This is a genomic window from Curtobacterium sp. CFBP9011, assembly GCF_034045095.1.
GTDB lineage: Bacteria > Actinomycetota > Actinomycetes > Actinomycetales > Microbacteriaceae > Curtobacterium.
In genome coordinates this window covers 115,344-173,014 of record NZ_JAXCWN010000005.1, presented here as the reverse complement: position 1 = coordinate 173,014, position 57,671 = coordinate 115,344, and the positions used below count along the sequence as shown (strand labels likewise).

Genomic DNA, 57,671 nt, shown 5'->3' with positions numbered 1-57,671 from the left:
AGCCGGTGGCGTCCGACGAGAACGACACGCTCCGCACCGACTGACGGGCCGCGCCCGCGCCACACACGGACGGGAGGCCCGGATCACGTGAGCCGGTCGGCTGACGTGATCCGGGCCTCCCGGCTGTCACGGATGTCCGGACGGACGCCTACCGGCGTCGGCGCGGTCCGACCGGCCCGGTCTCCCCGACCGATCCGTCGGCCAGCATCCGCCGCCGCAGCAGCAGCGCCGCCCCGGCCAGCAGCAGTGCGAGCGCCCCGAGCCCGAGCCCCGCCAGGCCCGTGCTGCCGGTGAAGGCGAGCTGCGCCACGTGGGCGACGGCCGCGATCCCGACCGGGTAGGTGACGGTGATCGTCGCGGTGACGACCTGCCCGGCGCTGTCCTGCACGGTGTAGTCGACCTTCTCGGTGCCGTGGAAGCCGCGGGCGGGCGTGAAGGTGACGACCCCGTCCTCGACGTGCCAGCTGCCCGAACCGCGCACGGTGACCCGGTCGGTCATGTGCCCGGTGGCGGGGTCGACCAGGTGCAGCGTGTCGGTGTCGAACGTGGCGCCACCGGTCGGGCTGTCGTTGTCGAGCGGCTCGACGGTGACGGCGCGTCCGGTCCGGCCGGTGCCCCGGTCGTCGGTGGCGACCGCCGCGGCGACGACCGTGATGGTCGCGGTCGCACGGGTGGTCTGCCCGGAGGCGTCGGTCACCGTGTAGTCGAACGTGTCCCGTCCGGTGAACCGGGCGGCCGGCGTGTAGACGTACGACCCGTCGGACTGCACGCGGACGGTGCCGTGTGCCGCCGCGCGGGCGAGGCTCGTGGTGAGCCCGGTGCCCGAGTCGTTGCCGAGCAGCCCGTGGCGGGCGTCGACGGCGAGCGCCGTCCCGGCGACGGTGCGGCCGGTGTCGTCGGCCGCGGCGATCCCGACGGTCACGGTGACGCTGGTGTCGACGGTCTGCCCGCTGGCGTCCCGCACCGTGTACGGCACGGTGTCGGTGCCGGAGAACCCGGCGGCCGGCGTGTAGACGAAGGTGCCGTCGGCGGCGATGGTCGCGGTGCCGTGGGCGGCCGTCCCGACGGACACGACGCGCAGCGTGGTGCCGCGGTCGTTCCCGAGCACGCCGGGTCCGCGGACGGTGACGGCGGTGCCCGCGGTGGTGCGGGCGGTGTCGGCGGTCGCGGTCGGGGTGACGTCGATCGCGACCAGGGCGACGGCGGTGTTCTCCTCGGCGTCGTGTGCCGTGTAGGTGAACCAGTCACGGCCGGACCAGTTCGCGGACGGGGCGTACACGTACGACCCGTCCTTCGCGAGCCGGAGCGTGCCGTGCTGCGGGTGGAGGTCGACCGAGGCCCAGAGTCCGGTGCCGGAGTCGTCGGACAGGACACCGTGCGTGCGGGCCATCCGGACGGTTCCGTTGGTGGTCGTGGTGCTCCAGTCGTCGACCGCGACGGCCCCGACCAGGACGGTGACGGTGGCCGTCGTCGTCTGTCCGGCGGCGTCGGTCACGGTGTAGGTGAAGCGGTCGGTGCCGGACGACCCGGCGGCCGGCGTGTAGACGAGTCCGCCGTCGGTGCCGGTCGTGACGGTGCCGTGTCGGGCGTCGCCGAGTCCGGTGACGGTCAGGCCGGTGCCGGAGTCGTTGCCGGTCAGGGTACGGCCGGCGATGGTCAGCGGCCGGCCGCCGGCGGTGCGGAGGACGTCGGCCGTGGCCGTCGGCGTGACCGTGACGGTGACGGTCGCCGAGGCGGTGCCTCCGGTCGGGTCGACGACGGTGTACCGGAACGTGTCCGTGCCGGAGAACCCGGCCGCCGGGGCGTACGTGACGGTCCCGGCGCCGGTGGTGCTCACCGTTCCGTGCACGGCCCTGCCGACAGCGGTGACGCGCAGGCTGGTGCCGGAGTCGTTGCCCGTGACGGCGACGGCGACCGGGCTGCCGGCCGTCGTGGTGGCGGTGTCGTCCACGACCTTCGGGGCGACGGTGATCGTCACGGTGCCGGTGGTGGTGCCGCCGCTGCCGTCGGTGACGGTCACGTCGAACCCGTCCGGGCCGGAGTACCCCGGCGCGGGGGTGTACGTGTACGAGCCGTCCTTGCCGACGTAGACGGTGCCGTGGTCGGGGGTGCCGTGGCCGGTGACCTCGAGGTCGGTGCCGGTGGAGCCGGTGAGGACGCCCTGTCCGGCGGGGACGACGAGCTGGCCGTCCGCGGTGGCGGTGGCGTCGGGCACGGCGAGCACCGGGATCACCGTGATGGTGAGGGTGCTGGTCGCGGTACTGCCGATCGCGTCGGTCACGGTGACCGTGACGGTGTCCGTGCCGGACCAGCCGGCGGTGGGGACGTAGGTGACGGTGCCGTCGACGTCGACCGTGGCGGTGCCGTGCGCGCCGTCGGTGACGTCGGTGACGTGCACGCCGGTGCCGGCGTCGTCGGCGGTCAGCGCGGCCGAGGTCGCGGTGACCGGCTGCCCGGCGGTGGTGGTGCGGGTGTCGTCGCCGGCAGCGGGTCGCACGGTGATCGTGACGGTGCCGGTCGCCTTCGCGCCCGCGCCGTCGGTCGCCGTGTAGGTGGCGCGGTCGGTGCCGGAGAACCCGTCGGCCGGCGTGTACGAGTACGAACCGTCGGCGTGCAGGTCGAGGGTGCCGTGTGCGGGCACCTGGTCGACGGTCGCGGTCAGGCCGGTGCCACGGTCGTTCGCCAGGACGCCGTCACCCTCCGCGACGGTGCGCGTGGACCCGGCCGTCGCGGTCACGGTGTCGGGCGCCGCCATCGGGCCGACGACGACGATGACGGTCGCGGTGGCGGACTGGCTGGAGGCATCGGTCACCGTGTACGTGATCGTGTCGGTCCCCGAGAAGCCGGGCGTCGGCGTGTAGCGGATCGTGCCGTCCGTGCCGTCCCTGCCGAGGGTGACGTCGCCGTGGTCGGCACCGCCCGCTTTCGTCACGGCCAGGCCGGTGCCGGAGTCGTTGCCGAGCAGCGTCGCCGCCGGGATCGACACGGGCTTGCCGGCTACGGTCCCGACGGTGTCGGCCATCGCGACCGGGAGGACCGTGACGGTCACCGTCGACAGCCCGCTCGGGCGTCCACTGGCGTCCGTCACCCGGTAGGTGAACGTGTCCGTCCCCGAGGTCCCGGCAGCCGGCGCGTAGGTGACCGTGCCGTCCCGCTCGAGGACGACGCTGCCGTGTGCGGGCGCCCCGACGAGCTCGGTGTGCAGGCCGACGCCGGAGTCGTTCGCCTGGACGTCGACCGTGACGGGCCAGTTGGCCGAGGTGGTCGCCCGGTCGTCCACGGTCGCCGGAGTGACGACGAGCGTCATCGTGGCGGTGGCGGGCGTGCCGGCGGTGTCGGCCACCGTGTAGGTGAACGAGTCGTCGCCGGAGAACCCGTCGACGGGCGTGTACTTCACCGCGCCGGTGGTGTCGTCGAGCACCAGGACGCCGTGGCCCGGCTCGGTGTGGTGGGTGATGCTCAGGCCGGTGCCGCGGTCGTTGCCGAGGACCCCGGTGGCGGGGGTCGTGCGGGTGAGGGTCTCCCCCGCCCGGACGGTGCCGGCGTCGTCGGTCGCGACCGGGGCCACGAGGACGCGGACGGTGGCGGTGCTGGTGTTCCCGGCGGCGTCGGTCACCGTGTAGGTGGACGAGTCCGTGCCCGAGGTCCCGTCCGCCGGCGTGATCGTGATCGCACCGTCCGTGCCGAGCACGACGGTGGTGTGCGCACCGTCGGTGACCGCGGTGACGGTCAGGCCGGTACCCGCGTCGTTGCCGGTGAGGGTGCCCGCGGTGACGACGAGCGGCGTGCCGGCCGTCGTGGTGAGGCGGTCGTCCTGTGCCTTCGGCCGCACGGTCACGGTGACGAGCCCGGTGGACTTCCCACCGGAGCCGTCGGTCGCCGTGTAGGTGAAGGTGTCCGTGCCGGAGAACCCGTCGGCCGGCGTGTAGGTGTACGAGCCGTCGGCGTGCAGGTCGAGCGTGCCGTTCGCCGGCGCACGGTCGGTCCTCGCCCGGAGGTCGGAACCCTGGTCGTTGGCGAGCACGCCGTCGGCCGTGGCCACGGTCAGGGTCGTGCCGGCGGTGGCGGTCGCGGTGTCGGGCTTCGCCATCGGCCCGACGACGACCGTGATCGTCGCGGTGGTCGGCTGCCCGGAGGCATCGGTCACGGTGTACGTGACGGTGTCGGTCCCCGAGAAGCCGGGCTTCGCGGTGTACGTGATCGTGCCGTCCGTGCCGAGTGTCACGTCGGCGTGCGACGTCCCGGTGGCCTTCGTGATGGTCAGGCCGGTGCCGGAGTCGTTGCCGAGCAGGGTCGCGACCGGGATCGTCAGGGTCTTCGTGGCCTGCGCGGATGCGGCGTCGTTCGTCGCGACCGGGGTGACGGTCACGGTGACGGTCACCGGCGCGGTCGTCCTCCCCGCGGCGTCGGTCGCCGTGTAGGTGAAGGAGTCCGTCCCCGAGGTGCCGACGGCGGGCGTGTACTGCACGGTGCCGTCGGTGGCGACCGCGACCGCCCCGTGCTGGGGCTGGTCGACGACCGTGGTGGTCAGGCCGGTACCGGAGTCGTTCGCCTGCACGTCGATGATGACCGGGTGGTCGGCGGGCGTGGTCGCGGTGTCGACCGCAGCTGCAGGGCGGACCGTGATCGTCACCGTGGCGGACGTCGTCGCGCCGGACCCGTCGGTCGCCGTGTAGTCGAAGCGGTCCGTCCCGGAGAAGCCCGCGGTCGGCGTGTACGTGTAGGTGCCGGCGGTGGCGTCGAGCACCAGTGTGCCGTGGCCCGGTGCCGTGGAGTTCGTGACGGTCAGGGCCGTGCCGGAGTCGTTGCCCAGGACGCCGGTGGCGCGGGTGGTCGTGCTGACCGAGCTGCCGGCGTCGACGGTCGCGGTGTCGTCGACGGCCTTCGGGGCGACCCGGACCGTGACGGTGACGGTGTCGGACTCGCCGTTGCCGTCGGTGATCGTCACGTCGAAGCTGTCCGGCCCGGAGTACCCCGGCGCCGGCGTGTACGTGGTGGTGCCGTCCGTGCCGACCGTGACCGTGCCGTGCGCGGGCGTGGTGCTGTCCGTGACGGTCAGGCCGGTGCCGAGGTCGTTGCCGAGCAGTCCCGGAGCGGCGACGGTCGTGGTCTGACCGGCGGTCGCGCTGATGGTGTCGGCCTTCGCGGTCGGCAGCACGGTGATGCTGACGGTGCCGGTGATCGTCGCGCCGGAGCCGTCCTTCGCCGTGTACGTGAAGCTGTCGGCGCCCGAGAAGCGGTCGTCGGGCGTGTACGTGTACGAGCCGTCGGCCGCGAGGGTCAGCGAACCGTGGGCCGGCGTCGTGTTGCCGGTGATGCTCAGGCGCGAGCCGTGGTCGTTGGCGAGCAGGCCGTGGGCGGCGTCCGCGGTGGCGGTCGAGCCGGCGTGCACACTGAACGCGTCGTCGGTGGCGGTCGGGGTGACCGTGATCGTGACCGTGCTGGTCGAGGTCTGGCCGCTGCCGTCGGTCGCGGTGTAGTCGAACTGGTCGGTGCCCGAGGACCCGGCGTCCGGTGTGTACGTGAAGCTGCCGTCCGTGGCGCTCATCGTCAGCGTGCCGGAGGTCGGGTCGGTGTGGTTGGTGACCGTCAGCCCGGTGCCCGCGTCGTTCGCCAGCACGCCAGCGGCCGGGACCGTGAGGGTGGTGTCGACCGGGGTCGAGTACGTGTCGGCGGTGGTCGAGGCGTGCACGAGCTTGAGCGTGTTCGTGAACGTGACGACGACGTCGGTACCGTCGGTGCCCACGGCCTGCGGGAACGTGAACCCCGCGGTCTGCCCGGTGCCGGCCGCCACGGCGGTGCCGCTGTTGACGTCGAGCGCCTTCCACGTGGTCGTGTAGTTCGCCAGGTCGGTGGTGCCGGCGGCGGTCTGCGCGACCGTGTACTTCTTGCCCGGCGTGGTGAGGATCGCGCCGGCCTTCTGGTCCTGCAGGCCGGTGGCGCTGCCGGTGGTGCTGGCGCTGGTGCCCTTGCTCGTCGCGGTGATGCCGTCGCCGGTGATCGCGAGGCCGAACTGGTCGGTCGCCTTCCACCGCTGGTCGACGCTCGCCCGGCCGGTGACGGTGTCGGCGTAGTTGCAGGTGGCCAGGTCGCTGGCGTTGTAGTCGCCGACGACCGGGAACCTCCGGACCTGGGCGCCCGACGTGGGGTCGAGCTGCATGAGCGTCGTCGTCGCGGTGGTGTTCGGCGCGGTGCCGGTCGTGACCGAGTTCGAGACGTAGAGGTAGCCGTCGGACGAGAACGCGATGCCTGGGCTGTCCGTGCCGGACGGCAGCGTGGCGATCTCAGTGGTGGTCAGCGCCGTGGTGCCCGCCGTGGTGGGGACGGTCTCGGTGTCGACGCGGTACACCTTGTCGGCCGCGACGACGAAGAACAGCCCGCGGGAGCTGAACGCGAAGTCGCCGTTGCCGGGCTTGAGGTTCGGGATCGTCCCGACCTGCCCGATGGCCTTCTTCGTCGCCGGGTCGTAGGCCAGCAGCGCGCCGGAGCTGTCGCCGTAGTAGTAGATGCCGGTGACCGGGTTGACCGCACCGCGGAGCACCGGGCGCACCTTGTCGGTGGCCACCGGTCCGGACGCGGTGTTCGTCTTCGGGTCGAAGGACCGCAGCGTGGCGGTGGTGTTGTTGCCGGCCGCGAACATCGACGTTCCTTCGCGGGAGATCCCGAGGCCGTTGTTCGCGCCCGTGCCGAGGTCAGCCACGTCGACCGTCGTGCCCTTGCTCGCGCCCGTCGTGATGTCGATCGCGACGACCTTGCCGGCGCTGTTCGTCGCGTACAGCGTGTTCTGGTCGCAGACGAAGTGGCTGTCCTGCGTCGCCTGCACCGCGGCAGAGGCTGGGGCGGCGGAGACCACGGCTGCAGTGCTCAGGCCGGCGCCGACGAGCAGCGCGGCGCCGAGCATGGCGAGGGGGCGGAGGCCGAACGCGCGGCGAGGCAGGGCGGTGCCCTGGGGAGCAGGCAGCATGAGTCACTTTCGGGTCGAGACAGCGAACCTGGCGCTCGAGGACCCGAGGGAATCGGAGAACGACCGTTCACGCCGAGCCCGATCCTGGCAGTGGGCCGATCACGCACGGGGACATGAGAGGTCCCCAGTAGGGGGGACCACTCCCGAGTATTCGGGGTACACACCCCCGCACTGGGGACAGTTCCGGCCCCGTGCGGACGTGCCGGGCGGAGCCGATTGTCCGAGGAACGTCGAAGCCCCGCCGGTGTTCCGGCGGGGCCTCGGTCATGCTGTTCCGGAGGTCATGCTCCGGGTGGTGCTTCGCTGCTGCGTTCGATCCCTCGTGGTCGGGTGACCGTGATCAGTCCGTCGAAGGCGGTCAGTCGACCGGGCGGATGACGGACGGGAGCACGATGTGCAGACGCTCGGCGAGACGCGACTGTGCGTCCTCCAGCGAGCGGAAGTCCCCGACGTACTGGCCGAACGTGTCGGACACGAAGTAGTGCCCGTCGCGCTTGTCGACCGTGCCACCGAAGTAGCCGCCGTAGTTGGCGGACCAGAGGCCGGGTTCGACCTCGGCCCACGAGAGGGAGGCGCGGGAAGGAGTGTGGGCCACCTGGGCTTCGAGGACGGCGATCGTGTCCACCGTGTCGGTGTCCAGCGTCACCTCGACCTGGTGCACGTCGTGGCTGATGATCGTCATGGCCCTGCTCCTTCACGTTCTGGGGTACATCTGCTTGCGGGACAACGCTACGGCGCGCACCGGTTCCCTCACCAGCCAGCCCCGTCGATTCACGGGTTCTCCTGATCCGCTCCGGTATCGAACCCCGGAAAACCGGGACGGAACGTCACGTTTCCGGGGTACAGGGGACAAACCGGGGTACTCGCTTTCTGGACGGAATCCAGGTGGGTGGGGCGGGCCTCCCGTCCGGTGGTCCGCCGAGCGGTGGATCCGCTCTGGAGGCCCGCCCCGGTAGCGTCGCTCCCGTGATACCCGACCGACCCGAGCCCGACGTGCGCGACGTGACGTCGGCTGCGGTCCGACGGGTGGTCGCCTCCGGACGCGCGCTCCGTCGACGCGGCAGCACGAGTGCCCACGCGACCGGCCGCAGTCGCCGCGTCGCCGGCGCGCTGGCCGTCGCGTACGGGGTGGGCGTGGTCCTCATCGGCTTCTGGGGCACCCCCGTCGACTCCGGCGCCTACCCCCTGATCATCCGGCTGGTCGCCGCCGCCCAACGGCGCGGGGCGCCGAGCTGGTTCGGCTACGACATGATCGAGTCGCTGGCGAACGTGGCGTTCTTCGTGCCGCTGGGGCTGCTCGTGGTCCTGCTCGCCGGGGCCCGCTGGTGGTGGGCCGGCGCGGGGGCGGGGCTGCTCGTCAGCGCCACGATCGAGACCGGGCAGGCGCTGTTCCTGCCGGCGCGGTTCGCGACCATCGACGACGTCGTCGCGAACACGATGGGTGCGGTCCTCGGAGCGGTGCTCGGGGTCGCGCTGCTCGGGGCGGCGGCGCGGCGGCGGGGCTGACCGCACGCCACCGACCCGTTCGTCCATCCGGGGGCCACCGCCTCAGGAGCCGTTGCCGATGCCCCAGATGCTGAGGTGCGGCAGCAGGCTGCCCAGCCCGAAACCGAACGCCGGGCCGAACCCGGTGCGCTTCCGCCCGACCGCCCGGGTCGTCATCACCACGCCCGTCCACCACAGGGCCGTGGCGACGAGCAGCAGCAGCCCCATCGAGATCCGGCTGACCGTGACGTCGGTCCGGCCGTTCGCGACGTCGATCCCACCGACGAACAGCATCAGCACCAGGTCGAGCACCGAGAACACGAGCCCGAGCAGGCCCGTCACCACGACCGCCGTCACCGACAGCCCGATCCGGAGGCCCGTGGTCGGCGGATCCGCCGGCTCGCGTCCGTCGGTCACGACTTCGGTTGCTCGTCGACCTCGACGTGCACGCTGTAGGTCTTGGTGCTCTTCGCGCTGATCGTCACGACGGAGTCGTAGACCACGTCGTACCCCTTGGCGTTGACGTCGCAGTGCACCTGGTCGCCGTCCTTCAGTGCGATCTGCTCGTCGCCGCAGTCGACCTCCGGGGTGGCGTCGGAGGTCTTCTGCAGCGCCTTGACCACCGTGGACTCGAAGCTCTCCGGACTGACCGTGCGGTACACCGACGCCGAGGCCGAGCACCCCGCCAGTGTCGTCGCGAGCGCCACTGCCCCGAGGGTGACCCCGGTCACGTGCTTGATCTGCATCTGCGTCCCCCGTCGTACCGCCCCCGACCCGATGTCGAGCTTCCGTCGACCCTATCCTTCGTGGTTGCTCAGGTCCGGGGTGGCGGGCGGAGCGCGCAGGTGCACGCGCCTACGGTCGGGTCATGGCCTCGACCAGCACCACGATGGAACAGCACATCGCCGTCTTCGGAGGCAGTGGCAGCGGGAAGACCGTCCTGCTCTCGTCGTTCTACGGCGCCGCGCAGGAGCCGAAGGTCCGGCGCGCGAACCGGTACGCCGTCACCGCCGAGGACCGCGCGCAGGGCCGGGCCCTGCACCGCAACTACCTGGGGATGCGGGACAGCTCCACCGTCCCGAGCGCGAACCGGTTCAGTGCCACGTCGTACCGGTTCGTCATCGAGCCGTCGGCGGACGACCTGCCGAAGGGCCGGTCGAAGCAGAAGGCGGCGAAGCCCCTGGGCATCGTGTGGCACGACTACCCCGGCGAGTGGTTCGAGGAGGACCCGAGCTCCGCCGACGAGGAAGCCCGACGCGTCGAGACCTTCCGGTCCCTGCTCAGCGCGGACGTCGCCGTCGTGCTCGTCGACGGCCAGCTGCTCGCCGAGAACGCCGGCGAAGAGGAGCGGTACCTCAAGGCGCTGCTCACCGACTTCCACACCGGTCTCTACGCCCTGCGGGACGACGTGCTCGAGGACGGCAGACGCCTGGCCCGGTTCCCCCGCATCTGGACCCTCGCACTGTCGAAGGCAGACCTGCTGCCCGACCTGGACGTCGAAGAGTTCCGCGAGCTCGTCATCGGCAAGGCCGGCGGGGAGCTCGACGAACTGCGGAGCGTGCTGCAGAGCTTCGTCGAGGACCCCGACGCGCTCGACGTCGGCGAGGACTTCCTGCTGCTGTCCTCCGCCAAGTTCACCCCCGGCGCGATCGACGTCACCACCCGCACCGGCGTCGACCTGCTGCTGCCGATGACCGCGATGCTGCCGTTCGAGCGCTTCGCCAAGTGGGCCTCCACCCGGCAGCGCGGTGCCCAGGTCGCCGAGCAGCTGCTGAAGTTCGTCGGACCGGTCGTCGGGTTCCTGGGCACGTCGAAGTTCGTGAAGTCGAACCTGGTCGGCGCTGCCGTCAGCATGATCGGCGGCGGGCTCGGCTCGAAGGCCGTCAGCTTCGCCGCCAAGAAGGTGGCGAAGGTCAAGGACCAAGCCGAAGCCGAGCGGGAGTTCACCACCCGGGTGCTCGCCCGCTTCGCCGAGGACCTGGAGCGCGGGGTCGACGACCGGGTGCTCCGCCGAGGAGACGACGCATGAGCTTCATCTGGGCCACCCGCGGTCGCACCTGGGGCTTCCGCTTCCTGGCGACCGAGCAGCCCGGGCAGGACCCCCTGGCCCGCTACGAAGAGGCCTTCGCCGGCGTCCGGGACGTGCCGGCCACGATCCGTCGACGGACCGGGATGCTCGCCGTGCGGTTCCCCGACCCCGAGGGGAGGCACGACCGCTCGGGACGGCCGATCCCCCACGAGTTCGTGCTCACCCCTCCGCTCAGCGACTCGGTGCGCTCGGTCGAGGACGCGGTCGAGCAGGTCTGGCCGCTGGTGCAGGAGCGGTACGCAGAGGTGTGGGAGCTGCCGAAGGCCCCGCGCGACTGACCACTCCAGGTCAGTGTCCGCTGGTATTTCATCTATCATGGTGGAATGTCCACGTCACAGAGGGTCTTCCGCCGTCCACCCCTGTTCCCCTGGTGGACCTGGGTCCTCTCGTCACTGACGGTCATCGTCATCGTCGGCGGCGTCATCGCTCTCTCATGAGGGCTGCTCCGAGGCACAACGGGGCACGGACGAGCGACCTGACGCCATGGACCGAGTCCCCTCTGAGGAGGACACCGCGGGGTCAGCCACGACGTTCGTGTTACGGGAAGCCGCGAATCCGCCGAAACTCACTGCCGGGTCGCGCAGCCGGTGACCTGGCGGACACCTCGCGGTCCTACGGTCAGCACGTGAACCCGAATCGCAAATCCCACCAGTACCGTCGCCCGTCCGCCTTTCCATGGTGGCTCTGGGTGGTCGCCCCACTCCTCGTCATCGGCGTGGTCGCCGTCCTGCTCGTCGTGACCTGACGCACGCCCCCCACGAACGACGAAACCCCCGGAGCCTCTCGGCCCCGGGGGTTTCGTTCAGTGAGCTGAAGCTCAGACGGTCTCGCGCTGGCGACGGACCGAGCCGCGCACGACGAGCAGGCCGCCACCGAGGACGACTGCGCCACCGGCGACCCAGAGGGCCAGGGCGGAGACGGTCGAACCGGTGAATGCGAGGGAACCGTTGGTGCCGTTCGAGCCCGCAGCAACCGCAGCGGCGTCAGCCGGCGCGAGGGTGAAGGACGCGACGCCGACGACGCCGGAGGTGGCGCCGGTGGCGGTCAGGTTGTAGGAACCCGAGCCACCCACGGGGAGGGTGACGCGGACGGGGAGGGAGCCGTCGGCGCCGGCGGTGTACGCCTTCGAGACGGTGGTCACGGGCAGAGCGCCGAGGGTCGCGGAGGAGACACCGGCACCGGTGATCTGCACGTTGACGGTCTCGTTGTTCTGGAACGCGCCCGGGCTGAAGTTGACGACGACGACGCCACCGGCGACGTAGTTGCCCGAGATGGAGACGTTCGAGTCGGGTGCGTAACCAGCGGCGTTGGCGGCGGCCGGAGTTGCGAGCAGTGCGGCGCCAGCCAGCACGACCGCGGCGATGAGCTTCTTCATGAAGTAGTTCCCCTAGTGATCTGATCTGACAGACCCTGATACCAGAGCCCTGCCTCCGCAGATGTCAATCCCCCACGACCAGTGATGGCGAGTGCGATTGGCGAAGTTCCCTCAATCTAGCGGAGTTTCACAGTCCGTTGCCACCCGTTGTGCAACGAATGCGTGAACTCGGGCTGGATTCGTTCTCAGGTTGAGCTCTGCAGTGGAGCACGGATCGGTCGCACATGAGCCGTTGCAGACTGAAAGCCCAGTTCAGCACGCAGATCGATCAACGGCAGCGAGGATCTTGCCACGAGATGGGAAGGCTTGACGGCCACTCAGGTCGGCCGTGACCCCCCAGAGTGGGGGTCCCGCGACACCGCGGTATGCGGCGACTCACCGATCAGACCTGCACTCGAGACCGCGTCTTCTGCCCCTAGAGTGTGCGATCCGGCCGTCGCCGGGCGGCTCAGCCGACCGGGACCGGCTTCGTGCAGTCGAACTGCAGCGGCTGGACCTTCGACTCCCGCACCCCGGGAGTCGACTCCACCTGCACGCCGGCCTTGGCGTACTTGGCCTCGCCGAGGAACGCCACTCGGAACGTGGTGCTCTGCCCGGGAGCGAGAAGCGTGCGCAACTGCGCAACCGGGTGATCGCCGTCGACCGTGGTCTGGAGGCCAGCGGCTTTGCCGTCCTGGGAAGCACCGAGGTAGATCGCATTGGACGGTGCGTAGACCGCAACGAGCGTCTTGATCTTGCCTGGCTCGGTCCCGTTGTCCCCTCCGCCGGTGACGTACTCAGGCAGGCTCGTGGCCGCATCGGCGGGTGCCGTGTTCTTCAGCGTGACCTGGACCACGGACGTGGGGCGCCCGTCCTTACGGCAGACCGATGCGCCGACGGACACCGTCTTGTCGAGGTAGTAGTCCATCTTGGAGCCGGTGCCGTCGTTCAGGTAGACACCGAACTGGCGCGTGGCCCTCGACGCGCTCGGCAAGGCGCCGGACACGGGTGTTCCGTCGATCAACTTCTGCTCGCCGCTGTCTGCGCTCCATAGTCGCAGCCGGCCCTCGTTCGTGCCCTGCATCAGTGCGCCGATGAACTGCTTGGTGTCGAACGTGCCGCTCGACACCTTCTCGAACACCGAACTCGCTGCCGAAGCGAAGAACGCGTCCTGCACCTTCGGGTCCGGGTACTTGCTGTAGGCCTCGTTGAGCAGAAGCTTGACAGCGTTGTCCGACGTCAGCGTCTCGCCGATCGGCAGCTGCACCGGCCCGGTCGCCCGCAGGATGTAGCTCAGCGTGACAGGGTCGATGGCAAGGACCCCGTCGACCTGCTCGCCGAACTTCTGCTTCCACATCTCCCGCGCCAGCTTCGCTGACACGTCGAACCGCGGGGTCAGTGTGACGTCCTGGATGTACTCGCCGGTGATCGATCCGTACAGGCTCTTCGTGTCCTTGTCCAGCGGCAAGACGGGCTGATCGAACTTCCCGAAGTCCGTGCTCGATGCCTGTGCTGCCAGACTGATGTGCCCATCATCGACCTGCAGGCGCGCGACGGCGCCCGGGATTCCCCCGCCTGCGCGCAGCTCGGCGTTGTTCTGGAACAACAGCAGGTAGTTCCGGTCGCCGTCGTGACCGAGCATCGCCGGGGCGAGCTGAACGATGCGGTTGGCGGTCCCGGCTTGGGCCGAGGCCGACTGCAGCGCGTTTCGCAGCTGCCCGACCGCTGTGGTCACGGGCGACAGCGTGGCGCTCGTGTCGATCGCCTGCGCATCACGCTCGGCCCGCTGCAAGGTCGAAGTCGCCTTCGCGACCGCTGGTTGGGCGTCCTCGATCGGCTGCAGATCGATCTTGCCGTTCTTGGGCGCGAAACTGTCGGTGCTGAACTTCCCGACAACGCCTGACACCGGCGTGACGGCGTTCCGGGCAACGTCATCGACGACGACGGACACCTGTCGCACGGCTCGCAGGTTCGTCCCGAAGAACGGTATGTACTGCGAGGCGCCCCAGATCGGGTCGCCGGTCAGCGAGCGGGCAGCGCCCGCTTCGTCCTGCAGGTGCTTGGCAGTCCCCTGCACCGCAGCAGTGTCGCCGCCGGTGAGCTGCGACCGCAGCGTGTTGACGTCACCCACGGCGCGTTCTAGGTGCCCTCTGGCGAGGACACCGCGGATGCCCACCCACGCGACGGCGAAGATCAGCAGGAAGACGAGGGCGAGGACGACCCACAGAAAAACGTGGGGGCGAGACCCCCGACGTGCTGCAGTGCGTCCCGACTCGGGCTGGTCGGACATGGGGTAAGCCTAGTTCGGCCGTATCCAACGGCGTCGATGTTCACACCACGTCGGGTGTTCGTCAGATCAGCACTCACGCCCGCGTGACAGGTGTCATGGGGCTGCCTCGCTTGAGCGCCGCGGAGCGCGAAGCAACCCTCGTGGTGTCGATTACCGGCGACTCAGGTGGTTGAAGGGCACCGAACAGCAGAGCAACGAGCGCACTCAAGCCGGCGGCCGTCCAGACAAAAGGGACAGTGACGGTGAGGACCGCCACCGCAACGAGGGAGGCGGCGAGTCGCAAGTCGTCCTCGTTCTTTGTCTTGAGAAGTCTCCTCAGCCCAATACCGAGAGGAAGGAGGAAGAGCGCAAGGGCGATCAACCCCCCCTTGAGCGTGATGTTCCCGTAGGTGTTGTGCGTGTCCCGTTTGATCTCGACGACGCCGGAGTAGACGTTCTTCACGGCAAGCGCCGAGCCCGGGCCTTCGCCGAGTACGAGATTCGCCGGAGACTGCGTCACCGCCGCGGTCAGCTGGGAGAACTCGGTCGCGCGATACTGCGCCGAGGATTCCCCGAGCCGCTCGCCCAGGTCGAACCTCGATCCAGCGGCGACTCCCCCCACAGCGACACCACCAAAGAGCACGAGTACGACCAAAGCAGCCAGGACCCGCCCCGTGGATCTGGCGCCGCGGAACAGGACCGTGAAGAACACGAAGCCCACGACGGCGGCGATGACCATCGACAGCGTCTGGCTCACGGCGAACTCAGCGGCGACGACGACCATCGACAGGAGTCTGTTTCCGAGCAGCAGAGGTGCCCGCTTGACGAGAAGTGCGACAGCCAGCACGAGGACGAGCAGCTCGCCTCCCGGACGGACGTCGTTGATCGCGTGGAAGTACACCAACGTCGTGTTCGCGGGCGCCACCAGGTGCGACATCAGCAACACCCAGGCCAAGATCGCGATCCCACAGGCGAGGTACGCACAGGCCATCAGCAGCCGGAACAGAGCGGCGAAACCACGCTTGTTGATGTAGATCCAGATCGGAACGACCACACAGAACATGGTGATGTTCCGGTAGTCGACGACCGGGGACACATGGAGCAGCCCGGACGGCGGGACGACGATGAATCGCAGGGTCAACCATGCCGGCATCGCGAGGATCAGCGCCACCGTTCCGACGGTCACTCTCTTTCCCGAGACCTTCGCGTTCCTCGGCATCGCCAGGACTGCGGCGAGCGCGAGAACCGGCAGCAGATCGATCTCGGTGACCGCCACACCACCGATTGTCATGTGGAGCAGCTCGTAGCCCGGCCGGACCAGGAAGATCCAGAACAGGGAAACGGCGAAGGTCGGTTTCGGCAAGAACATCGCTACCGCGAGCGCCACAACGGCGACCGCGATGAGAGGGGTCGATGTGACCGTGACACCTGCGAGTCCTACGACCGCGACGATGGCCACCGCCGCGAACATCGCGCGCTGACTCACTCGCACGCTCTCGAGCACTCGCCGACCGACACCTCGACCACGCGCAATCTGCTGTGTCTGCAAGTCCTCGTCCTATCGCTCCCCGGACAGGCCCCGCTCCCCCTGTCTGATCGTAATCATGACATGCGGTCGGTCGCTCCGAGCGATACTCCGGCCTCGCCCTTGCTGGTGGTCCCCTCGTGCCCGGGGACCTACGGAGTTGTCGAGGGCAGAGTTTCGACAGCGCGTCGAGAGCCAGTCAGTCGACGACCGACGGCGATCAACGGGCGCTCGCAGAGAATGAAGAGCACGTGTGCGACCACCAGCGAGCCCGCGAACATCAGGACGAGGTGCACCACCGTCAAGACCACGGTGTCAGTAGGGAGGACTGAATCGATGACACTGCCTACGAGCGGGTGAACGAGGTAGATGGCGTACGCCCGCTGCCCGACGAATCGGAGCGGCGACCAACGGAGCCATGCATGAGCACCATCCGGCCCGATGAGCAGGACGGGTAGAACGAGGGCGACCGCCGCACCGAAGGCGAGGTGGATGTGGGAGTCGGTTCGTGACAACAAGCCAACCGTGACCACGACGACACCGAGGACGGCCCCGGGTAGTGGCCGGGCGAGAAGCCGCACCAGCCTGTGACTCTGAGGGTTGTGGAGCGCGAGTGCCATCACGCAGCCGAAGACGATCGGTGCGTACGTCCCGAGGTATCCGCCCACGAGACCCGCAGAAGTGCAGAGCACCACGAGCGCAGCAGCCACCCACGGGCGCCACCGCCACACCGCCGGCACCGCGAAAGCAAGCAGCGGCCAGACGAAGTAGAACTTCTCCTCGATGGCGAGGGACCAGCTGTGCCCGAAGGTCCCGGGGCTGGCGAACTCGTTGAGGTAGGTCAGGAACAAGACAAGGCGCTGGCCGAAGTCTCCTGGGTTGTCGGCGAAGCCTGCAGCCACCGCGACGATGTTCGCGCCCAAGACGAGGTAGTAGAGCGGGAAGATGCGGAACGCGCGGCGAATGTAGAAGTTCCGCAACGACACCCGCCCTTGCAGGTCCGACTCACGGAGAAGCAGCGTCGTGATGAGGAAGCCGCTCAGAACGAAGAACACGGTCACACCGATGTAGCCGTTCAGAACACGCAGTTGCGTGACATGAGAATGGATTGTCAGCACGAGGAGGATGCTGACTGCTCGGAGGCCGTCGAGCTGAGGGAAGTAGCGCGTGCGCTCGTACTGGCCGAAGCTGTTCACGCGTCACATCCTGACGGGCGTCACGCCTCGCGGCAACAGATGTCGCGCGTGAAATCCTCCCCAACGCAGTACGAGCAGTGCCTTACATGGGCAACGGGTCTCCCTCAACCCCGCATAATCGACCCATGCATCTAGTCGTCGTCAGTCAGTCGAGCACGTTCGGTGGGGCGGAGCGCTACCTGAACCGGCTCTTCTCACGCCTCCGGGTCGCCGGCGACGAACCGCTACTCGTCGGGCACGTACCGGGATGGGACGAGGAGGCGCTCCGCCACGTCGATGTTCGTCTGGGTCCGAAGTGGTCGAAATCGACCATGATCGGCGGCCTGTTGCGCCTTCCCGCCGAACGTCGGCGCGTGGTTCGAGCCGTTCGTGCTCGAGAAGTCGATCTGTTCCACCTGCAGTTCAAGCGGGAGCAGATCGGATTCACGAAGGCCCTTGCGAAGCTCGGTCCCGTCGTCTGGACCGAACACGGACAGTTCCTGCAAGGCGTTTCCGGTCGGCTCCTGGCGTCCCGGTACAGAGTCGCATCGCGGTACGTCGCCGCCATCATCTGTGTTTCGGAGGCTGTGGCAACGGATGTCCGCGCGGTTGTAGCCGACCCCTCTGTCGTGCATGTGATCGAAAACGGCGTCGGAGACGGTTCCTCGACTCCAGCGACGGCCGCGGCTCGGACCGCGGCTCGTCAGCGGCTCGGGGTGGCTGAGGACGTTCCGGTCGTCCTCTGGATCGGTCGCCTCCACTCGGCGAAGCGGCCGGAGATGGCGGTCCGACTGGCTGGCGAGTTCGAAGGGGTGGTGCTCATCGCTGGCGAGGGGCCGGAGAGGGCGGCGCTGGAGCGAACAAGTTCCTCGTTGACGAACGTCCGGCTGCTGGGACACCTCGACGAACCCGAGCTTGCATACGCGGCCGCAGACGCAGTGTTCTTCACGTCATCGAGTGCAGCTCGGGAAGGCCTGCCGACCACGCTCGTCGAAGCTGCGTCCCACGCGCTTCCGGTCGTTGCGGTCGCTGACACAGGCCTCGATGAGCTCATGACAGAGCTCGGTGCGGAGGTCGCTCCGAGCGGCAGCGGCCCCCACGAGTGGGCGCGCGCGATACACCGAGCGACGGCTGAGCGAGAGCGCAGTAGATCGCGCATGGTTGCGTGGGCAGGACGACATTCGGAAGAATCCTGGGTCGGAGCACACCGAGCCCGCTTCGAGTCCACTCGCTCGTCGTGGACGCTGCGGTCGCAGCGGACCGGGAGTAACTGATGGACGTTTCGATCCTCGTGCTCGGCACGGCCGATTGGAACCAACCGATCGCTACCAACCAGCATTACGTCGCGCGGGAACTCTCAGCTCGGTGGGATGTGTCCTACGTCGAGTCGATGGGCCTACGGAAGCCGGAGCTACGGCCCAGCGATCTGAAGCGGATGCTGCGGCGCATCGGATCAGGATCTGCGGGCACATCGTTCGAACGGCCGACGAACGGCATCAACGTCCTGCGTCCGCTGGTCCTCCCAATCCACACGGGCGTCAGCAGGATCGTCAATCGTCCCTTGCTCCACAGACTCGTCAGCAATTGGATCGCGCGGCCAGGTCGACGACTCCTCTGGACCTACACGCCCAACACCTACGGTCTCGAACGCTTCGCCGACGCCACGGTTTACCACTGCGTCGATCTACTCGGTTCCGTACCTGGCATCAACGCAGAACTCATCGCGCAACAAGAACGACGTCTCGCAGGAGTGGGGGTCACCGCCGTTGCGAGCAGTGAGGTCGTCGACACACATCTGGCCGCAGTCGGCTTTGACTCTCGACGCCTGTGGCTCAACGTCGCCGACGTCGAGCCGATCGCCCAGGCAGTTCACCGAGGGCGCCCCCGTGTGGAGCGAGCGGTCTTCGCCGGGAACCTGACGGTGAGCAAAGTCGACTTCGAGCTGCTGGAGGGGCTGCTGAAGCGTGGAGTGCGACTGGACCTCGCCGGGCCGGTGTCAGAGGGGGGAGGGTCCTCGGCACGCGCTGTCGAGAAACTGGTTGCGGCTGGTGCGACACACCATGGACACCTGGACTTTGCATCGCTCAGTGAGCTCTACGCGCGTTCGACGGTCGGTTTGATCCCCTACCTCATCAACGAGTACACGGTAGGTGTCAACCCGTTGAAGACGTACGAGTACCTGGCAGCGGGCCTGACTGTCGTGTCGACGCGGGTCCCAGCTGTTTCAGCGGTGTCGGGGCACGTCACTGTCGCAGCAGGTCCGGAGGAGTTCTTGCAGGCTGTGGTTGCCTCGACCGGAACTCCTTCTGCGGAGAGCCTCGATGTGAGAGCAGAGCTCGCAGACCGTCACTCCTGGACCCGCCGCGGCGCAGAGGCGAGGGGCCTCGTCGACGAACTCATGCGAGATCGCGTTTCCTGACGGCCGGGACACCCGCGTACAGCCCGTCGGAGGCACAGTCGCTCGTGACGACGGCCCCGGCGGCGATCACGCAGCCTGCACCGATCGTCACACCCGGAAGGATCGTTGCCCGGGCACCGATCCAGGTTCCCGGCTCGACGTGGATCGGCTGACCGATCGCGCGACCAGCCCGTCGTTCTCGCGGGCCGAGTTCGTGAGTACTCGTGATGAACGTGACGTGATGCCCGACGTCGCACCTGGGGCCGACGACGATCTTCGCCGAATTGTCGAACACGCAGCCGTAGTTGACAGTCGTCCCGGGCCCGATCTCGATGTTCTTCCCACCGAACCAGCATCCAGGCGCGACCGATACCCATCCCGGGATGGTGACGCCCCAGGCCCGCAGCAGCCGCCATCGAACACTCCGCGGCACGACAGGGCCGTTGAGAAGCCCGTTGATCGCAGCGTCACGCCACAGACGATTCAGTCCCAAGGCACGGCTCCGTACTCTCTAGTGATGACGCGTCGCTGTCGACCAGCGCGACTCAGAACTCCCCGGAAGAACTGCGCCAGGCTCACTCGGATCGGCCGGTATGCGGGCTTTCGCACGATCAACACAAGGCGCCACAGGAAATCGAGCGCCGCGGCCGGCAAGCCGTACCACTTCCAAGTGAAACGGACGTGCGCGACTTCCCTCTCGGTGACACTCCACCGAGAGCCAACCTCGGAAGAACTTCCACCGCCTTCGGTGACGACCGTGACAGAGTCCGCAACGCCGATCAAGCCGCCCGCTCGGGTGATCCGACGATGGAGGTCGATCTCCTCAGTGAACATGAAGAAGAACGGATCGAACCCTCCGGCGACTTGGAACCACTTCGTCGGGAGCACCATGCAACAGCCCGCGATCGATTCGACGGGTTGCGCCCCGGAGACATCCACGTCGCGCCGTCGGGCCAAAGGAGAAGCAATTGTTCCCCGCTCGGCTCGCGCGTAGTTACCACGAGAGTCCCGGACCCGCGGGCCCACACACGCTGCGCCGACGCGGTCGGCTTCGACCGCGAGCGCGTGGAGATCTTCGAAGGTCGTTTCGACGTCCGGGTTGACGAACGCCAAGAAGTCGGTGTCAACGGCGGATGCGCCGATGTTCGAGGCGGTACCGAAACCGACGTTCACCGGCACTCGTCGAAAGACGGCATCGAAGCGTTCTGCAACGGCTCGAGAACGTTCTGCGTCAAGCGATCCTGAGTCGACCACGACGACCGAATCCATGGGCCCACGGCCGTGGCCAAGGCGCTCGAGGAAGCCCTGCAGCACCTGCGATGACTCGTGCGACACGGTGACGACTGTGAGTGAGGTCATACGATCGCCTCCAGGAAGATCTCTCCGACGCGAAGCCAGTCGGTCATGTGGACGTTCTCGCGGTTGTACGACATCGACTCCTGCCGGAACCTCTCGTCGGTCAAGAGTGCGCGTAGTGCGGCTGCGAGCACATCGACGTCTGTCGCGTCGATCGCTTGTCCGTCTGGAGCTCCAGAGAAGCGCGCACCGAGGTTGGAGTGATTGCCCACCACCATGGGCACACCGGCCGCGGCCATGTCCATCGCTGGAATGCAAAGGCCCTCGTAGAGAGACGGCTGGACGTAGCCGTGAGCACCGGCCAGAAGCGCTGCGTACGCCGCGGCGGACAGTCCACTCGCTATCTCCACCGAGGCCGGGCGTCGAAGACGGGACCGGGCGCGATCGAGTGCGTCAGAGTCATTGCCGGGGCGGCCACAGATGATGAGGCGTGCATCGAGGTCGTCAAGGGTTCCCCAGGCGTCGACGAGCTTGGGCAGGTTCTTGTGCGGCTCCTGGGCTGCGATGCAGAGCAGGTACGGATCATGGCGCTCAGGTCGCCACTCGATGTCGTGCACGGCTTCGATCGGCAGGGGAGTTACCCGATCGTTGAGGCCTAGTTGCGCCATCCGGTCCGCGGTGTAAGCCGAAACTGCGAGCGCTCTTCTTGCCCGGCTGGCGTACCGAGTCGTGGCTGTGATCTTCGCGGCGTCACGATAGAGCGTGGGCTCGTCGATGAACCCGACGTCGTGGAAAACGGGAACGCTCTGCACGGGGGATAAAACCGGAATCGTCTGCCGCGGGACCACGATGCGGTCGAATCGACCTCTGAGCGCGGTGAGCGGCAGCCAGGCGTGCATGAAGAAGCGACTTGGCAACTGGACATCGGATTCCGCGTGCGTGGTCCCGACTGTTGCGACCGTCACGTCTACGCGCCCCTGTTGCTGCAGCGATCGGAGTCCCTGCAACAGACCAGACGCAACGTCTCGCACCCCGCTACTGCCGCCTTCCAGAACTCGGCCGTCCATCAGCAGTTTCATCGGCGCAGACCGATCCGTCGAAGGGTGGTGCCCGCCTGCTCGAGCACGTCTGCGGCCAGCGCAGCAGCCCAACCTGACTTACCGAGCCACCGTCGTGCGTAACGCCGTCGGCTGCGCCGGTTCGCGCGGAGGAGCACCGGGCTCGTCTTTGCCCCGTGGCCTTGGTCATGCACCGCCGAGACAGACCCTGCGATCACGACGTCCCATCCGAGTTCTCGTGCCCGCCGGCAGATGTCGACGTCTTCGTAGTAGAGGAAGTAATCGGATGAAAATCCGTGAACCTCCCGGAAGGCATCGGTGCGCCAGAGCATGAACGCTCCGCAAAGCCAGTCGACCGAGATCGTACGACCACCATGCTCGACCTCGACAGCGGTTCTACGGAGGATCGTCGATCTGGAAGGGAAGAAGCGCGCGGACGAGACAGGAGTTCCGTCCGAGCGAGCAAGCTGAACCCCGATCACACCCAACCGGTCGTCGTCGAACTGGTCGAGCAATCGATCGAAGACATCGGTTCCGAGTCCCACATCCGGATTCACCACTGCGATGAACTCAGAGTGTTGACACTCCTCGTGGACGGCCCGGTTCACAGCCGCGCCGAACCCGACGTTCGAGGCGGACTCGATCAGCGTGACCTTCTCCCCGACGATCCGGCTCCGGACTCGTGCCGTCGAGTCGTCCGACGAATTGTTGTCCACCACGACCACGCGATCGACGTGGTCCATCGCGAGCAGGTCCTCGAGAATGCGATCGACGAACCGTCCAGAGTTGTAGGTGACAACGATGGCGGTGACTGTCCTGGGGTTCATCGCAAGCTCCTGAGTGTCGAGATCATGGCGCGGGGTCCGATGAAGCAGAAGCTCCGGATCGGAGCAGCCTGGATGTGTCTGCGAGTGAGCACGATGAGTACGGCGAGGCTCAACAGGTTCCCGACGCCCGTCGCAGTCGCCGCGAGGACCAAGCCTCCTGGGCTGAACAAGAGGAGGATCATCGCCGCTGTCGTGACCAGGGCAACGACTTCCCCGACGAGCGGCTTCCCGGGCTTCCCTGCTCCGTTGAGGCTCTGTGTGAGTACGACGACCCCTGCGAGCGGCACTTGCGCGGCGAGCAGCACGAACATGGGAGCCGCCGCCGCCTGGAACGCCGAACCGAGCAGGACGAAGATGAGCAGCGGCACCGCCGCCGCCACGACGAGGGCCAGGCAGGCGATCAGGAGCATGGTTGACGCGCACGTGCGCGCCACATGTGTGACATCGCCCCGGGCAACGCGATTGCGATTGGGCATGGCGACCGCGTTCGACACTGCGTTCAGCGTTGCAGCCAACGTCGTCGAGACTGCGTAGAGCCCGACCTCCTGCGGTCGGGCGATCGCCGAGACCATGAGCAGGTCGATCCGTTGATTGACCAACGCGGTCGCTCCAGCCAGCCAGCCTCTGGCTCCGAACTTCGCCGCGTCGACGATGAGTTCGCGCCCGAAGCTGCTTGCTGGTCGGGCAAAACGTCTGACCATGTACGTCAGAGGGCTGAAGACTGTGGTCGCGATGAGGATCAGACCGACCAGGAGCGGCGAGGCGTCCACGTGCAGGAAGAACAGCGCGGTGAGAACGACGAGCGCCGCGAAACCCGGGAGCGCGCGAACGACTGCCGAGGCGAGCCACCGCCCGCTTCCGATCGCGACACCCGTCAAGGTCGAGCCGAACACGAACAACGGGACACTTGCGGCCCAGGCGACGAAGAGCCACCACACCTCGGTTTTCCCGTCCGCCTGCAGCCCGGCCAGGAGGATGTACGGGAAGAACGCCACCAGCCCGATGGCGACACCAGCCACCAGAGCGAGTCTCGACAGGGACCGAGTGTCAGTTCCCTTCGCGGCTCGTCGAGCTGCGAAATCCGGCAGTCCGAAGCTCAGCAAGATCGCGACGATTCCAGCGGGGACCATCGCCATCGCAAGTTCACCTCGCCCGGCTGGGCCGAGAAGACGCGCCTGCAACGTCGCAGTTCCGAGTCCGAAGAGGGTCGAGGCGGCGCTCGAAGCGAGCAGCGTCGCGCTGGGGTGGCGGGCGACACGGCGCACCCCACCACCGAAACGGTTCAGGAGACCAACCCCGCTCATCCTCCTGAGACCCAGCGCCGCAGTTCACGGGCGAACCGTTCAGTTCCGAACTGCTCTTCGACGTGACCTGCCACATTGCGAGTGTCGAGCCGCTCGGCTCGGCGGACGGCATCCGCGAACGCAACCGGTTCGACTGACGGTGACACGACGCCGCCACTCACGGCTTCAACACCCTCGCGCGCACCGCCCTCTGCACCGACGACCACGGGAGTGCCGACTGCCATCGCTTCGAGCGGCATGATCCCGAAGTCCTCGACTGCGGGGAACACGAACACAGAGGCGCGGCGGTACAACTCGCGTAACATCGCGTCCGACGGTCCGACGACGACCCACACGGGCACCGTCGCGGCGTCGGCCTGCGCACGAAGCGCGGGCAGTTCCGGCCCTCGCCCTGCAATGACCACCGGTCGCTTCAACTGTTCAGCGGTGGCGATGACGAGATCGAGGCGCTTGTAGGGCACGAATCGCGACGCACCCAGTAGAAAGCCTTCCGGAAGCGACGCCAGCAGTTCTCGCTCACCTGCTTCAAGCCCAACGGGCTCCGCCGTTGCGAACGTGGTGTCGACCGGCGGGTGGAGCACCCTCGCTTCTTGGTGCCAGACCTGCGCAATACGACGACGGATGTAGTCGCTGTTTGCCGCGTACTGCACTCCGCCGTTCACGAAGCGTCGGTCGAAGGTCCGGACAAGTGAAGCCGACGCCTTGACAAGAAGCCCGGCTCCTCGTGAATCTTGGTCCGCTGCGTAAACGGTGCGCATCGGCGTATGGATGTACGCGAACTTCGGCGTCGATCCCATCGCGTCCCGTCCGCCGACATGGTGGGCAAACACGTGGGAGCTCGCGAGCACGAAGTCGTACGGAGCGGTGTCGACCCGGGTCCAGGCTGACGACATGAACGGCAGTGCGAGCGCCTTGTGGCGCCGGAGCGGGGTCTTCGCCAACCACGACTCGTGCACAGTTCGGCCGGGGAACCGTTCGGGCGCATCGCTCCACAGTGTCTGGATCGCAGCATCGGGGAACACTGCAGACATGGCTTCCGCCACGTTCTCCGAACCGCCATGTGCAGCCACCCATTCGTGCGCGATGAGCCCCGGCATCAGAAAGCCTCTTTCCCCGGCGCCAACACCGCTCGCACCGTCCGCCACAGGATGACGATGTCCCCGGTCAACGACCAGTTCTCTACGTAGTAAAGGTCAAGCCGGATGGCGTCTTCCCACCCGAGCGACGACCTTCCGCCGACCTGCCACAGGCCGCTCATGCCGGGCTTGAGCAACAGCCGACGGCGTGCTGCGGCGTCGTAGAGCGCGACCTCGCCCTCGCGCTGGGGCCGCGGTCCGACCAGGCTCATCGAGCCGAACAGCACGTTGAACAGCTGCGGGAACTCGTCGAGCGAGTGTTTGCGGAGCACGTGACCGATCGAGGTGATGCGCGGGTCGTTCTCCACCTTGAACAACGGAGTGTCTCCCTTGCCCTGCGCTGCGAGGAGCGCGACGAGCTCGTCGTCGGCATTGACGCGCATGGACCGGAACTTGAGCATGTCGAACGGCTGGCCGTTGAGGCCGACGCGCTCCTGGCGGTACAGCACCGGGCCCGCACTGGTGAACCGCACGGCGAGTGCCAACACGATCAACAGCGGCGACAGGGCGATGATCAGCAGCGCCGATCCGGCGACGTCGAACGCACGCTTCATGAAGAGCGTGGTGCCTTCGTAACGGGGCATTTCGACGTGGATCAGCGGCAGGCCGGCGACGGGACGCGTGTGGATGCGCGGGCCGTTGATCTCGGTCAGGCTCGGAGCGACGATCAGGTGCTCGCGCCCGCCCTCGAGTTCCCAACTCAGTTCACGCACCGCTTGCGCGCCCAGGTCGTCCGAACTCGTCACGGCCACGGTGTCGGCACCGATGCTGCGCAGTGCGACGACGGCGTCGCTGATCCGTCCGAGGATGGGGACCCCGGTCGTGCCGAGCGTCCCGCCGACGGGACCGGTCGGGACACAGGCGCCGACGACGCGGTAGCCCTCTTCTGGGTGCCGCATCAGTTCGCGGGCGATGTGCTCGACTGATCCGGTGGACCCGACGAGCACGACCGTGGCGGAGTAGCGGCCGCTCCGGCGCTGTGCGTTGAGCCACTGGCGCCACATCCAACGCGTCAGCAGCAGGAGCAGGACGCCGAGCGGGAACGCGATGAAGATGTACCCGCGGGCGATCTCGAGTTTGAAGGCATACGCGACGATCGCCACGAGTGCGAACAACCGGATTGCCGAGTCGACGATTCGTCGGTACTCACCGGCGCCGGTGCCGATGTAGCGCGGATCACGGGTGTCGTAGAGCGCCAGCACGATCAGCCAGGCGACGACGATCAGGATCGAGACGGCCGAGTACCCAACGGCCAGGTCGGCCGAACTGCCCGCGACCTGCCGGCTGTCGAACCCGAACCACGCGATCTGCACGCCGAACGCCACCCAGATCAGCGCAAGCGCGTCGGTGATGACCAATCGACGGGCGTAGGTGTTCTCCCAGCCGAGCTCCGGTCGAGCGGTCCGTTCGGTCACCGTCACCACGAAGCACCACCGTCCGCAGACACCGCGACCGTGTCGCCCGACCAGGCCCACAGGTTCTTGTCTGCCAGACCGATCGCGACCGGCCCACTGCTCGCGCCCCCCGTCCAGCATCCGACGGGGCTGACCGTCGACGAGGCAGTCACCTTCACGGCCGCCAGGCTCGCGATCTCGACGCCGGCGCACGTCGCACCGCCGGTGCGCGCGAGTGTGTAGGTGTTGCCGGCGTCGGCGATGGACTGGATCCCGCCGATCGGTGCCGTCACCCACGACCCGGTCCCGCTCCGCCAAGCGATGGCGTCCGCGCATGCGACGAGCGTCGTGTACTGCCCCTGGTAGGCGTCGACCGGGTCGGCACACGGCGAGTCGACGCGGCCGCTCTGCAGCTGCAGGGCGGCGTCGCTGACCCCGGCACCGGCGGCGCCCGGCTGACCGGCTGACCACGTGGCACCGTCGTCCGTGCTCGTTCGGACGGTCATGGCGCAGTCGTCGCCGACCCCGGTCAGGATCGAGACGCCGCTGGTGGTGGCACGCAGCCCCGTCAGGGTGCGCACGTCGTCGCCGAGGGCGACCGCGACCCAGGTCGCCCCGCCGTCCACCGAGTGCTCCAGCACCGGCTTGTCAACGGAACACGACGTACTGGAGGCTCGCCATGCCTCCTTGCCGTCGATGGCGGACAGCAGACGGCGGGCTGACGCAGCGTCTGCCGCACCTGCCGACGCGCTGGGCGTCGGGGACGCGCTCTCGCTGGAGCGCGGAGAACTGGAGAAGGTCGGGATCGGGCCCGCCGGGTCACCGGAGTTCGGTGCGGTGCGTCCCAGGGCGAGCGTGACGAGTGCGATGTCGATGACGACCAGCACGACGATCACGATGGCGACCCAGACCAGGGTCGTCCGCGTGAGCGACGAACCGAGGTTTCGGGTCCCCCGGCGAGTGTCCATGTCCCCCGACCTCACTCAGCGCTCGGCGCGACTCAGGGCGCCGAGCTTCTTCCCGCCGCGCTTGGGCGGCTTGACCTTCGGTGTGTCCTCGTCCTCGATGCCGTAGCCGTACCCGTAGCCGTACCGGCCGTAGCCGTAGGCACCCGGGCCACGGACCGGCATCATCGTGATGACGAAGCCGGCGATCGGCGCGCCCACGCTCTCGAGTGCGGAGACCGCAGCGGCGAACTGGCCCTTGTGCGTCTTGCCCGAGGCCACGGCGACGATCGCACCGGAGGCCTTCTTCGCCAGGATCGCGGCGTCGGTGACCGGCAGCAGCGGCGGGGCGTCGAACAGGACGTAGTCGAACTCGCCCTCGAGCCGCTCGATCAGGTCCTGCATGGCGCGGGACCCGAGCAGCTCGGACGGGTTCGGCGGGATCTGTCCGGCCGGCAGGACGACCAGGTTGCCGCGGCCCCAGGGCTGGGCGACGTCCTCGAGCTCGGCGCGGCCGATGAGCACGTCGGTCAGACCGGCGTTGGTCTCGACGTCCATGTACTCGGCGACGCGGGGACGGCGCAGGTCGGCGTCGATGAGGATCACGCGGAAGCCTGCGCTGTCGAGCGCGATCGCCAGGTTGGCGACCGTGGTGCTCTTGCCCTCGGACTGCACGGACGACGTCATCACGAAGGTGCGTGCGCCGGTGCCGATGTCCAGGAACTGCAGGTTCGTGCGGAGCGTGCGGAAGGACTCGGCGCGCGGGCTGCGTGGGTCGACCTGCACGATCAGCGGACGTTCCGAGGCCTTGCTGTCGAAGGCGATGCCACCGACGACCGGCTTGTCGCTGATCTTCTCGACGTCCTGCTCGGTGCGCACGCGGTTGTCGAGCGTCTCGCGGAGGACGGCGATACCGACGCCCAGGGCGAGCCCGACGAGCAGGCCGAGTGCGACGTTGACCGGCACGTTCGGGCTGACCGGGACGCTCGGCACGTCGGCCTGCTTCACGCGGGTGAGCTTGACGCTGCTCTTGCCGTCGGCGTCGGTGGCCTCGATGTCCTCGACGACGTTGGTCAGGCTCTGCGAGGTCGCGTTCGCGATGTTCGCGGCCTGCACCGGGTCCGTGTCGTTCACGCTGATCGAGATCAGGGTCGTGCTCGTCGGCGCGGTCGCGGACACCATCGTCGCGAGCTGGTCGGCGTTCATGTCGAGCTGGAGCTTCGAGATGACCGGCAGCAGCACGATCGGCGTCGACACCAGGTTCGAGTACGTCAGGACGCGCTGCTGGGTGAAGGTGTTCCCCTGAGCCAGGTCACTCGCGCTGCCCGAGGTCTCCGTCGAGACGAAGACCTGCGCCGAAGCGGAGTACACCGGCTTCTTGAGCAGGGAGAAGCCCGCGGCAGCGGCAACTCCGACGAGTGCCAAGACCAGGATGAGGACCCATCCCTTACGTAGCACGGTGATGTAGTCGCGTAGTTCCACGCGGCCCGCCTTCCCCGACGATCCCGCCGCTCGCCCGTGGTCCCAACACGAGTGCCCGGGGATGTCCCGGTGTACGGCATTCAAATAGTGCCACATGATCGAGCAACGCTCGGCTGTATCGGCCGTTCTGGGCCACCCGTCCTCTACGGTGAGCCCATGAGCACCGAGTCCGACGTGACCCACGCCGAGCCCGACACCAGCCGTCAGCGGGACCTCGTGATCCTGCTGGTCGCGCTGGGGGTGGCGGTGATCCTGGCCCGGGTCGCGTCGGGGTTCAACACCGCCGGCAAGATCCAGCCGCCCGTCATGCAGGTGCTGGTGGCCGACTTCGCCGTCTGGCTACCGCTCGTCGCGGGCATCGTCTGGGTGCTGCGCCGATCGGCGAGCACGGACCGCGCGGCCCGGCTGCGCCTGGGACTCGGTGACGCGATCTTCGCGATCGGGATCGTGATCCTGTGCCGGGTGTTCGACGTGTTCCTCGGCCTGGCGTTCACGGGTTCGACGGGCCTGACCCCGGCGCCGACGCTCGGGACCCCGGACGAGACGCTGCTGATCGTGTCGGCCACCGGGATCGTGCTGGTCAGTCCGTTCCTGGAGGAGGTCTTCTTCCGTGGGCTGTTCCAGCGCCGGATGGCCGCCGAACTCACCCCGCGCACGCGGTTCCTGGCCGTGTTCCTCACCGCGTTCCTGTTCGCGGTCCTGCACGTCCTGCTCGGTGCCGGCGGGACGCAGCTCGAGGGCTTCCGGGTGTTCCTGACGATCTTCGTGCTCGGGTCGCTGACCGGCACCCTGGTCGCGATGACGAACCGCATCGGCGGCGCGATCATGGCGCACGTGCTCTTCAACGCGGTGGCGGTCGTCGCGACCTGGCCTCGCTGAGCCGACCCGCGCCTCCCGTCTGATCCGCTGAGCGCCGTCGACGGCGCCCATCCTCCTTGCGGTCTTCCATGCAGGAGCTATGACGCCCTACAGTTTCCCACGTTGTAACGCGGGCGCCTAGGGGGCGCCCGCGCCACCGATCAGACCGGACGACGTCGTCCACGAGGAGTCCATCCCTTGCGTCCCACTCTCATCTCGAGCCGGGGGCGCCGTCGCTTCCTCGGGTCGTCACTCGCCACAGCCGTCGTCGGAGCGCTCGCGCTCGGCGGGCTCGGCATCTCCGCCCTGCCGGCAGCCGCCGCTCCCGACGCCCGCACCGTGGTGTCCGGCGAGGCCCGCTTCCAGGTGCTCTCCCCCACCCTGATCCGCACCGAGTACGCGGGCGACGGGCAGTTCACCGACCAGGGCACGTTCAACGTGGTCGGGCGCGACGACTTCGCCCCGACGCCGTTCACCAAGACCGTGCAGGACGGCTGGCTGACGCTCGACACCGGGTCGATGACCGTGCAGTACCGGCAGGGCACCGGCGACTTCAGCCAGGACAACCTCCGGGTGACGCTGGAGACCTCCGCGGGCCAGGCCGTCACCGGCTCCCCCTGGGTCACGGCACGGACGCCCTCGTGTGCGATCGGCACGCTCTGCGAGGGCGAGGCACTCGCGCTGCAGGGCCTGGCGAACGCGACGGACCACTCCGGGTACACGGGCGCTGGGTTCGCCGCCGGGTTCGAGAACGTCGGCAACTCGATGACGTTCCGCACCGACGTCGCGACGGCCGGGTCGTACGACCTGGCCATGCGGTACGCCAACAACCAGGGCGGCGACGGCAAGGTCGAGACCCGCACGCTGAGCATCGTCGTCGACGACCGCGCCCCGGTCACCCTCAGCCTGCCGGCCGGCACGAACTGGGACGAGTGGAAGCAGACCACCGCAGCCCTCGACCTGACCGCCGGTCAGCACACCATCAAGGTCGTCCGTGGTGACGCCGATTCCGGTCGGGTGAACGTCGACAGCCTGGCGATCGTCCCCGCGGGAAGCGCCTACCCGGCACCCGCCGAAGCATCCGCCGGTCAGGACTGCGCCTTCGGCGTCGTCTGCCAGGCCGAGGACGCCGCACGCAGCGACCCCGCGACCGTGGCGACGAACCACAACGGGTTCGCCGGGGACGGCTTCGTCGCCGGGTTCGAGCGCGCCGGCGCGCAGATGACCGCGCACGTCACCGGGGTCCCGGCCGCGGGCGACTACGCGCTGCAGGTCCGGTACGCCAACGGGTCGGCCGGCACGCCGACGCTGACGGCCGCCCCCGCAGGCCAGACCGCCACGACCGGCGAGCTCCCGCGCACCAGCGGCTGGGACTACTGGAACACGGCGACCATCCCGGTGCACCTGGCCGCCGGCACGAACGACATCGCGATCGGCTGTCCGACCGTGGCGGCCAACTGCAACGTGAACTTCGACACGATCGCGGTCGTCGACACCGCGTCGCCCGTCCTCGCCGCACACGCCCCGCTCGGCGGCTACCGGCGTGACCTCGACACCGCCAACGGTGCCGCGAAGACGAACCCCGGCCTGCTCTACCAGGACGGCTGGTCGCTGCTCGACGACACCGCGTCGGCACTGTACGACCCGGCGACCGAGCAGACCACGCCCCGCGGTGACCACGGTGGCAAGGGCTACCAGGACGGCTACGTCTTCGGGTACGGCACCGCGTACACGACCGCGCTGAAGGACCTGGCGACCCTGACCGGGCCGTCGAAGCTCCTGCCGCAGTGGGCGTACGGCGTCTGGTACTCCGAGTACTACGACCGGTCGCAGCAGGACTACCTGGACATCGCGAAGCGCTTCCAGGACGAGGGCGTCCCCGTCGACGTCATGGCGATCGACACCGACTACAAGATCGGCAGTCCCACCAACGAGGGCGACAGCAAGTGGGACGGCTGGTCGGTCGACCCGGCCCGGATCCCTGACATGACGAGCCTGCTCGCCGACTGGCACGCCGAGGGCATCCACAACACCCTCAACATCCACCCGTCGATCTCCAGCAAGGACCCGGAGTTCGCGGCAGCGCAGGCGACCGCGAAGGGCAAGCTCACCAAGGGCGACGGCGACCGCTACCTGTTCGACTGGTCGGACCGCGACCAGCTCAAGGCCTACTTCGACCTGCACACCTCGCTGCAGCCGGAGGGCGTCGACATGTGGTGGCTCGACTGGTGCTGCAGTGAGAACTCGAAGTACTCCGCCAACGGGGTGACGCCGGACGCGTTCATCAACCAGCAGTACGCGAAGTACACCGACGAGCAGCTCAAGGGCCGCGGTCTGGCGTTCTCCCGCGCCTACGGCTCGCTGACCGCGGGCGGCTACGGCAACCCGCAGGCCGTGCCGACCGGACCCTGGGCCGACAAGCGCACCACCGTGCACTTCACCGGGGACACCACGTCCTCGTGGGACGAGCTCGCCGCCCAGGTCGGCTACACCCCCGGTGAGTCGGCAGCGACCGGCCTGTCCGCGATCAGCCACGACATCGGTGGCCACAACGGTGCGCAGTACGGCATCGCGGGCAAGGAGCCGGGCACGACCCAGCTGCCGCCGGACATGTACGCCCGGTGGGTGCAGTTCGGTGCGTTCCAGCCGATCGACCGCCTGCACAGCAACCACAGCGACCGGCTGCCCTGGCAGTACCCGGCCGAGGCGAACGCGTCGGCGAAGCAGTTCCTCAACCTCCGCGAGGACCTGCTCCCCCTGACGTACACCCTGGCCGCCGATGCCTCTTCGACCGGCACCCCGATGCTGCAGCCGCTCTACCTGCAGTACCCGGAGGCGCAGGAGTCCTACGCCCAGGCCGGCTCCGAGTACCTCTACGGCAAGGACGTGCTGGTGGCCCCGGTCACCACCGCGAACGACGACACCGGGAAGGCCACCCGTTCGGTCTGGTTCCCGGCCGGCGACTCGTGGACCGACTGGTTCACCGGCACGACCTACCAGGGCGGTACGACGGCCGACGTCACGACGGACCTGACCACCATGCCGGTGTTCGTCCGCAGCGGCGGCATCGTCCCGACCCGCTCACACCACGTCGCGAACGACGCCGCACCGCTCGACGCGGTCACGGTGACGGTCGCGACCGGCGCGGACGGCACCTTCGCCCTGCACGAGGACTCGGGCGAGGGGCAGCCGACCGCGGCGGCCTCCTCTGCCCGCGCCGCGGGCAACTCCGCGTCGACCACGATGCGGTTCACGCAGCAGGCCGACGGCGGCACGCTCGACATCGCCCCCGCCGACGGCTCGTTCACTGGCCAGGTGCGCGACCGCTCGTGGACGGCGACGTTCACCGACGCCGACCGCCCCGCGTCCGTCACGATCGACGGAGCTCCCGTCGCCGCGTCCGACTGGACGTACGACGCCGACAGCCGCACCATCACCGTGCCGGTCGCCGAGCGCTCGGTGACGGACCGGACCATCGTGCGGTACTCGAGGGTCGCTGCTGCGGTGCCGAGCCTCCAGGTCGCATCGCCGACGGCCACCGCCGGTGACCCGCAGACGGTGACCGGCTCCGGGTTCCCGGCGGAGGCGACGGTCACGCTGTCGACGACGCCGGCGCTCGGCGGCCAGGTCACCGTGCGCACCGGTGCCGACGGCACGTTCCGCAGCGACCTGGCGGTGCCGGCCACGGCCTCCGGGCGGGTGACGGTGTCCGCCTCGGTGGGCGGCGTGGTGCTGGCGCGGGTCGGGTTCACGGTGACGGCGGCGGCGGCCGCTCCGCCGACGGCCTCGCCGTCGCCCGGGCCGGGTTCGCCTGCTCCCGCGCCGGGCTCGCCTGCTCCCGCGCCGGGTGCTGGCGCCGGTGCCGGCCCTGGTTCCGGTTCGGGTTCGGGTGTCGGCGGTGCGGGCATCCAACCGGGAGGCTCGTCCTCAGCCGGCGACGGCGCCCTCGCCTGGACGGGTGCGAACGTCGTGCCCCTCGGTGTCCTCGCCCTGGTGCTCCTCACCGCCGGCGGGCTGCTGCTGACACAGCGCCGACGACGCCACCGTCGGGCCGAGTAGGTCCGCGGCACGGCACCACGATGCAGACGACGGCGGGGCACCCCGACAACGGGTGTCCCGCCGTCTGCACCGCCCGACACCTGTCGTCCGGCGTGGCCCCTCTTCGGGTCGACACCCCGTCGGTCCACCCCGTTGTCCAGTAGCCTCTGCTGAGCATGTCTCGCCCAACCAGCGTCATCGACAACCCCCTCGTCCGGCAGGCTCCGATCAGCGGCCTGCTGGCCCTCGGCGCGCTGCTGACCGTGACGCTGCCGACGCTCGAGATCAGCGACCTGACGATGTTCCTCGCCAGCCTGGTCACCGTCGGCGTCGCGACCCTGCTCGCCGCGTTCGCCGCACACTTCCCGCGCGCGGTCCCGCTCGTGCCGATCCTGCTGGCCGTCGACTTCGTGTCCCTCGCCCTGTTCCGCACGGGCACCGGCGCCGGCGCGTCCGTGTTCACCTCGCTCGTGGTCCTGCCGGTGGTGTGGTGGGCGTCGCTCGACGGCCGACGCACGATCGCCTACTCGATCCTCGGCGTGACCATCGTGATCCTGGCGCCGTACCTGCTGCAGCCGAGCTCCGTGATCCGCGCCAGTGAGCTGGTGCGCCTCGGCATCACCGTCGTCGTGTTCGGCACGGTCGCCGTCATCGTGCACGAGCTCTCCCGCCGCGCCCGCCGTTCCGTCCGCTCCGCCGAGGCCCGCGAAGTCCGCGTCCGCGCCGAGATCGAGCGCGCCGCCGCAGTGCAGCGCTCCCTGCTGCCCACCTCGAGCGACGGCCTGGGCGAGAGCGTCACCGTCGCCGGCACCTGCATGCCGGCGAAGAGCGTCGGCGGCGACTTCTTCGACTGGTACCGCACCGAGAACGGCATCGCCGTCGGACTCGGCGACGTGATGGGCAAGGGCGTCGGCGCCGGACTCATCGCCGCCGCCGTCCGCGCCACGATCCGCAGCGCCCGCACGGTCGACGACGCATCCGAGGCCCTGCGCCGCGCCTCCGACGGCCTCGCCGCCGAGGGTGCCGGCACCGACGTCACCTTCACCACGCTGTTCCACGCGCGGATCGACGACGACGGCGGGTTGCAGTGGGCCGACGCCGGGCACGGGCTGAGCTTCATCCTCCGCGCTGCCGGAGGGGTGGAGCGCCTGCGCTCGGTCGACCTGCCGCTGGGGATGGGCCTCCGCGACGAGTGGGCGACCACCACCGGCACCCTCGAGCCGGGCGACCTGCTCATCTCGTTCAGCGACGGCGTGCTCGACCTGTTCGGCGGACGCGACGACGCGGTGGACTCGGTCGCCGAGCTGGCGCGTGCCGACCGGACGCCGGCGGCGATCGTCGCGGCCCTGTCCGAGCGGGCCGCCGAGGTGCCGCACGACGACGACGTGACGGTCATCGCGATCCGCCGCGAGGCCGCGTCCGCCGAGCCGACCGAGGTCGCGGCCGCGCCGCTGTCCCGCTCCCGCGCGGCCTGAGGCGGGCGCGCGCGTACGTGCGTGCGCGCCGGGCGCGCGCCGAGGCTCGCCTGTGCGGACAACTTGCGCCGCCTGGCAGGCGCAGACTGTCCGCCAGACCGAGGCTCGGCCCCAGCGACACCGCACGCACCGAGCAGCGCGAGCGCTGTCGCCCACCACGAACCTCGCCGGCCGGGAGGCCCGTCCCGGCCCCGCCACGCGCCTCCAGCCCAAGACTCGGCCACGCGGACACCCTGCGGCCCCCGGCAGGCGCGAACTGTCCGCCAGGCCGAGGCTCGCCCCCAGCGACACGGCACGCAGCGAGCAGCGCGAGCCCTGTCGCTCACCGCGAACCTCGCCGGCCCGCGGGACTACGCGGACCAGTCGGGCCGGACGAAGCCGCTCTCGTACGCGAAGACGACGGCCTGTACCCGGCTCGCGGCACCGACCTTGCCGAGCACGCTGCTGATGTGTGTCTTCACGGTGGCCTCGCTGATCCAGAGGTCCTTCGCGATCTGCGCGTTGCTGGCGCCGCGGACCAGGGCGGTGAGGACCTCCCGTTCGCGGGCGCTCAGCGACGCCAGCGCGGGGGCGTGCTCGGCAGGCGGAGCGGGCGCGGTCGACCCCGCAGCGCCACCGCCCGCGCCACCGGACCGGGCACCGAGCAGCCGGTTCTCGAGCAGCGCCCGGGTCATCGACGGCGCGATCAGGGTGTCGCCGGTGTGGGCCGCACGGACCCCGGCGGCGATGAGGTCCGGGCCCGCGTCCTTGAGCAGGAACCCGAGTGCACCGGCCTGCACGGCGTCCAGCAGGTACTCCTCGTCATCGAACGTCGTGAGGATGACGACTGCACCCGCGGTGCCGTCGGACACGATCGAGCGGGTGGCCGAGATGCCGTCGAGTCCGGGCATCCGGACGTCCATGAGCACCACGTCAGGGTGGAGGTCGGCGCAGACGGCGATCGCCTCGGCTCCGTTCGGCGCCTGCCCGACGACGGTCAGGTCGGGTTCGGCGTCGACCATCATGCCGAGGCCGGTGCGCACCACGGCCTGGTCGTCGACGATCACCACGCGGATCACGACGCGACCACCCGGGGACCGGCAGCGCCGGCCGGAGCCGAAGCCGGAGCCGAATCCGGCCCAGCCGAAGCGACAGGACCGGCGGCAGCCGGCCCAGCCACGTCAGCCGGCCCACCCGCACCACCCGACCCCGCACCGGGCCGGACGCTGCCCGCCGTCGGGACCCGCGCCTCCCGGGGTGCCTCGAGCGTGACCCGCCACCCGCCACCCGCGGCCGGCCCGGCGTCCAGGACCCCGCCGATCGACGCGGCGCGCTCCCGCATCCCGCGGATCCCGGCGCCACCGACGGCGAGTTCCGGCACCCGGGGGCTGCCGCCGGAGCCGCCGTCGTCGAGGACCTCGAGGCGGATGCGGTCCTCGGACGCGGCCAGACTGATCCGCACCGAGGAGCCGTCGGAGTGCACGAGGGTGTTGGTCAGGGCCTCCTGGCAGACACGGAGGACGGCGAAGTCCTGCATCACGCCCAGGCTCCCGGGCACGCGCAGGTCGGCGTCCACCCGGACTCCGGTCGCGCGGACGCGGTCGACGGCGGCCTCGAGCGCACCCCGGAGCGACACCGGGGCATCGGTCGTGCCGCCGTCCCCGCCCGCGCGGAGGACCCGGACGACCTTCCGCATCTCGGACAGCGCCTGCTGCCCGGTGCCCGCGACCCACGAGGCGTACTCGGCGAACTCGGCCTGGTCCGCGACCCCGACCCGGACCAGCGCCTGGGAACGGACGACGATGGCGGCCATGTGGTGGGCGACGACGTCGTGGACCTCGCGGGCGACGGCGGTCCGCTCCTCGGACGCGATGCGGGCCTGGTCGGACTCGCGCAGGCGGACGAGTTCCTCGTTGCGCCGCTGCAGCACGAGCTCGGACCGACGGCGACGGGCGGTGGCGCGGCCGAGGACGGCGGACGCCACGAGCAGGATCCCCATCAGGACGATCGTCGACCAGTCGGCGGTCTCCAGGAGCGTCCGGCCCAGCAGCAGGGCGAGCGGCCACCGGTGCACGGCGAGTGCCCAGGAGTCCGCGGGCGCGAAACTGAACGGCAGGAGCAGCGCGGTCACGGCCGGCAGGGTGACGACCGCCAGCACGGCGAGCACCCGGCGCCCGGCCGCACACGCCAGGTAGACGGCGATCACGAGCGGGATGAGGCGCACCGTCAGCACGCCGAACGTCCACAGCGGCCAGCCGACGACGACCGCGACCACCACGAGCAGCGGGTAGGGCAGCCGCTGGCCGACGCCGATGCAGAGCGCGACCAGGGCCGCGGTGACCCGGTAGTCGTCGAGGCTCGTCGGGTACCAGCCGGCGCGGTGCAGCCCCTCCATCGTCAGGAGCGCGACGGCGAGGAACACGACCCCGGCCACGGCAGCGCGCACCCACGGCGGGATCGAGACTGGACGCATGGCGTGAGGCTAGCCGCCCGAGGCGACTCCGCGCCTCCCCCGAACGACGGAGCGCGCGCGTCCGGACGATCAGTCGAACGGACGGGAGGCCCACCACCTTCCGCCGATGCGCCTGACGCCCGCCTCGTCAGAAGCTGGTCCTGCCGCAGTGAGCGGTCTGCCGCAGTCCGCGGCAGCGCCGCAGCCCGCGGCCGTCGAACGGAGCACGTGATGCAGAAGAAGACCGCTGTCAGCCTGGCCACCCTGGCGCTCATCCTGGCCATCGCGGGGACCGGCGCCGCGGCGGCGACCATCGCGAGCCCGCAGTCCTCCCCCGAGACCGTCCGTCCGGCGACCGGGTCGACTGTCGTGCAGACCACGGGCGCGACCTCGGACGACGACGACGGCTGGCCGGGACAGCTGCCGGACGCCGACCGCTTCCGGGAGCTCTCGCGGTCGGACCAGCAGGCGGTGCTGCGGCGGGTCGACCGGCTGCTCGGGGACCTCAGCGGCTCGCGGGCCAGCGAGGGGCTCGTCCGGCAGCTCAGCGGCTACCGGGGCGAGCTGGCGCGTCTCCGCCGGTAGGTGCCGCGGCACGAGGCGCGTGCCCAGCGACAGTGCGCGGCCGACCGCAGGCGAGCGCTGTCGCCCAGCGCGAACCCCGGCCAGGCCCGGGCCCGGCCAGGCCCGGCCCGGCCCGGCCCGGGCCGAGCCTCGGCCTGGCGGACACTCTGCGGGCTCCGGGGCCCGAGCCTCGTCCGCCCGGCCGAGGCTCGGCGGACCTGGACGGCGCCGGACGCGTGCAGCACACTGGCGGCATGGGGCGGGGGAAGCGAACGCTGACGATCGGGATCGTGTGCACGCTCGGGGGCGGCCTCGCCGGGTGCGCGACGACGGCCGGGCAGTGTGTGGACTACGTCTCACTCACCCCGGCGGAGCAGGCGCACGAAGCGTCCCTCGTCGTCGACGCCGACGTCCGCTCGACGGACCGCACGGTCGAGGTGGCCGGCCGCTACCGCGTGTACGAGGCAGCGATCACCGACGTGCGCAAGGGCCGGACGCTCGGCGACCGGATCGACGTGATCGCGACCTCCGACCAGTGCACGTCGAGCGGCGAGCCCGTCGAGTACGTCGACGGCGACCCGCTGGCCGAGCCGGGTAGCTACCGCCTGTACCTGACGCGGGTCCGGGGTGGAGGCCCGTGGCAGCTGGTCGTCCCGGGTGCCGCCGAGCGCCTCCCGGCCTGAGCGCCGCCGCGAGACTCGCGCTCAGCGACAACCCGCGGCCGTCGGCGCGCGAACGGTGTCGCTCAGCGCGAACCTCGGCGCGCGCCGCCGCCCGCGCGCAGCCGCCCGTCAGACCTCGACGTCGCTGCCCATCGTCACCGTGCGGCGGAGCGGCAGCCCGAACCGTGCAGCCGGGTCGGCGGCGTTGTGCGCCATCGCGACGAAGAGCTTCCGCCGCCACGACACCATCCCGCCCTTGCCCGCCCCGGTCCGGAGTGCGCCGCGCGAGATGAAGTACGACGCCTTCGACATGTCCTCCTGGGACAGGTCGATCAGGCCGGCGGTGCACGCGGCACGCATGGCGGCGGGCAGGTCCTGGTCGTCGGAGAACCCGAACGTGATGGTGATGTGGTCGATGCCGTCGTCGTCGTAGCCGAGCTCGTCACGGCGGAAGGCCTCTTCCAGCGCCACGTGCGGCACGTTGGCGGTGAGGACGGACACGATGATGACCCGCTGGTGCACGACGCCGTTGTGTTCGACGTTCGCCCGGAGTGCCAGCGGGGTCGTCTCCTTGTTCGGGTGTGGGAACACCGCGATGCCCGGGACGCGCGGGATGTGGTCGGCGTTGACGGTCTCGATGAAGTCGGCGAGCGAGCCCTCGCGCTTCCGACGCTCGATCTGCACGAGCTGCCGACCGCGGTGCCACGTCGTCATCAGGGTGATCACGGCCAGGGCGATGAGCAGCGGCACCCACCCACCGTGCAGGACCTTCGACAGGTTGCCGGCGAGGAACGTCAGCTCCAGGCCGCCGAACACCACGGCAACGGTGACGAGCTTCCAGGTCGCCCAGCGCCAGAGCGGCTTGACGACGACGAGCAGCAGCAGGGTGTCGACGACCAGCGCACCGGTGACCGAGACGCCGTACGCGGTGGCCAGGGCGGCCGAGGAGCGGAACGCCAGCATGATCGCCATCACGCCGATGAAGAGCAGCAGGTTGACGGCCGGCAGGTAGACCTGGCCGCCCTCGCGCTTCGACGTCTGGCGGATGGTCAGCGGCGGCAGCAGTCCGAGCTGCACGGCCTGGCGGGTGAGCGAGAACGCGCCGGAGATGACGGCCTGGCTGGCGATCACGGTCGCCGCGGTGGCCAGGATCACGACGGGCAGCTGCGCCCAGTTCGGGAACAGCAGGAAGAACGGGTCCTTCGTGGCGGTCGGGTCCTCGAGCACCAGGGCGGCCTGGCCCAGGTAGTTGCAGACGAGCGCGGGGAACACCACGAAGAACCAGGCGCGGAGGATCGGCATCCGCCCGAAGTGGCCCATGTCGGCGTAGAGCGCCTCGGCTCCGGTGATGGCGAGGACGACGGCGCCCATCGCGATGAAGGTGATGAACGGGTGCGCGAACAGGAACGCGATCGCCCACGTCGGGGACAGCCCCTGCAGGACGCCCGGGTGCTCGACGATGCGCGGGATGCCGGCGACCGCGATGACGACGAACCAGAGCAGCATGACCGGGCCGAACGAGGCGCCGACCTTGGCGGTGCCGAAGCGCTGCACGATGAACAGGCCGATGAGGATCACGGCGGCGATCGGCACGATGAGGTGCTCGACCGACGGGGCTGCGGTGCCCAGGCCCTCGACGGCAGACAACACCGACACCGCCGGGGTGATCACGGAGTCGCCGTAGAACAGCGAGACCCCGACGATGCCGATGATCAGGAACACCGTCGTGCCGCCGGGCCGGTTGGCGTGCAGGCGTCGTGCGAGTGCGGCGAGCGCCATCACCCCGCCCTCGCCGTGGTTGTCGACGCGCATGAGCACGAGGACGTACTTGATCGACACGACGATGGTGATCGACCAGAAGAGCAGCGAGATGACGCCGTAGACGTCCTCGGGGACGGGCCGCACGATGCCGCCGTCGACGGAGAACACCGTGCGCATCGAGTAGAGCGGGCTGGTGCCGATGTCGCCGAACACGACGCCGAGCGCAGCGAGGGCGAGACCGGCCTTGCCACGGTGCCCACGGGCCTCCCGGCTGGCGGGGCGCTGCGCGGCCTTCGCGGGGCGCGTGGCGTCGTCGCCGGGGCCGGCGTCACCGGGCTGGGCGTCGTGCCCACCCGAGGGGTGGTCTGACGACTGCGACGAGGCGCGGGTCTCGGTCACGGTGGTGCTCTCCAGTCCGGGCCGTGCGGACGACGGCCGCGCTCATCATGCACCCGCGGAGTGACAGCCGAGCGCGCGGCGCACGCTCGCCTGCGCCGATCGGCTCTACACGCCCTGTTCCGGGACGGTGACGATCCGGTTCTGGTAGGCCCAGACGACGGCCTGCAGGCGGGACCGGACACCGAGTTTCGGCAGCATGCGTGCCAGGTGTGACTTCACCGTGGAGACCTCGACGACGAGCGATGCAGCGATCTCCTCGTTCGACATCCCTTGCGCGAGCAGGAGCAGCACGTCACGTTCGCGGGCGGTGAGGACGCCGTCGACCCGGTCCGCGGTGACGGGTTGCAGGCTCCGGCGTGAGGCGAACTCACGCAGGACCCGTCGGGTGAGCGCCTGGTCGAGGGTGCCGTTGCCGGCGGCGACCTGCCGGACCGCGCCGATGATGACGTCGGGTTCGGCGTCCTTGAGGAGGAACCCGGACGCCCCGGCCTCCAGGGCACCGAACACCAGGTCGTCCATGTCGAACGTGGTGAGCATGAGCGCGGGGACGGCCGGGTCGGCGTCGGGGCGGCAGAGTTCGCGCGCCACCTCGATGCCGTTCCGGACGGGCATCCGGATGTCGAGGACCGCCACGTCCGGTCGGGTGCTCCGGGCGAGCTCGAGGGCCTGGCCGCCGTCGGCGGCGACGGCCACGACCTCGATGTCGGGTTCCGCGTCGAGCAGTGCGGAGACGCCGGCCCTGACGAGCGGCTGGTCGTCCGCGACCAGGACGCGGATGGTCGGGCCGTCGGACGTCGTGTCGGTCATCGTGGGCCTTCCGTGGGGTCGGGCTGCGTGGTCGCGACCGGCGGGGCGGGGGTGGGCAGGGCCTCCCGGCCGAGACGCAGGCTGACCGTCCAGCCGCCGGCGTCCGTCGGACCGACCTGGAGGCTCGCCCCCACCAGTTCTGCCCGCTCACGCATGCCACGCAGCCCGTTCCCCCCGGCCGGCGTGCTGCCGAGTGCGGGGACGGTGGCCGGCCCGTTCTCGACGCGGATCGCGAGGTGGTCGTCGGCACGGTCGTCGATGGTGACGGTGCACGGCGCTCCGGGGGCGTGCAGGGCGGCGTTGGCGAGGGCCTCCTGGACGGTGCGGTAGGCGGCGAGCTGGGCGAGCGGGCCGACGCCGTCGCCGAGCGGGCGGGGCGCGACCGCTGCGTCTCCGACGCCGGCTGCGGGCCGGACGTCGAGCCGGACGTCACTGCGGAACCGGGCCCGTTCGGCCAGGTCGACGATGCCGGTGACGGTCTCCACCGCGCGCTCGGCGGGACTGTCGTCGCGGAGCAGGCCGACCAGGCGGCGGAGGTCCTCGAGCACGGCGGTGCTCTGCTCCCGGACCTGGCGGACCCCCTCGTGGGCACGCTCCGGGTCGGTGTCGATCTGGCGGTCGATGACGGCGGACATCAGCGCGATGCCGGACAGGTGGTGGGCGGCGATGTCGTGCAGCTCCCGTGCCATGGCGGCGCGTTCGCGGGAGACGGCGGCGTCGATGTGGGCGTCGGCCTCGCGGTCGACGGCGGTGGCCTCGGCGGTGCGGGCGGCGCGGACCTCGCGGCGGGCCCGGACCACGAGGGTGATGAGCACCGGCAGTCCGACCGTGCCGAAGGCCTGCAGGAAGCCCTGTCCGGCCGATCGGGTCAGGCCGAGCCACACTCCGTTACGGCCCGCGCCGTAGGCGGTGTACATGACGGTTCCCTCGGCGAGGACGACGAGGACCGCAGTGGCGACGAGCGCCGGCCAGATCCGTGCCAGCGGAGCCCGCAGGACGGCGAGGACCACGGCGACGACGACCGGCAGCAGCAGGAGCCCGTGCAGGGTCGTCGGTGCGGCGACGGCGACGACGGGGACGGCGCTGACCGCGACGAGCACCGCGCGGGGCACCCGTCGGGCGACGAGCAGGACCGCCGACTGGACGAGCAGTGCGAGGGCCAGGACGAGCCACGGGCCGCTGGCCACGGCGGGGTAGGCACCGACCTTGACGATGACGTCGGGATCGGCGGCGTCGAGGGGCGGCAGGCCGAGGAGCAGTCCGAGCCCGACCACTGCGGTACCGAGCGCGGTGAGCACGTCCACGCGTCGCTGGCGAGCGGTCACACCCGGCGCGGACGCGGACCCGGGCGCCGATCCGGGCGCACTGGGGCGCGGCTCAGCGGTTGCCATCGTGCGATCCTACGAGGCTCGTGGTGGCACGCGACGGGATCGGGGCGTCGATCGGCAGCGCCCGACGTGCCGGGTCGTAGCCGAGACGACCGCGGGTGACGACGAGCAGCACCACGGCGGCGACGGTCGACATGATCGTCAGTCCGATCATCAGCGTGCCGGCGGTCATGCTCGGGTACATCTCGGGGAACAGCGACGAGATCGTGTTGTTCACGCCGACGTGCAGGAGCAGGGCGAGGGGCAGGCTCTCGCCGGTCTTGTTGAACACCTGGATCATCACGACGTTGAACGTGATCGTGAACAGGGCGAAGACGACGGGTTCGCTCCAGTGCGCGTTCGGCCACCCGCCCCAGTCGCTGAGGTACAGCGGCATGTGCCAGAGCGCCCAGATCGGGCCGAGGACGGCTGCGGCGCCGAGACCACCGAAGCGGTGCTGCAGGCGGGGCAGGGCGAAGTCGCGCCAGCCGGGCTCCTCGCTGAGGCCGGTGGAGAACAGCTGGATGACGAGTCCGGGCACCAGGGCCGACAGCGCCAGGGCGGAGGGGGCGTGCACGTCACCGCCGGCGAACGGCACCGCGGACAGGACGATCAGGGCCGGGACGACGACGAGCGCCAGCGCGTACCAGTACCAGGCGACCCGCCAGCGGAACAGACGTCCCACCCAGCGACGGAGGCCCGCGCGACCGTCGGCGACCGCGGTCACGATGAACGCGCTGCCCAGCGGGCCGAGCAGGGCGCCGGGCAGGACGCCGGTGAACTGGGCGCTGCCCAGGACCTCGGGGAAGTGGATGTCCCACACACCCATGCCGTGCGGCGACAGGATGTACGGCACCCACGCCAGCCAGCTCAGGCCGAGGGCGAGGGTGAAGAAGGTCAGCAGCGGATGCCGGGTGATGACCCCCGGGACGCCGCGGCGTTCCTGCGGCGCGGTGCCGGTCGTCGACCGGGCTTCGATGGTGTTCGTCATGACGTCGACGCTAGGAACTCCGCCGTTCCGGAACGACCGGCGGAGGGAGGCACCTGCCGGACCTGCATCGAAAGGAGGAACCCCGCGCTCCCCGTGGTTGTGCCACGCTGTCCGAGGACCGGAAGGAGCCGGATGGACGAGGCAGTGCTCTACGACCTGTGCAGCCGTGCGCGACTCGTGCACCTGCGGACCGGCGGTGCCGAAGCCGGCCTGCGCGGACTGACCGACTGTATCGCGGCCGCGTCCGGCGCCCCCGCTCGCTACCCGCACCGGCGGCTCGCGCAGCTCATCGACTCCGCCCCGCGCCCGGTCGGCTTCCGGTACGGCATGCGGCAGCTCGAGTCGGTCGCCACGAGCCGGACCACCCCGCCCGAGGACTACTCGGGCGAACAGCGGCGCGACTACGAGCAGGCACAGACCGCGCTGCTCCGGGCGATCGGCAAGGACAGCGGCGAACCGGCCCGCGGCCCGGTGGCGGTCGCCCGCAACGTGCTCGAACAGTTCGTCCTGCGCTGGTTCTGACGCGACCGGAGGCAGGCACTCGGCGCCGTCCGGGCACCACGACGCTCGACACCGCCGGGCGGGCGACTCAGGCCGCGGTGCTCCCCGCCACGTGCGCCAGCACCACCGGGTCGGAGCAGCCGCGCGCGAAGCCCGCGATGCGTCGGTCGATGTCCCGCTGCAGCACGAGCACGCCGATCCGTTCGGCGAGCGGCGCCAGCCACTTCGGCCGACAGGTGAAGTTGTAGCGCCAGACCGCCAGGGTGTGCCCCGGCTGCCCCTCGGCCTCGCTGAACCGCCAGCCGCCGCCCATCCGCTCGAAGAACCACGAGCCCTTCGTCATCCTCATGCCCACGTTCGACGGCGGGTTGTACGAGACGTACTCGCTCTCCATCGCGAACCCGAACCGCTGCACGGTCCAGGTCCGAACGCCCTTGCCCGGCACGGTCGCGCCGCCGACCAGGTGCTGGCGACGGATGAACGGGTCCCACCGCTTCCGGATCGCACCCTGGGTCTGCGAGACGGCGAAGGCGACCGCCACCTCGACGGGGATCACGCAGCGGGACTCGACGACGGGCATGCGCCCATCGTGGCACGGGCCCGCCTCGGCGGTCCGGTGGTCCGGCGGGCGAGCAGGCAGTCGGACGGGAGGCGCGGGGCGGGCTGGTGACGGGCCTCCCGTCCGCCGACCGGTCACGTCACGGGCGGCGGTACGGTGGCAGCGACCACCCGCTCCCGCCACCGCCGAGAGGACGCCTGTGCGCCAGCTCCACCCACCGATCGAACCGAACCGAACCGGCATGCTCGACGTCGGCGACGGCCAGCAGGTGTACTGGGAGGAGTGCGGCGCTCCCGACGGCAAGCCCGTCGTGTTCCTGCACGGCGGCCCCGGCGCCGGCTGCTCCCCCGACCACCGACGCCTGTTCGACCCGGCGCGCTACCGGATCGTCCTGTTCGACCAGCGCAACTGCGGCCGGAGCCTGCCGCATGCGGGCGACCCGACCACCGACCTGTCGTCGAACACGACCTGGAACCTGGTCGGCGACATCGAACAGCTGCGCGAGCACCTGGGGATCGACGCGTGGCAGGTGTTCGGCGGCTCGTGGGGGTCCGCGCTGGCACTGGCGTACGCCGAGACGCACCCGGAGCGGGTCACCGAACTCGTGCTCCGCGGGATCTTCACGCTGCGGCCGAGCGAGATCGATTGGTTCTACGAGGGCGGCGCCGCGAACGTGCTGCCCGACCTGTGGGAGGGGTACCTCGCTCCCCTGGCCCCGGAGGAACGGCAGCCCGGCGGCCTGGTCCGCGTGTTCGAGCGGCTGCTCGCCGACCCGGACCCCGCCGTGCACGGACCGGCCGCGGTCGCCTGGGCCAGCTGGGAGGCGGCCTCGATCACACTGCTGCCCCGGCCGGACCTGGTCGCCCGGTACGCCGACCCGACGTACGCGCTGGCGTTCGCCCGGATCGAGAACCACTACTTCACGCACGACGGCTGGTTCGAGGACAGCCAGCTGATCCGCGACGCCGACCGGCTGCGCGACATCCCGACCGTCATCGTGCAGGGGCGCTACGACATGTGCACGCCGGCCGTCACCGCGTGGGACCTGCACCGGGCGCTGCCGTCGGCGGAGTTCCGGCTGATCGACGACGCCGGGCACGCGTTCGACGAGCCGGGGATCCTCGACGCGCTGCTCGAGACGACGGACCGGTTCGCGGGGTCGGCGTCGGGCTCGGGCTCGGGAGCGGCGTCGGCGCACTGACGTCCAGGCCGCGTCGTCCGGCTGCGGGTCAGGCGGGGTCGGACGTCCGCTGTTCCGCGCGGTGGCGCTCGATCTCGGCGTCGACCTCGCGACGACTGAACCGGCGCGCACGCACGAGGCTCAGGCTGAACCCGCCGACCAGCAGGACTGCGTCATGCGCCCACCGTACTGACGGCGGAGGCGACGGGGACGCGCCGACGCACCACGCGCCTCCAGGCCCGTGCCCGTGGTGGGGTGGTGCCATGACCGACGACCTCGTGCCGTGGTTGGTCGCCGGGGGGCTCGCCGTCGTGGTGGTCGTCCTGGTGGTCCTCCTGCGGCGACACCAGACCGCTGCCCGTGCCGAACTCGACGCTGCCGAGCGTGCGCGGACCGCGGAGCTCGCCGAGCGCGAGGCCGCACACCGGGATGCCACCACGCGCCTCGAGGCCGACCGCGCCGCGCAGGTGGCGGCCGCCGACGCCGCTCGACGCGACGCCCTCTCCGAGGCTGAGGAGAGCCGCGCGCTCGCCCGCCGCGGCATGCAGTGGGAGGAGGCGTCCGAGCAGGCGATCCTCCGGGCCTGCCGTGCCGCCGGGGTGAGCGGCGTGCTCATGACGAACGTCGTGTTCGTGCCCGTCGGCGAGACCGAGCAGGGTCCGTGGCGGAAGTTCGTCGCACAGGCCGACCACGTGCTCGTGTCGGAGTCCGGCCGGGGTCTGGTCATCGAGAACAAGCGCTGGGGCGGGATCGTGTTCGACGGACGGCGGCCGAGCGAGGTGCACCCGGCGTTCCGGAACCTGGTGGACGAGTCGTCCCTGGTGCCGCCGTTCGCCGTGCAGGTCCGCAGTCGCACGGTGCTCAACGGTGAGGAGCAGGCCGAGAACTGGTGGCAGGTGCGGGTGCAGGCGAAGGGGGCGTCGCCGGCGCACCAGGTCCGGCAGCAGGCCCGACGGCTCGCCCGGTTCGTCGACGAGCAGACCGCGGTCTCGCGGACGTGGTTCGACACGTGCGTCTTCTACTCGGCACCCTCGGCGGCGACGTTCGTGCAGCCGGAGGACCGCAGCGGCACCGTGACGACGAGCATCGTGACGAACGACCACGAGCTGCAGTCGGCCCTGGCGTCGTGGGCGGCGAAGGACTCGGTGCCGAACCGGGCCCGCGCCGATGCCGTCGTCCGGGTGCTCGCCGGGCAGGGTGCCCACGCGATCACGGTGGGGTCGTACCGCCTGCCGGAGTGACGTCGCGGCGGGCGTGCACGCCGCACGCACGACGACGCCCCGCCGGCCAGTGGCCAGCGGGGCGTCGTCGACGGAGCGGAGAGCGCTACGCGGTCGGGCGGATGACCGACGGCAGCATCACGTGCAGGTGCCCGGCGAGCGCGGTCTGCGCGTCCTCGAGCGACGCGAACTCGCCGACGACCAGGCCGAAGGTGTCCGAGGCGACGTAACGGCTGTCGCGCTTGTCGACGGAGCCACCGAAGTAGCCGCCGTAGTTGGCGACCCACTCGTCGTCGCCCTCGAGCGTCCAGGTGAGCTTGGCACGCGAGGCGCGGGCGCTGGTGGCGGCCTGGGCCTCGAGCACGGCGACGATGTCGACGGTCTCGGTGTCGAGGGTGACGTCGGTCCCGGCTGCGGTCCGGTTGATGGTCGTGGTCATCGCGCTCTCCTGTCGTGTTCGGGGTACGTGGTGCAGTACGTGAACGCTACGACACCGATCGTCGCCGTCGACAGCGAGGCCCGTCGATTCACGGGTTCAGCCCCGGATGTTCATCCGCGAAGCCCGGAACTCCGGGCTTCGTCCCCCGACGTTCGGGGTACAGGCGGAGGGATCGGGGTACTCGTCATCCGGACGACGGCCGGTCGGGGACGACGGAAGACGCCGGCGTCGACGCGAGACGCCGCCGAAGTGTCGAGACGCCGCCGGGTTCGGCGGCGTCTCGGGCACACGGCGGCGTCTCGCGTGAACGGGGGCGTCTCGGGGCGGCCAGGCCTCAGGACACCGCGCGCAGGGCGTCCGCGATCGTCGTCAGCGCGGCGTCGATATCGTCCGCGACCCGGACGTGCGTGGACTCCGAGCGCCGGTAGGGGTCGTCCACGTCGTCGTCTGCCGGGTCGGCGGGCGGCGGCACGGTCCCGCGCAGCCGGGCGACCCGCTCGACCAGGGCCTCGGGCGACTGCACGTCGGCGAGGTCCCCGGGCTCGAGGCCGTCGAGGACCCGCGCGAACTGCTTGATGGTGAACGCCCGTTTGGCGGCCCGCGGCGCGAGCTGCACGACCGCGGCACGGTGGGAGCGCTCGGCCGTCAGCACCAGGTCAGCGGCCCCGGCGATCCGCTCGGTCAGGTAGCGGGACCGGTGCGCGTCCGGGTGTCCCCCGAGGCGCGCGGACTGCTCGGCCGCGGCACCGTCCATCACGGCACCGTCGTCGGCGATCGTGCCCGCCGACTCGATGACGTGCACCGACGCCGCCGGGCCCAGGCGATCGTGGAGCACCTGGGCGCCGAGCGGCGACCGACAGATGTTGCCGCTGCAGACGAAGAGGATCCGCACGCTCAGCCTTGGCCGAGCAGGTCGTGCCGGACGACGATCGCGTCACGGCCTGGGCCGACACCGATCGCGGAGATCCGTGCGCCGGACATCGCCTCGACCGCCAGCACGTAGTCCTGCGCGTTCTTCGGCAGGTCGTCGAACTCGCGGACGCCGGTGATGTCCTCGGACCAGCCGGGGAACTCCTGGTACACGGGCTTGGCGTGGTGGAAGTCCGACTGCGACACCGGGACCTCGTCCACGCGCTCGCCGTCGACCTCGTACGCGACGCAGACCGGGATCGTCTCGAGGCCCGTCAGGACGTCGAGCTTGGTGAGCACGAAGTCGGTCACGCCGTTGATGCGTGCCGTGTAGCGGGCGATCGGGGCGTCGTACCAGCCGCAGCGACGCGGGCGACCGGTCGTGGTGCCGAACTCGAAGCCGTTGGCGCGGAGGAACTCCCCCGACTCGTCGAACAGCTCGGTCGGGAACGGGCCGGCGCCGACGCGGGTCGTGTACGCCTTGACGATGCCGATGATGCGCTCGAGCTTGCCCGGGCCGATGCCCGAGCCGGTCGCGGCGCCGCCGGCCGTCGCCGACGAGGACGTCACGAACGGGTACGTGCCGTGGTCGACGTCCAGCATCGTGGCCTGGCCGGCCTCGAACAGAACGGTCTCGCCGCGCTCGAGCGCCCGGTGGATCTCGAGCGCGGTGTCGGCGACCATCGGACGCAGCCGGTCGGCGAAGGACAGCAGCGACTCGACGACCTCTTCAGCGTCGATCGCCCGGCGGTTGAAGACCTTGACCAGCAGGTGGTTCTTCTGGTCGAGGGCCGCTTCGACCTTCTGCCGCAGGATGTTCTCGTCGAAGATGTCCTGGATGCGGATGCCGACGCGGTTGATCTTGTCGGCGTAGGTCGGGCCGATGCCGCGACCGGTGGTGCCGATCTGGCGCTTGCCGAGGAAGCGCTCCGTCACCTTGTCGATGGTGCGGTGGTAGTGCGTGATGACGTGGGCGTTCGCCGAGACGCGGAGCTTCGAGACGTCGACGCCACGGGCCTTCAGCGCGTCGAGCTCCTGGAACAGGACCTCGAGGTCGACGACGACGCCGTTGCCGATGATCGGGGTGACGCCCGGCGTCAGGATGCCCGAGGGCAGCAGGTGCAACGCGTACTTCTCGCCGCCGACGACGACCGTGTGTCCGGCGTTGTTGCCGCCGTTGAACTTCACGACGTAGTCGATGCGGGAACCGAGGAGGTCGGTGGCCTTCCCCTTGCCCTCGTCGCCCCACTGGGCGCCGATGATGACTGCTGCGGGCATCTGGTTCTCCTCACGTTGGCGGAGGACCGCACACGGCCGTCCCGGCCGGTGGTCCACCCGAGTCTATCGGCTGGTCATCTCCGCGTCACCGGGATGACCAGCCAGAGCGGCCCGCCTGAGGATCAGCCACGTTGTGGGGGACAATTTCCGTTCCGGGGTGGAACTTATCCGGCCTCGGCGTAATCTGCCGGAGACGCTGTTTCCCTGCAGCGTCATCTGGGGTTCCCTGCCCCACCGGTGAATGCGAGATCCGCACGCCGCAACCGCCGGCGCGCCCTCTGCGTGCCGGCGTGCATCTGAACCGTGCCGTCATGCAGCACGGGAAGCAGTTCGACGATGAACAAGGCTCTCTGGAGCAAGAAGGCGCTCGCGATCCCCGCGTGCGCCGCGATCGTGATCGGCGGCGTCACCCTCGTCGCCACCCCGGCGAACGCCGACCCAGCCGACCTCAAGGTCACCAGCCAGTCCGTCGACGGCCGCGTCCTGACCGTCACCGGCACCGGCACCGCTGGTGACAACATCCAACTCGACGAGGACTTCCGCGCGACTCGTCACCCGATCGCCGCGAGTGGTGCCTGGACGATCACGTACACGATCCCCGGTACGAGCACCGACGCGACCCAGTACACGATCACCCAGACGCGTCCGAACGGTCTCAACGAGGACGGGCAGACCACCATCACAGCGGCCGCTGACAAGCCCTTCGCGATCACCGGGCAGTCGGTCTCCGGCCGCACCCTGACGGTCACCGGCACCGGCGACGACGCCGACACGGTCAACTTCGACGTCGGCTTCCCGGTGCGGCGCACGCCGATCAGCGCCGACGGTACCTGGACTCTGTCGTACGACATCCCGGGCACCGACACGGACCAGCACACCTACACGATCAACGAGCAGCGGCCGAACCTGTCGACCGTCGCCTCGCTCACGGTGACCGCCGCAGCCGAGAAGGCGCAGGCCGAGTTCTCGGTGACTTCGCCCGACGACGGCGCGACTCTGACCTCCCGCACCGTCACCTTCACCGGGACCGGTCGCGAGGGCGACCAGGTCAACGTGCTCGACGCAGCGGGTGACCGTCTCGGCGGGTTCAGCAACTTCGTCCGTGTCGGCGCGGACGAGAAGTGGACGCTCGACGTCACCTTCGCCGACGACGCCGCACAGCAGCAGAAGGTCACCGTGGCCGACGTCCGCGGTGGCGGCAACGGTGGACAGGCGCAGCTCACCCTGAACCTGCCGGCCGCGACGCCTGCGTCGCAGTTCACGCTGACCACCCCGAAGGACGGCTCGACCGTCGACTCGCGCACCGTCACCTTCACCGGTACCGGCACGGTCGGCGACCTGGTGAACGTCCTCGACGCCGACGGCAACCGCGCGGCGCCGCAGGTGCTCGTCCAGGCCGACGGCTCGTGGACCACGACCGGCACGTTCTCGGACTCGGCGGCCCTCGTGCAGGACCTGTCCGTGAACCAGGTCGGCGGTGGACAGGGTCAGGGGGACATCGACTTCACCATCACGCTGCCGGCTGTCGAGGTCACGCCCGGCACCGGCACGCCCAGCACCGGCACCCCCGGCACCGGCACCACGCCGACCACCGGCACCCCGGTGACCAGCACGCCCACCACCGGTGGCGGTACGAGCACCGGCACCACACCGACCCGTACTCCGGTCGGAACTCTGCCGGTCGTCAGCGGCTGATCCAGCGACAACCGACGGGGGCGCGGCGTGCACACGCCGCGCCCCCGTTCGTCGACCTCCCGGGCGCCCCGCTCTGCGGAGCCGAGGACACGACCGCCATGCCCCACGACGAGGAACCCCATGCACACCACTCGTACGACCCGGCGCCTCGCACCGGTCGCACTGGCCCTCTTGCTCGCCGTCGGCCTGGCCGGCTGCCACGCCGACGCGTCGACCGGCGCACCTGCTCCCCACACCCCGTCGGCGAGCCACACACAGCACGCCGACACCTACCGCGCCCCCTCGGCAACGACGGTCGCCGCCCTGCCCGAGGCGAAGTACGACGCGGTGATCGGCGGGCTCCTCCCGTCGTACGAGCCGGACGTACCGAAGGCCGCCGACCATGCGTGGACGATCAACGCCGACGCCCCGCTCTACGGCGACGACCGGAAGACCCCGGTCGCGCGTCTCGCCGCCGACAACTTCCTGGGCGAGCCGACGGTGGTCGTACCACTCCGGTTCGACGGCGACTGGGCGCTCGTGATGACGCCGAGCCGCCAGCAACTGCCCTCGGTGGCGCCGGGCGGTGCTGCCGCGCAGACGGCCGGGTGGGTCCGCCGCGACCTGCTGCGCCGGGGAGCGGCGCTCGCCGACCACCTCGTCATCGCGGTGGGCGCCCAGACGGTGTCGATCGTGGCCGCGTCCGGCACGACCGTGCACGAGTTCCCAGCCGGCGTCGGCGCCGGGAGCACCCCCACCCCGACAGGCGTCGTGGGCTACGTGCAGGCGCGGTACCTCGACCCCGCGCAGGACCAGACCGTGCACCCGATCAGCCTGACGACCCTGCACTCCTCGGCCGCCGACGAACCCTACGGCGGGGACGACGGCGGCTTGATCGGCGTGCACTACGAGTCGGTGGCGCGCGGCGCGGTCTCGCACGGCTGCGTCCGGCTCGACGCGGACGCGATCGACGCCGTGGACGCGCTCCCCCTCGGGACCGTCGTCCAGGTCGTCGCCTGAACACAGCCAGCGGACCCCGGAGCACGCTGGGGACAGCATCACGACCATGACGAGAGGAACCACCATGAGCGACCCCATCGACGACATGAACCGTCTGCTCGACACGCAGCAGGCCGAGGAGCTGACCGACGGCGGCATCGGCTCAGTCGAGGGCGCCCCCTCCGACGTCATGCCCGAGACCGACCGTGGCCGCGAAGCCGCGGACGAGCGTCCCGACGCCTGAGCACCGGTCGGGGATCCGGCGAACGCACGGCTGAGCGCGTCCGGAACCCGGTCCGAGCACTCTCGGTCTCGTCAGTGATCCGACGAACGGAAGGAACACCATGAGCGACCTCAGCGACAAGGCCAAGGACTTCGCGAACAGCGACAAGGGCGAGAAGGCGACCGACGCCGGCCTGGACAAGGCTGCCGACGCAGCCGACGAGGCCACCGGCGGCGGCCACGGCGACCAGATCGACAAGGCGGAGCACGCTGCCGACGACAAGATCGGCAACTGACCAACGGTCAGGACGAACGGACGGGAGGCCCGGTACAAGCTGGTACCGGGCCTCCCGTCCGTCAGGTGCTCGCGTCGCGACCGCGCGGTGTCAGCCGCGGAAGAAGTCGGCGTACGAGGGGTCCCCGAACGACTGGGTGTGGCCCGGTTCGGCGAGTCGTTCCTCCACCATGGCCCGGATGGCGTCCGGCGGGGTGAGGCCGCGTCGTCGCCACTCCATCGGGTTCTGCCGGAGCTGCACCAGGGTGTTCGTTCGCATGTGGCAACACTGTCACGAAGTACCTAGTTCGTCTAACTACCTGTCCCGTTGGCGCACATCACGCCCACGAACGGGGGGCACTGCCGTGCACCGCACGACGGAGCGGGCGGCCCGTTGCCGGACCGCCCGCTCCCGCCGCGCCTCGTACCTCTTTACTTGGTGATCGTGCCCGTCGGGGCCGAGGTGATCGACGTGCTCTCGTACCCGGACTTCTTCGCGGTCACGGTGAGCGACAGCTTGTGTCCGACGTCCTTCGTCGACGTCTTGTAGGTCGACGCCTTCGAGCCGGTGCTCTTGCCGTCACGGAGCCACTTGTACGTGAACGTGATGCCGTCCGTGTTCCAGTTGCCGGTGCGTCCGCGCATGGTGGTCCCGACCTTGAGCGAACCCGTGATCTTGACCTTGCTGGAGACCAGCGTGAGCTTCGGCGTCACCGAGGTCGTGCTGAGCAGGTCCGCCTGGTCGCCCGGGGCGTTGTGCAGGTGCAGGAGCAGCACCTTCGCCGTGGTCGAGCTGGCCGAGGCCCGGATGACCTTGACGGACGTGTCCGGGTAGGTCAGGTTCGACGTCCCGCCGGCCGTGAACCACACCGCCGGCTGGAAGGCGTCGAACGTCGCGGTCTTCGTCTCGTCGACCACCGAGGACGCGGCGGTCGGCAGCGTCGGGGAGTACGACGACTCGGTGACGACCGAGTAGTCGAAGACACCGGATTTCGACTTCGCCGTGTAGCCGAGCGCCGCGAGCGACACCGGCAGCACCTTGACCGCGGAGTCGAACGTGTTGACGTCGACGCCGGCTGCGACACCACCGAGGGGGCGGGTGTCGACGATCTGCTTCTTCGGGTCCTTCTGGTGCAGGTCCATCGTCTTGACGATCGTCACGTCCGCCGTCGCCGACTTCGTGTCGTACGTCAGGAAGTCCGGATCGCCGTCACGGTTCGTGTCGATGAGCACCTCGACGTTGTTCGACTGGCCGGGGTTCGACTCGGCCCCGTCGGTCTGCACCCCGAAGGACACCAGGCCCTTCGACTTGTCGGCCAGGTCGCGCGCCGTGGAGTTCGCGCCGTAGGCACGGATGTCCGCGCCGCCGAGCGTCTGCTTCGCGGTGCCGTCCGGGAACGACTCCTCGGGGTCCGTGCCGCCGAGCTGGAACGGTGCGACGAGCGCCTGGTACCCGGTCGTGCCGGTTCCCTGGGACAGGCCGCGCCCCGCCATCGTGATGACCCTGGTGCGGGCCGCACCGGAGAACACCACGTCGTCCGCGTGCAGGGCGCTGACCGGCTCCGGCGCGGCGTAGACACCGAGTCGGAGCGGCGTGACGCCGTCGGCGGCCGGGGTGAACGTGACCAGGCCGGTGGCGGCCGGGACGAACTCCCGCGGGGTGCCGCCCTCGACGGCGACCTGCGTCGGGTCGATGACCTTCCGCAGCAGCGTCGGGTCGGCGATCGTCATGGTGACCGTCACCGTGGCGGTGCCGCCCGCGGGGACGGTGACCGTGTCGGCACTCAGCGTGAACACGACACCGGGCTGGGCGATCCGCGACTCGTAGGCGACGCGGTAGGTGTGCGCGGTGGCCGAGGTGTTGCGCACCAGCAGGGTGCGCTTCTCGGTGGTGGCCGCGCCGACCTCGACGACCCCGAAGGACGCGGTGACGAGCTGTCCGTTCTCCTGGCTGCGGACGGTGGTGCCGTCCTGCACGGCCTGGAGGGCGTCGACCCGCCCGGTGCCCTGGCGGAGCAGGGTGGCGGACTGGCTGTCCTTCGCGCTCTGGCGCACGTCGTGCGTGGCCGTGTTCATGAGTGCTGCCTTGATCTCCGGTGCGCTCCAGCCCGGGTGGGCCTCGAACGCGAGCGCGGCGACGCCGGCGACGTGCGGGGTGGCCATCGAGGTGCCGCTGAGCGACAGCCGGTCGTTGCCGGTGCCGTTGGCGGCCGAGATCACGTTGACGCCGGGGCCGGCGATGTCCGGCTTGACGACGTCGCCGTACGACCCGTGCTCACCGCGGCTGCTGAAGGACGCCAGGGTGTTCACCGTCTCGGCGTCGGTGGCGAGCTGGAAACCGCGGAGCTCGTCGGCGAACCGGACGTGCAGGGTCCCCGCCTTCGCCGCGGCCTGGAGGCCCGTCACGCTGTCACGGGTCAGCTCGGCACCCGGGATGGTCGCGTTGCCCGCGATGCCCGAGTCGAAGGTGTTCACCGTGCCGGCGAGGAGGACGCCGATGCCGCCGGCAGCGGCGACATTCCCGAACCGAGCACCGGAACCGCACTCGAGGGCGCCGTCGGTCCACTTGAGCCAAACGACCTTGCCGGCGATCGCGGCTGCCTGGTCGGCGCTGAACGCCGTGCAGCCGTCGACGTCGGTGGTCGGGACGACGACGTCACCCTCGACCGGCAGCGCGCCCTGGTAGTCCTGCGAGTACTGCGCGCGCCAGGTCTTCGCGACGTCCGCCGGGGCGGTCGCCTCGACACCGTCGAACAGGCTCTGCCCGGTCGCGCTCGCGGCGACGGTCAGGGCACCGGCCGAGTTGCCCGGCGAGCCACCGATGTCGGTGAAGTCGTCCGCGTTGCCGGCGGCGATCACGGGCAGCACACCGCGGGCGGTGAGCGCGTCGATCTTCGCGTTGTCCGGGTCGTCCGCTGCGCCGTAGTCGGAGCCGAGCGACAGGTTGATGACGTTGATGCTCTTGCCCTCGGTGAGGGACTGCCCGACCCAGTCGAGCGCGGCACCGGTCAGGTCGGTCGAACCACCGCCGTCACCGAACACCTTGAGCGAGTAGAGCCCGGCCTGCGGAGCGCTGCCCGGGCCGACCCACATGTCCTGCACCTGCTGCGGGGTCAGGGTCGAGTAGTCGCCCCGGAAGGTCGACTTGTCGGCGTTCATGCCGAACCCGGCCGCGGTGCCGGCGACGTGGGTGCCGTGGTCGCCGCCCTTGCCGTCGATGGGGTTGGCGTCCGGCGCGGGCTCCGGGTCGTAGGTGTCCGCGTCGGACGGGTCCGCGTTGTACGTGGCGCCGGCGAAGTCGTAGCCGCCGAGGAACTTCGACGGGTCGTACCAGCTCGACGCCGGGGCGCCGGTGCTGGCGAGGGCGTCCTGGTAGGCAGCCGTGGTGCCGGGACCGCCGAAGTCGGCCTGCGTGTAGTCGAGGCCGGTGTCGATCACCGCGACGTTGACGCCCTTGCCGGTGTGCCCGGTCTGTGTCCAGGCGTCGACGGCCTTCGTGTAGAGGTCGCTCGCGGCGTTCTTCGGCGAGACACCGTCGGCGCCGGGCTGCACGAGGTCGGGGTCGACGCCCGAGGGTGCGGCGTCCGCCGAGGCGTTCCGCTGCGGGTCGACGATCTTCTTCGGCAGCAGCGGGACGATGCTCAGCACGTCGGAGCGCTTCGCGATCGCGGTGAAGGCCGAGACGTCGGCGACGACCGCGACACCGGGGACGGTGTACTCGGTCGAGTAGAGCTCAGCAGCCTTGCCGTCGGCGCTCTTGACGGCGCTGAGGACCTTCGCGTTGGTCGAGCGGATCGTCGTGACCCGGCTCTTCGCGGCGGACGACGGCGTCTTCGAGCGGGTCAGGTCGCCGCCCTTCGCCTGCGCGTCGACCTCGAGGGCGCCGGCACCCGTCGTGCGGACGAACGCGCTGACCGTCTTGGTCGGGGACGCGTTCCGCAGCGGGGCGGAGAGCTTGAGGCCGGCCGAGGCGGTGCTGGCCGGTGCCGCTGAGGCCGCACCGCCGACGGCGAGTCCGCCGCAGGCCAGTGCCGCCACGGCGACGATCGAGGTCAGCAGCCGCGGGGAGCGGTACCGACGGGAAGGGTTGGTGGGTGGTGTCGCACGTGCCACGCAGCACACTCCTGGTTTGTCCGAACTCCGGGTGAAGTCCAGATGAAGCTATGTGCTCGTTCCCAGCACGGGGAGTCGGCAGTTCAGGGGACAGAACCTGTGGTTCCTCGAAGTTGCACACGGGTGTGCAGGTTATTACGATGGCTGCATGAGCACCACCGATCGGCCCGCACGCGCGCCACGACGGGACGCAACCGAGAACCGCGCCGCCCTCGTCCAGGCTGCCCGGACCCTCCTGCAGGCCGACCCG

48 protein-coding genes (2 of these 48 cut by a window edge) are annotated in these 57,671 nt (G+C 70.2%); 19 read left to right on the top strand and 29 right to left on the bottom strand.

Annotation, left to right across the window (positions count from 1 at the left end; all coding sequences use genetic code 11):
- Positions 1-44 carry the 3' portion of a hypothetical protein gene (locus tag SOM35_RS12180; protein ID WP_320515584.1) on the top strand. Its footprint begins 496 nt before the window's first position, so only the last 44 of its 540 coding nucleotides appear in the window; its start codon lies beyond the left edge, outside the window; it ends in the stop codon at positions 42-44.
- 104 nt (positions 45-148) lie between these two features.
- Here SOM35_RS12180 and SOM35_RS12175 read toward each other — a convergent pair whose 3' ends face one another.
- Together SOM35_RS12175 and SOM35_RS12170 are read right to left on the bottom strand one after the other, a co-directional pair.
- Positions 149-6,964 carry an Ig-like domain-containing protein gene (locus tag SOM35_RS12175; RefSeq protein WP_320515583.1) on the bottom strand — a complete coding sequence of 2,272 codons (6,816 nt, stop codon included), beginning with the start codon at positions 6,962-6,964 and terminating at the stop codon, positions 149-151.
- A 358-nt stretch (positions 6,965-7,322) separates the two neighbouring features.
- The gene (locus tag SOM35_RS12170) at positions 7,323-7,646 is read right to left on the bottom strand and encodes a hypothetical protein (RefSeq protein WP_110904938.1); all 324 of its coding nucleotides are present in this window, start codon (positions 7,644-7,646) and stop codon (positions 7,323-7,325) included.
- Between the two features lie 284 nt (positions 7,647-7,930).
- Here SOM35_RS12170 and SOM35_RS12165 point away from each other — a divergent pair, with 284 nt between their 5' ends.
- The gene (locus SOM35_RS12165; RefSeq protein WP_320515582.1) at positions 7,931-8,470 is read left to right on the top strand and encodes a VanZ family protein; all 540 of its coding nucleotides are present in this window, start codon (positions 7,931-7,933) and stop codon (positions 8,468-8,470) included.
- 42 nt (positions 8,471-8,512) lie between these two features.
- Here SOM35_RS12165 and SOM35_RS12160 read toward each other — a convergent pair whose 3' ends face one another.
- Together SOM35_RS12160 and SOM35_RS12155 are read right to left on the bottom strand one after the other, a co-directional pair.
- Entirely contained in the window at positions 8,513-8,866 is a 354-nt protein-coding gene (locus tag SOM35_RS12160) for a hypothetical protein (protein ID WP_320515581.1), read from the bottom strand.
- The gene (locus tag SOM35_RS12155; protein WP_320515580.1) at positions 8,863-9,195 is read right to left on the bottom strand and encodes a hypothetical protein; all 333 of its coding nucleotides are present in this window, start codon (positions 9,193-9,195) and stop codon (positions 8,863-8,865) included. Before SOM35_RS12155 ends, SOM35_RS12160 begins: the two co-directional genes overlap by 4 nt.
- Positions 9,196-9,317: 122 nt before the next feature.
- On the opposite strand from SOM35_RS12155, the gene SOM35_RS12150 reads away from it, so the two are divergent.
- Together SOM35_RS12150 and SOM35_RS12145 are read left to right on the top strand one after the other, a co-directional pair.
- A complete protein-coding gene (locus SOM35_RS12150; RefSeq protein WP_320515579.1) occupies positions 9,318-10,478 on the top strand; it encodes a TRAFAC clade GTPase domain-containing protein in 1,161 nt (386 codons plus the stop codon).
- On the top strand, positions 10,475-10,816 hold the full coding sequence (locus SOM35_RS12145) for a hypothetical protein (protein ID WP_320515578.1): 342 nt from the start codon (positions 10,475-10,477) through the stop codon (positions 10,814-10,816). Before SOM35_RS12150 ends, SOM35_RS12145 begins: the two co-directional genes overlap by 4 nt.
- 539 nt (positions 10,817-11,355) lie before the next feature.
- Here the strand turns inward: SOM35_RS12145 and SOM35_RS12140 are convergent.
- The 4 genes from SOM35_RS12140 to SOM35_RS12125 form a co-directional block, all read right to left on the bottom strand.
- Complete coding sequence (locus SOM35_RS12140; protein WP_111074860.1) at positions 11,356-11,913, bottom strand: hypothetical protein; 558 nt, start codon at positions 11,911-11,913, stop codon at positions 11,356-11,358.
- Between the two features lie 448 nt (positions 11,914-12,361).
- A complete protein-coding gene (locus SOM35_RS12135) occupies positions 12,362-14,182 on the bottom strand; it encodes a DUF4012 domain-containing protein (protein ID WP_320515577.1) in 1,821 nt (606 codons plus the stop codon).
- Between the two features lie 73 nt (positions 14,183-14,255).
- Positions 14,256-15,710 (bottom strand): hypothetical protein, encoded by a 1,455-nt coding sequence (locus tag SOM35_RS12130; RefSeq protein ID WP_320515576.1) that lies wholly within the window; start codon positions 15,708-15,710, stop codon positions 14,256-14,258.
- Between the two features lie 128 nt (positions 15,711-15,838).
- Positions 15,839-16,882, bottom strand: a complete 1,044-nt coding sequence (locus tag SOM35_RS12125) for an acyltransferase family protein (RefSeq protein WP_301222166.1) — start codon at positions 16,880-16,882, stop codon at positions 15,839-15,841.
- 125 nt (positions 16,883-17,007) lie between these two features.
- On the opposite strand from SOM35_RS12125, the gene SOM35_RS12120 reads away from it, so the two are divergent.
- Both SOM35_RS12120 and SOM35_RS12115 read left to right on the top strand, forming a co-directional pair.
- Positions 17,008-18,135: a glycosyltransferase family 4 protein gene (locus SOM35_RS12120; RefSeq protein ID WP_320515575.1), complete on the top strand. Its 1,128-nt coding sequence runs from the start codon at positions 17,008-17,010 to the stop codon at positions 18,133-18,135.
- Positions 18,135-19,280: a glycosyltransferase gene (locus SOM35_RS12115; RefSeq protein ID WP_320515574.1), complete on the top strand. Its 1,146-nt coding sequence runs from the start codon at positions 18,135-18,137 to the stop codon at positions 19,278-19,280. Before SOM35_RS12120 ends, SOM35_RS12115 begins: the two co-directional genes overlap by 1 nt.
- On the opposite strand, the gene SOM35_RS12110 is transcribed toward SOM35_RS12115, so the two are convergent.
- Genes SOM35_RS12110 through SOM35_RS12070 form a run of 9 tightly spaced genes read right to left on the bottom strand, consistent with a single transcriptional unit; the run spans position 19,258 to position 28,700 of the window.
- The gene (locus SOM35_RS12110) at positions 19,258-19,752 is read right to left on the bottom strand and encodes an acyltransferase (protein WP_301222163.1); all 495 of its coding nucleotides are present in this window, start codon (positions 19,750-19,752) and stop codon (positions 19,258-19,260) included. The two genes, SOM35_RS12115 and SOM35_RS12110, sit on opposite strands and share 23 nt — an antisense overlap.
- Positions 19,743-20,618 carry a glycosyltransferase family 2 protein gene (locus tag SOM35_RS12105; protein ID WP_320515573.1) on the bottom strand — a complete coding sequence of 292 codons (876 nt, stop codon included), beginning with the start codon at positions 20,616-20,618 and terminating at the stop codon, positions 19,743-19,745. The genes SOM35_RS12110 and SOM35_RS12105 overlap by 10 nt, the downstream gene beginning before the upstream one ends.
- The gene (locus SOM35_RS12100) at positions 20,615-21,634 is read right to left on the bottom strand and encodes a glycosyltransferase (RefSeq protein ID WP_320515572.1); all 1,020 of its coding nucleotides are present in this window, start codon (positions 21,632-21,634) and stop codon (positions 20,615-20,617) included. Before SOM35_RS12100 ends, SOM35_RS12105 begins: the two co-directional genes overlap by 4 nt.
- Positions 21,631-22,440, bottom strand: coding sequence for a glycosyltransferase family 2 protein (locus SOM35_RS12095; protein WP_320515571.1), 810 nt, complete (start codon positions 22,438-22,440; stop codon positions 21,631-21,633). The genes SOM35_RS12100 and SOM35_RS12095 overlap by 4 nt, the downstream gene beginning before the upstream one ends.
- On the bottom strand, positions 22,437-23,744 hold the full coding sequence (locus SOM35_RS12090; RefSeq protein WP_320515570.1) for an oligosaccharide flippase family protein: 1,308 nt from the start codon (positions 23,742-23,744) through the stop codon (positions 22,437-22,439). Before SOM35_RS12090 ends, SOM35_RS12095 begins: the two co-directional genes overlap by 4 nt.
- A complete protein-coding gene (locus SOM35_RS12085; RefSeq protein ID WP_320515569.1) occupies positions 23,741-24,841 on the bottom strand; it encodes a glycosyltransferase in 1,101 nt (366 codons plus the stop codon). The genes SOM35_RS12090 and SOM35_RS12085 overlap by 4 nt, the downstream gene beginning before the upstream one ends.
- On the bottom strand, positions 24,841-26,295 hold the full coding sequence (locus SOM35_RS12080) for a sugar transferase (RefSeq protein ID WP_320515568.1): 1,455 nt from the start codon (positions 26,293-26,295) through the stop codon (positions 24,841-24,843). Before SOM35_RS12080 ends, SOM35_RS12085 begins: the two co-directional genes overlap by 1 nt.
- A 2-nt stretch (positions 26,296-26,297) precedes the next feature.
- Positions 26,298-27,242 (bottom strand): beta propeller repeat protein, encoded by a 945-nt coding sequence (locus SOM35_RS12075; RefSeq protein ID WP_320515567.1) that lies wholly within the window; start codon positions 27,240-27,242, stop codon positions 26,298-26,300.
- A 15-nt stretch (positions 27,243-27,257) separates the two neighbouring features.
- Entirely contained in the window at positions 27,258-28,700 is a 1,443-nt protein-coding gene (locus tag SOM35_RS12070; RefSeq protein ID WP_111074851.1) for a tyrosine-protein kinase domain-containing protein, read from the bottom strand.
- Positions 28,701-28,856: 156 nt separating this feature from the next.
- On the opposite strand from SOM35_RS12070, the gene SOM35_RS12065 reads away from it, so the two are divergent.
- The 3 genes from SOM35_RS12065 to SOM35_RS12055 all read left to right on the top strand — a co-directional run bounded on the left by SOM35_RS12065 (position 28,857) and on the right by SOM35_RS12055 (position 35,071).
- On the top strand, positions 28,857-29,579 hold the full coding sequence (locus SOM35_RS12065) for a CPBP family intramembrane glutamic endopeptidase (RefSeq protein WP_320515566.1): 723 nt from the start codon (positions 28,857-28,859) through the stop codon (positions 29,577-29,579).
- Positions 29,580-29,756: 177 nt separating this feature from the next.
- Positions 29,757-33,617, top strand: coding sequence for a TIM-barrel domain-containing protein (locus SOM35_RS12060; protein ID WP_320515565.1), 3,861 nt, complete (start codon positions 29,757-29,759; stop codon positions 33,615-33,617).
- A 155-nt stretch (positions 33,618-33,772) separates the two neighbouring features.
- The gene (locus SOM35_RS12055; protein ID WP_320515564.1) at positions 33,773-35,071 is read left to right on the top strand and encodes a PP2C family protein-serine/threonine phosphatase; all 1,299 of its coding nucleotides are present in this window, start codon (positions 33,773-33,775) and stop codon (positions 35,069-35,071) included.
- A gap of 350 nt (positions 35,072-35,421) precedes the next feature.
- On the opposite strand, the gene SOM35_RS12050 is transcribed toward SOM35_RS12055, so the two are convergent.
- Both SOM35_RS12050 and SOM35_RS12045 read right to left on the bottom strand, forming a co-directional pair.
- Positions 35,422-36,129 carry a response regulator transcription factor gene (locus SOM35_RS12050; RefSeq protein ID WP_320515563.1) on the bottom strand — a complete coding sequence of 236 codons (708 nt, stop codon included), beginning with the start codon at positions 36,127-36,129 and terminating at the stop codon, positions 35,422-35,424.
- Complete coding sequence (locus tag SOM35_RS12045; RefSeq protein ID WP_320515562.1) at positions 36,126-37,523, bottom strand: sensor histidine kinase; 1,398 nt, start codon at positions 37,521-37,523, stop codon at positions 36,126-36,128. The genes SOM35_RS12050 and SOM35_RS12045 overlap by 4 nt, the downstream gene beginning before the upstream one ends.
- A gap of 210 nt (positions 37,524-37,733) precedes the next feature.
- On the opposite strand from SOM35_RS12045, the gene SOM35_RS12040 reads away from it, so the two are divergent.
- Together SOM35_RS12040 and SOM35_RS12035 are read left to right on the top strand one after the other, a co-directional pair.
- Positions 37,734-38,087: a hypothetical protein gene (locus SOM35_RS12040; protein WP_320515561.1), complete on the top strand. Its 354-nt coding sequence runs from the start codon at positions 37,734-37,736 to the stop codon at positions 38,085-38,087.
- A gap of 233 nt (positions 38,088-38,320) precedes the next feature.
- Positions 38,321-38,749, top strand: coding sequence for a hypothetical protein (locus tag SOM35_RS12035; RefSeq protein WP_320515560.1), 429 nt, complete (start codon positions 38,321-38,323; stop codon positions 38,747-38,749).
- A gap of 108 nt (positions 38,750-38,857) precedes the next feature.
- On the opposite strand, the gene SOM35_RS12030 is transcribed toward SOM35_RS12035, so the two are convergent.
- The 4 genes from SOM35_RS12030 to SOM35_RS12015 form a co-directional block, all read right to left on the bottom strand.
- Positions 38,858-40,888 carry a potassium transporter Kup gene (locus SOM35_RS12030; protein ID WP_320515559.1) on the bottom strand — a complete coding sequence of 677 codons (2,031 nt, stop codon included), beginning with the start codon at positions 40,886-40,888 and terminating at the stop codon, positions 38,858-38,860.
- 105 nt (positions 40,889-40,993) lie between these two features.
- On the bottom strand, positions 40,994-41,695 hold the full coding sequence (locus SOM35_RS12025) for a response regulator transcription factor (protein ID WP_320515558.1): 702 nt from the start codon (positions 41,693-41,695) through the stop codon (positions 40,994-40,996).
- On the bottom strand, positions 41,692-43,086 hold the full coding sequence (locus SOM35_RS12020) for a sensor histidine kinase (RefSeq protein ID WP_320515557.1): 1,395 nt from the start codon (positions 43,084-43,086) through the stop codon (positions 41,692-41,694). The genes SOM35_RS12025 and SOM35_RS12020 overlap by 4 nt, the downstream gene beginning before the upstream one ends.
- Entirely contained in the window at positions 43,073-44,053 is a 981-nt protein-coding gene (locus SOM35_RS12015) for a type II CAAX endopeptidase family protein (RefSeq protein ID WP_320515556.1), read from the bottom strand. The genes SOM35_RS12020 and SOM35_RS12015 overlap by 14 nt, the downstream gene beginning before the upstream one ends.
- Before the next feature lie 132 nt (positions 44,054-44,185).
- Between SOM35_RS12015 and SOM35_RS12010 the strand changes: the two genes are divergently transcribed.
- The gene (locus SOM35_RS12010) at positions 44,186-44,575 is read left to right on the top strand and encodes a hypothetical protein (protein ID WP_221850091.1); all 390 of its coding nucleotides are present in this window, start codon (positions 44,186-44,188) and stop codon (positions 44,573-44,575) included.
- Positions 44,576-44,642: 67 nt separating this feature from the next.
- Here SOM35_RS12010 and SOM35_RS12005 read toward each other — a convergent pair whose 3' ends face one another.
- The gene (locus tag SOM35_RS12005; RefSeq protein WP_320515555.1) at positions 44,643-45,134 is read right to left on the bottom strand and encodes an SRPBCC family protein; all 492 of its coding nucleotides are present in this window, start codon (positions 45,132-45,134) and stop codon (positions 44,643-44,645) included.
- Positions 45,135-45,312: 178 nt separating this feature from the next.
- On the opposite strand from SOM35_RS12005, the gene pip reads away from it, so the two are divergent.
- Positions 45,313-46,314, top strand: coding sequence for a prolyl aminopeptidase (gene pip / locus SOM35_RS12000; RefSeq protein ID WP_320515554.1), 1,002 nt, complete (start codon positions 45,313-45,315; stop codon positions 46,312-46,314).
- A 242-nt stretch (positions 46,315-46,556) separates the two neighbouring features.
- Entirely contained in the window at positions 46,557-47,534 is a 978-nt protein-coding gene (locus tag SOM35_RS11995; RefSeq protein ID WP_320515553.1) for a hypothetical protein, read from the top strand.
- An 85-nt stretch (positions 47,535-47,619) separates the two neighbouring features.
- On the opposite strand, the gene SOM35_RS11990 is transcribed toward SOM35_RS11995, so the two are convergent.
- The 3 genes from SOM35_RS11990 to SOM35_RS11980 all read right to left on the bottom strand — a co-directional run bounded on the left by SOM35_RS11990 (position 47,620) and on the right by SOM35_RS11980 (position 50,139).
- Positions 47,620-47,952, bottom strand: a complete 333-nt coding sequence (locus SOM35_RS11990; protein WP_111074836.1) for a hypothetical protein — start codon at positions 47,950-47,952, stop codon at positions 47,620-47,622.
- 334 nt (positions 47,953-48,286) lie between these two features.
- On the bottom strand, positions 48,287-48,844 hold the full coding sequence (locus tag SOM35_RS11985; RefSeq protein WP_320515552.1) for an arsenate reductase/protein-tyrosine-phosphatase family protein: 558 nt from the start codon (positions 48,842-48,844) through the stop codon (positions 48,287-48,289).
- Between the two features lie 2 nt (positions 48,845-48,846).
- The gene (locus SOM35_RS11980; protein WP_111074834.1) at positions 48,847-50,139 is read right to left on the bottom strand and encodes an adenylosuccinate synthase; all 1,293 of its coding nucleotides are present in this window, start codon (positions 50,137-50,139) and stop codon (positions 48,847-48,849) included.
- 336 nt (positions 50,140-50,475) lie between these two features.
- Here SOM35_RS11980 and SOM35_RS11975 point away from each other — a divergent pair, with 336 nt between their 5' ends.
- The 4 genes from SOM35_RS11975 to SOM35_RS11960 all read left to right on the top strand — a co-directional run bounded on the left by SOM35_RS11975 (position 50,476) and on the right by SOM35_RS11960 (position 53,330).
- Positions 50,476-51,834: a hypothetical protein gene (locus SOM35_RS11975; RefSeq protein ID WP_320515551.1), complete on the top strand. Its 1,359-nt coding sequence runs from the start codon at positions 50,476-50,478 to the stop codon at positions 51,832-51,834.
- Between the two features lie 120 nt (positions 51,835-51,954).
- Positions 51,955-52,833, top strand: a complete 879-nt coding sequence (locus tag SOM35_RS11970) for a L,D-transpeptidase (protein WP_320515550.1) — start codon at positions 51,955-51,957, stop codon at positions 52,831-52,833.
- A gap of 64 nt (positions 52,834-52,897) precedes the next feature.
- A complete protein-coding gene (locus SOM35_RS11965) occupies positions 52,898-53,056 on the top strand; it encodes a hypothetical protein (RefSeq protein ID WP_181439237.1) in 159 nt (52 codons plus the stop codon).
- Between the two features lie 100 nt (positions 53,057-53,156).
- Positions 53,157-53,330: an Rv0909 family putative TA system antitoxin gene (locus SOM35_RS11960; protein WP_320515549.1), complete on the top strand. Its 174-nt coding sequence runs from the start codon at positions 53,157-53,159 to the stop codon at positions 53,328-53,330.
- Positions 53,331-53,420: 90 nt separating this feature from the next.
- On the opposite strand, the gene SOM35_RS11955 is transcribed toward SOM35_RS11960, so the two are convergent.
- Together SOM35_RS11955 and SOM35_RS11950 are read right to left on the bottom strand one after the other, a co-directional pair.
- Positions 53,421-53,588 (bottom strand): hypothetical protein, encoded by a 168-nt coding sequence (locus SOM35_RS11955; protein ID WP_181439236.1) that lies wholly within the window; start codon positions 53,586-53,588, stop codon positions 53,421-53,423.
- A gap of 152 nt (positions 53,589-53,740) precedes the next feature.
- The gene (locus SOM35_RS11950) at positions 53,741-57,421 is read right to left on the bottom strand and encodes a S8 family serine peptidase (protein WP_320515548.1); all 3,681 of its coding nucleotides are present in this window, start codon (positions 57,419-57,421) and stop codon (positions 53,741-53,743) included.
- 148 nt (positions 57,422-57,569) lie between these two features.
- Between SOM35_RS11950 and SOM35_RS11945 the strand changes: the two genes are divergently transcribed.
- Positions 57,570-57,671: the beginning of a TetR/AcrR family transcriptional regulator gene (locus SOM35_RS11945; protein WP_320515547.1), read on the top strand. The gene runs 540 nt beyond the window's last position; the window shows 102 of its 642 coding nt (coding positions 1-102); the start codon lies at positions 57,570-57,572; its stop codon lies off the right edge, out of view.

Excerpts from the sequence above, each read along its gene's own strand:
- SOM35_RS12175 (WP_320515583.1), bottom strand. The coding sequence starts at position 6,964 with ATGCTGCCTGCTCCCCAGGGCACCGCCCTGCCTCGCCGCGCGTTCGGC.
- SOM35_RS11970 (WP_320515550.1), top strand. The coding sequence starts at position 51,955 with ATGCACACCACTCGTACGACCCGGCGCCTCGCACCGGTCGCACTGGCC.
- SOM35_RS12040 (WP_320515561.1), top strand. The coding sequence starts at position 37,734 with ATGCAGAAGAAGACCGCTGTCAGCCTGGCCACCCTGGCGCTCATCCTG.
- SOM35_RS12055 (WP_320515564.1), top strand. The coding sequence starts at position 33,773 with ATGTCTCGCCCAACCAGCGTCATCGACAACCCCCTCGTCCGGCAGGCT.
- SOM35_RS12035 (WP_320515560.1), top strand. The coding sequence starts at position 38,321 with ATGGGGCGGGGGAAGCGAACGCTGACGATCGGGATCGTGTGCACGCTC.
- SOM35_RS12010 (WP_221850091.1), top strand. The coding sequence starts at position 44,186 with ATGGACGAGGCAGTGCTCTACGACCTGTGCAGCCGTGCGCGACTCGTG.
- SOM35_RS12045 (WP_320515562.1), bottom strand. The coding sequence starts at position 37,523 with ATGCGTCCAGTCTCGATCCCGCCGTGGGTGCGCGCTGCCGTGGCCGGG.
- SOM35_RS12090 (WP_320515570.1), bottom strand. The coding sequence starts at position 23,744 with ATGAGCGGGGTTGGTCTCCTGAACCGTTTCGGTGGTGGGGTGCGCCGT.
- SOM35_RS12015 (WP_320515556.1), bottom strand. The coding sequence starts at position 44,053 with ATGACGAACACCATCGAAGCCCGGTCGACGACCGGCACCGCGCCGCAG.
- SOM35_RS12145 (WP_320515578.1), top strand. The coding sequence starts at position 10,475 with ATGAGCTTCATCTGGGCCACCCGCGGTCGCACCTGGGGCTTCCGCTTC.
- SOM35_RS12025 (WP_320515558.1), bottom strand. The coding sequence starts at position 41,695 with ATGACCGACACGACGTCCGACGGCCCGACCATCCGCGTCCTGGTCGCG.
- SOM35_RS11980 (WP_111074834.1), bottom strand. The coding sequence starts at position 50,139 with ATGCCCGCAGCAGTCATCATCGGCGCCCAGTGGGGCGACGAGGGCAAG.
- SOM35_RS11975 (WP_320515551.1), top strand. The coding sequence starts at position 50,476 with ATGAACAAGGCTCTCTGGAGCAAGAAGGCGCTCGCGATCCCCGCGTGC.
- SOM35_RS12095 (WP_320515571.1), bottom strand. The coding sequence starts at position 22,440 with ATGAACCCCAGGACAGTCACCGCCATCGTTGTCACCTACAACTCTGGA.
- SOM35_RS11995 (WP_320515553.1), top strand. The coding sequence starts at position 46,557 with ATGACCGACGACCTCGTGCCGTGGTTGGTCGCCGGGGGGCTCGCCGTC.
- SOM35_RS12075 (WP_320515567.1), bottom strand. The coding sequence starts at position 27,242 with ATGGACACTCGCCGGGGGACCCGAAACCTCGGTTCGTCGCTCACGCGG.
- SOM35_RS12085 (WP_320515569.1), bottom strand. The coding sequence starts at position 24,841 with ATGCCGGGGCTCATCGCGCACGAATGGGTGGCTGCACATGGCGGTTCG.
- SOM35_RS12140 (WP_111074860.1), bottom strand. The coding sequence starts at position 11,913 with ATGAAGAAGCTCATCGCCGCGGTCGTGCTGGCTGGCGCCGCACTGCTC.
- SOM35_RS12170 (WP_110904938.1), bottom strand. The coding sequence starts at position 7,646 with ATGACGATCATCAGCCACGACGTGCACCAGGTCGAGGTGACGCTGGAC.
- SOM35_RS11965 (WP_181439237.1), top strand. The coding sequence starts at position 52,898 with ATGAGCGACCCCATCGACGACATGAACCGTCTGCTCGACACGCAGCAG.
- SOM35_RS12135 (WP_320515577.1), bottom strand. The coding sequence starts at position 14,182 with ATGTCCGACCAGCCCGAGTCGGGACGCACTGCAGCACGTCGGGGGTCT.
- SOM35_RS12005 (WP_320515555.1), bottom strand. The coding sequence starts at position 45,134 with ATGCCCGTCGTCGAGTCCCGCTGCGTGATCCCCGTCGAGGTGGCGGTC.
- SOM35_RS12105 (WP_320515573.1), bottom strand. The coding sequence starts at position 20,618 with ATGACCTCACTCACAGTCGTCACCGTGTCGCACGAGTCATCGCAGGTG.
- SOM35_RS12020 (WP_320515557.1), bottom strand. The coding sequence starts at position 43,086 with ATGGCAACCGCTGAGCCGCGCCCCAGTGCGCCCGGATCGGCGCCCGGG.
- SOM35_RS11955 (WP_181439236.1), bottom strand. The coding sequence starts at position 53,588 with ATGCGAACGAACACCCTGGTGCAGCTCCGGCAGAACCCGATGGAGTGG.
- SOM35_RS12120 (WP_320515575.1), top strand. The coding sequence starts at position 17,008 with ATGCATCTAGTCGTCGTCAGTCAGTCGAGCACGTTCGGTGGGGCGGAG.
- SOM35_RS11990 (WP_111074836.1), bottom strand. The coding sequence starts at position 47,952 with ATGACCACGACCATCAACCGGACCGCAGCCGGGACCGACGTCACCCTC.
- SOM35_RS12100 (WP_320515572.1), bottom strand. The coding sequence starts at position 21,634 with ATGAAACTGCTGATGGACGGCCGAGTTCTGGAAGGCGGCAGTAGCGGG.
- SOM35_RS12155 (WP_320515580.1), bottom strand. The coding sequence starts at position 9,195 with ATGCAGATCAAGCACGTGACCGGGGTCACCCTCGGGGCAGTGGCGCTC.
- SOM35_RS12115 (WP_320515574.1), top strand. The coding sequence starts at position 18,135 with ATGGACGTTTCGATCCTCGTGCTCGGCACGGCCGATTGGAACCAACCG.
- SOM35_RS11960 (WP_320515549.1), top strand. The coding sequence starts at position 53,157 with ATGAGCGACCTCAGCGACAAGGCCAAGGACTTCGCGAACAGCGACAAG.
- SOM35_RS12150 (WP_320515579.1), top strand. The coding sequence starts at position 9,318 with ATGGCCTCGACCAGCACCACGATGGAACAGCACATCGCCGTCTTCGGA.
- SOM35_RS12065 (WP_320515566.1), top strand. The coding sequence starts at position 28,857 with ATGAGCACCGAGTCCGACGTGACCCACGCCGAGCCCGACACCAGCCGT.